Source organism: Streptomyces sp. NPDC005574 (assembly GCF_040605435.1).
Taxonomy (GTDB): domain Bacteria; phylum Actinomycetota; class Actinomycetes; order Streptomycetales; family Streptomycetaceae; genus Streptomyces.
Genome location: NZ_JBEXCW010000059.1, coordinates 1 through 51,882 on the forward strand (window position 1 = coordinate 1; position 51,882 = coordinate 51,882).

Annotated in this window: 49 protein-coding genes and 6 pseudogenes; 33 read left to right on the forward strand and 22 right to left on the reverse strand. The window is 69.8% G+C overall.

Translation table 11 applies throughout. The features are described from left to right. On the forward strand, positions 1 to 492 hold a 492-nt coding region (locus ABZT03_RS29360; protein WP_356044769.1), incomplete at its 5' end, for a transposase. On the opposite strand, the gene ABZT03_RS29365 is transcribed toward ABZT03_RS29360, so the two are convergent. After that, complete coding sequence (locus ABZT03_RS29365; protein WP_356044772.1) at positions 428 to 886, reverse strand: hypothetical protein; 459 nt, start codon at positions 884 to 886, stop codon at positions 428 to 430. The genes ABZT03_RS29360 and ABZT03_RS29365 overlap by 65 nt on opposite strands. Before the next feature lie 1,100 nt (positions 887 to 1,986). Then, positions 1,987 to 3,354, reverse strand: a complete 1,368-nt coding sequence (locus ABZT03_RS29370; protein WP_356044774.1) for a hypothetical protein — start codon at positions 3,352 to 3,354, stop codon at positions 1,987 to 1,989. Between the two features lie 44 nt (positions 3,355 to 3,398). On the opposite strand from ABZT03_RS29370, the gene ABZT03_RS29375 reads away from it, so the two are divergent. Both ABZT03_RS29375 and ABZT03_RS29380 read left to right on the forward strand, forming a co-directional pair. Beyond that, positions 3,399 to 5,348 (forward strand): caspase family protein, encoded by a 1,950-nt coding sequence (locus ABZT03_RS29375; protein WP_356044777.1) that lies wholly within the window; start codon positions 3,399 to 3,401, stop codon positions 5,346 to 5,348. Next, entirely contained in the window at positions 5,338 to 7,617 is a 2,280-nt protein-coding gene (locus ABZT03_RS29380; protein WP_356044780.1) for a WD40 repeat domain-containing protein, read from the forward strand. The genes ABZT03_RS29375 and ABZT03_RS29380 overlap by 11 nt, the downstream gene beginning before the upstream one ends. Here ABZT03_RS29380 and ABZT03_RS29385 read toward each other — a convergent pair. The 10 genes and pseudogenes from ABZT03_RS29385 to ABZT03_RS29430 form a co-directional block, all read right to left on the reverse strand. After that, complete coding sequence (locus tag ABZT03_RS29385; protein WP_356044783.1) at positions 7,612 to 7,941, reverse strand: hypothetical protein; 330 nt, start codon at positions 7,939 to 7,941, stop codon at positions 7,612 to 7,614. The genes ABZT03_RS29380 and ABZT03_RS29385 overlap by 6 nt on opposite strands. A gap of 110 nt (positions 7,942 to 8,051) precedes the next feature. Further along, positions 8,052 to 8,624, reverse strand: coding sequence for an NUDIX domain-containing protein (locus ABZT03_RS29390; RefSeq protein WP_356044785.1), 573 nt, complete (start codon positions 8,622 to 8,624; stop codon positions 8,052 to 8,054). 133 nt (positions 8,625 to 8,757) lie between these two features. Next, the gene (selD, locus tag ABZT03_RS29395) at positions 8,758 to 9,825 is read right to left on the reverse strand and encodes a selenide, water dikinase SelD (protein ID WP_356044786.1); all 1,068 of its coding nucleotides are present in this window, start codon (positions 9,823 to 9,825) and stop codon (positions 8,758 to 8,760) included. 43 nt (positions 9,826 to 9,868) lie between these two features. Then, complete coding sequence (locus ABZT03_RS29400; RefSeq protein ID WP_356044789.1) at positions 9,869 to 11,059, reverse strand: hypothetical protein; 1,191 nt, start codon at positions 11,057 to 11,059, stop codon at positions 9,869 to 9,871. Continuing rightward, positions 11,056 to 12,327 carry a CMP-5'-phosphonoformate--3-phosphoglycerate phosphonoformyl transferase gene (locus ABZT03_RS29405; RefSeq protein ID WP_356044790.1) on the reverse strand — a complete coding sequence of 424 codons (1,272 nt, stop codon included), beginning with the start codon at positions 12,325 to 12,327 and terminating at the stop codon, positions 11,056 to 11,058. Before ABZT03_RS29405 ends, ABZT03_RS29400 begins: the two co-directional genes overlap by 4 nt. Before the next feature lie 2 nt (positions 12,328 to 12,329). Then, positions 12,330 to 12,914 (reverse strand): nicotinate-nucleotide adenylyltransferase, encoded by a 585-nt coding sequence (locus tag ABZT03_RS29410; protein WP_356044793.1) that lies wholly within the window; start codon positions 12,912 to 12,914, stop codon positions 12,330 to 12,332. Beyond that, positions 12,911 to 13,906 carry a DHH family phosphoesterase gene (locus tag ABZT03_RS29415; RefSeq protein WP_356044795.1) on the reverse strand — a complete coding sequence of 332 codons (996 nt, stop codon included), beginning with the start codon at positions 13,904 to 13,906 and terminating at the stop codon, positions 12,911 to 12,913. Before ABZT03_RS29415 ends, ABZT03_RS29410 begins: the two co-directional genes overlap by 4 nt. A gap of 31 nt (positions 13,907 to 13,937) precedes the next feature. Next, the gene (locus tag ABZT03_RS29420) at positions 13,938 to 15,431 is read right to left on the reverse strand and encodes a putative PEP-binding protein (protein WP_356044797.1); all 1,494 of its coding nucleotides are present in this window, start codon (positions 15,429 to 15,431) and stop codon (positions 13,938 to 13,940) included. Positions 15,432 to 16,285: 854 nt separating this feature from the next. Further along, positions 16,286 to 16,696: pseudogene (locus ABZT03_RS29425) on the reverse strand (transposase family protein); the annotation flags it as partial. Next, positions 16,686 to 17,189 carry a MarR family transcriptional regulator gene (locus tag ABZT03_RS29430; RefSeq protein WP_356044800.1) on the reverse strand — a complete coding sequence of 168 codons (504 nt, stop codon included), beginning with the start codon at positions 17,187 to 17,189 and terminating at the stop codon, positions 16,686 to 16,688. The pseudogene ABZT03_RS29425 and the gene ABZT03_RS29430, both read right to left, overlap by 11 nt. A gap of 130 nt (positions 17,190 to 17,319) precedes the next feature. On the opposite strand from ABZT03_RS29430, the gene ABZT03_RS29435 reads away from it, so the two are divergent. Next, positions 17,320 to 17,769 (forward strand): DUF6069 family protein, encoded by a 450-nt coding sequence (locus ABZT03_RS29435; RefSeq protein ID WP_355734455.1) that lies wholly within the window; start codon positions 17,320 to 17,322, stop codon positions 17,767 to 17,769. A 322-nt stretch (positions 17,770 to 18,091) separates the two neighbouring features. Next, positions 18,092 to 19,360, forward strand: coding sequence for an MFS transporter (locus ABZT03_RS29440; protein WP_356044803.1), 1,269 nt, complete (start codon positions 18,092 to 18,094; stop codon positions 19,358 to 19,360). A gap of 53 nt (positions 19,361 to 19,413) precedes the next feature. On the opposite strand, the gene ABZT03_RS29445 is transcribed toward ABZT03_RS29440, so the two are convergent. Continuing rightward, positions 19,414 to 20,397, reverse strand: a complete 984-nt coding sequence (locus ABZT03_RS29445; RefSeq protein WP_355734461.1) for a LysR family transcriptional regulator — start codon at positions 20,395 to 20,397, stop codon at positions 19,414 to 19,416. 120 nt (positions 20,398 to 20,517) lie between these two features. Between ABZT03_RS29445 and ABZT03_RS29450 the strand changes: the two genes are divergently transcribed. The 18 genes and pseudogenes from ABZT03_RS29450 to ABZT03_RS29535 form a co-directional block, all read left to right on the forward strand. Then, positions 20,518 to 21,501, forward strand: coding sequence for a fumarylacetoacetate hydrolase family protein (locus tag ABZT03_RS29450; protein ID WP_356044806.1), 984 nt, complete (start codon positions 20,518 to 20,520; stop codon positions 21,499 to 21,501). Beyond that, positions 21,498 to 22,496 carry a cyclase family protein gene (locus ABZT03_RS29455; RefSeq protein ID WP_356044808.1) on the forward strand — a complete coding sequence of 333 codons (999 nt, stop codon included), beginning with the start codon at positions 21,498 to 21,500 and terminating at the stop codon, positions 22,494 to 22,496. Before ABZT03_RS29450 ends, ABZT03_RS29455 begins: the two co-directional genes overlap by 4 nt. Before the next feature lie 175 nt (positions 22,497 to 22,671). Further along, on the forward strand, positions 22,672 to 23,847 hold the full coding sequence (locus ABZT03_RS29460) for an FAD-dependent oxidoreductase (RefSeq protein WP_356044810.1): 1,176 nt from the start codon (positions 22,672 to 22,674) through the stop codon (positions 23,845 to 23,847). Beyond that, positions 23,844 to 24,854 (forward strand): amidohydrolase family protein, encoded by a 1,011-nt coding sequence (locus tag ABZT03_RS29465; RefSeq protein ID WP_356044813.1) that lies wholly within the window; start codon positions 23,844 to 23,846, stop codon positions 24,852 to 24,854. Before ABZT03_RS29460 ends, ABZT03_RS29465 begins: the two co-directional genes overlap by 4 nt. Positions 24,855 to 24,866: 12 nt before the next feature. After that, positions 24,867 to 25,805 carry a VOC family protein gene (locus tag ABZT03_RS29470; RefSeq protein ID WP_356044816.1) on the forward strand — a complete coding sequence of 313 codons (939 nt, stop codon included), beginning with the start codon at positions 24,867 to 24,869 and terminating at the stop codon, positions 25,803 to 25,805. A 114-nt stretch (positions 25,806 to 25,919) separates the two neighbouring features. Then, on the forward strand, positions 25,920 to 26,891 hold the full coding sequence (locus ABZT03_RS29475) for a fumarylacetoacetate hydrolase family protein (RefSeq protein ID WP_355734477.1): 972 nt from the start codon (positions 25,920 to 25,922) through the stop codon (positions 26,889 to 26,891). Further along, positions 26,888 to 27,637, forward strand: coding sequence for an SDR family oxidoreductase (locus tag ABZT03_RS29480; protein ID WP_355734479.1), 750 nt, complete (start codon positions 26,888 to 26,890; stop codon positions 27,635 to 27,637). The genes ABZT03_RS29475 and ABZT03_RS29480 overlap by 4 nt, the downstream gene beginning before the upstream one ends. A gap of 46 nt (positions 27,638 to 27,683) precedes the next feature. After that, the gene (locus ABZT03_RS29485; protein WP_355734482.1) at positions 27,684 to 28,466 is read left to right on the forward strand and encodes a CoA transferase subunit A; all 783 of its coding nucleotides are present in this window, start codon (positions 27,684 to 27,686) and stop codon (positions 28,464 to 28,466) included. Between the two features lie 20 nt (positions 28,467 to 28,486). Then, positions 28,487 to 29,122, forward strand: coding sequence for a CoA transferase subunit B (locus tag ABZT03_RS29490; RefSeq protein WP_355735515.1), 636 nt, complete (start codon positions 28,487 to 28,489; stop codon positions 29,120 to 29,122). A gap of 404 nt (positions 29,123 to 29,526) precedes the next feature. Beyond that, positions 29,527 to 29,676 carry a hypothetical protein gene (locus ABZT03_RS29495; RefSeq protein ID WP_356044819.1) on the forward strand — a complete coding sequence of 50 codons (150 nt, stop codon included), beginning with the start codon at positions 29,527 to 29,529 and terminating at the stop codon, positions 29,674 to 29,676. Positions 29,677 to 29,902: 226 nt separating this feature from the next. Then, entirely contained in the window at positions 29,903 to 31,120 is a 1,218-nt protein-coding gene (locus ABZT03_RS29500; protein ID WP_356044822.1) for an MFS transporter, read from the forward strand. Between the two features lie 394 nt (positions 31,121 to 31,514). Further along, positions 31,515 to 31,697: pseudogene (locus tag ABZT03_RS29505) on the forward strand (TIGR02677 family protein); the annotation flags it as partial. A gap of 653 nt (positions 31,698 to 32,350) precedes the next feature. Next, positions 32,351 to 32,742 (forward strand): annotated as a pseudogene (locus ABZT03_RS29510) (transposase); the annotation flags it as partial. A 94-nt stretch (positions 32,743 to 32,836) separates the two neighbouring features. Then, positions 32,837 to 33,346, forward strand: a complete 510-nt coding sequence (locus tag ABZT03_RS29515; RefSeq protein WP_356044824.1) for an enolase C-terminal domain-like protein — start codon at positions 32,837 to 32,839, stop codon at positions 33,344 to 33,346. Between the two features lie 98 nt (positions 33,347 to 33,444). Continuing rightward, entirely contained in the window at positions 33,445 to 33,933 is a 489-nt protein-coding gene (locus ABZT03_RS29520; RefSeq protein ID WP_356044827.1) for a cation:dicarboxylase symporter family transporter, read from the forward strand. Positions 33,934 to 34,328: 395 nt separating this feature from the next. Next, on the forward strand, positions 34,329 to 35,078 hold the full coding sequence (locus ABZT03_RS29525) for an SDR family NAD(P)-dependent oxidoreductase (protein WP_356044830.1): 750 nt from the start codon (positions 34,329 to 34,331) through the stop codon (positions 35,076 to 35,078). Between the two features lie 517 nt (positions 35,079 to 35,595). Continuing rightward, positions 35,596 to 36,435 carry a helix-turn-helix transcriptional regulator gene (locus tag ABZT03_RS29530; protein ID WP_356044833.1) on the forward strand — a complete coding sequence of 280 codons (840 nt, stop codon included), beginning with the start codon at positions 35,596 to 35,598 and terminating at the stop codon, positions 36,433 to 36,435. A 163-nt stretch (positions 36,436 to 36,598) separates the two neighbouring features. Next, positions 36,599 to 36,676 (forward strand): annotated as a pseudogene (locus tag ABZT03_RS29535) (NAD(P)-binding domain-containing protein); the annotation flags it as partial. Between the two features lie 159 nt (positions 36,677 to 36,835). Here the strand turns inward: ABZT03_RS29535 and ABZT03_RS29540 are convergent. The 4 genes and pseudogenes from ABZT03_RS29540 to ABZT03_RS29555 form a co-directional block, all read right to left on the reverse strand. After that, on the reverse strand, positions 36,836 to 37,228 hold the full coding sequence (locus ABZT03_RS29540; protein ID WP_355734525.1) for a nuclear transport factor 2 family protein: 393 nt from the start codon (positions 37,226 to 37,228) through the stop codon (positions 36,836 to 36,838). 30 nt (positions 37,229 to 37,258) lie between these two features. After that, positions 37,259 to 37,399: a hypothetical protein gene (locus ABZT03_RS29545; RefSeq protein WP_356044836.1), complete on the reverse strand. Its 141-nt coding sequence runs from the start codon at positions 37,397 to 37,399 to the stop codon at positions 37,259 to 37,261. A gap of 47 nt (positions 37,400 to 37,446) precedes the next feature. Beyond that, positions 37,447 to 37,575, reverse strand: a pseudogene (locus ABZT03_RS29550) (IS5/IS1182 family transposase); the annotation flags it as partial. Continuing rightward, a pseudogene (locus ABZT03_RS29555) lies at positions 37,535 to 37,826 on the reverse strand (DUF6233 domain-containing protein); the annotation flags it as partial. The pseudogenes ABZT03_RS29550 and ABZT03_RS29555, both read right to left, overlap by 41 nt. Positions 37,827 to 37,952: 126 nt before the next feature. Here ABZT03_RS29555 and ABZT03_RS29560 point away from each other — a divergent pair. The 8 genes from ABZT03_RS29560 to ABZT03_RS29595 all read left to right on the forward strand — a co-directional run bounded on the left by ABZT03_RS29560 (position 37,953) and on the right by ABZT03_RS29595 (position 44,692). Further along, complete coding sequence (locus ABZT03_RS29560) at positions 37,953 to 38,702, forward strand: SDR family NAD(P)-dependent oxidoreductase (RefSeq protein WP_356044839.1); 750 nt, start codon at positions 37,953 to 37,955, stop codon at positions 38,700 to 38,702. Between the two features lie 474 nt (positions 38,703 to 39,176). Beyond that, complete coding sequence (locus ABZT03_RS29565; protein ID WP_356044842.1) at positions 39,177 to 40,013, forward strand: helix-turn-helix transcriptional regulator; 837 nt, start codon at positions 39,177 to 39,179, stop codon at positions 40,011 to 40,013. Between the two features lie 247 nt (positions 40,014 to 40,260). Continuing rightward, positions 40,261 to 40,854, forward strand: coding sequence for a helix-turn-helix domain-containing protein (locus ABZT03_RS29570; protein WP_356044844.1), 594 nt, complete (start codon positions 40,261 to 40,263; stop codon positions 40,852 to 40,854). 106 nt (positions 40,855 to 40,960) lie between these two features. Continuing rightward, positions 40,961 to 41,701, forward strand: coding sequence for an NAD(P)-binding domain-containing protein (locus ABZT03_RS29575; protein ID WP_356044847.1), 741 nt, complete (start codon positions 40,961 to 40,963; stop codon positions 41,699 to 41,701). 235 nt (positions 41,702 to 41,936) lie between these two features. Further along, positions 41,937 to 42,176, forward strand: a complete 240-nt coding sequence (locus ABZT03_RS29580) for a hypothetical protein (RefSeq protein ID WP_356044849.1) — start codon at positions 41,937 to 41,939, stop codon at positions 42,174 to 42,176. Positions 42,177 to 42,196: 20 nt separating this feature from the next. Beyond that, complete coding sequence (locus ABZT03_RS29585; RefSeq protein WP_356044852.1) at positions 42,197 to 42,934, forward strand: LamG domain-containing protein; 738 nt, start codon at positions 42,197 to 42,199, stop codon at positions 42,932 to 42,934. Positions 42,935 to 44,108: 1,174 nt separating this feature from the next. Continuing rightward, complete coding sequence (locus ABZT03_RS29590; RefSeq protein ID WP_356044855.1) at positions 44,109 to 44,303, forward strand: hypothetical protein; 195 nt, start codon at positions 44,109 to 44,111, stop codon at positions 44,301 to 44,303. Next, positions 44,300 to 44,692 (forward strand): Fic family protein, encoded by a 393-nt coding sequence (locus tag ABZT03_RS29595; RefSeq protein ID WP_356044857.1) that lies wholly within the window; start codon positions 44,300 to 44,302, stop codon positions 44,690 to 44,692. The genes ABZT03_RS29590 and ABZT03_RS29595 overlap by 4 nt, the downstream gene beginning before the upstream one ends. A gap of 360 nt (positions 44,693 to 45,052) precedes the next feature. On the opposite strand, the gene ABZT03_RS29600 is transcribed toward ABZT03_RS29595, so the two are convergent. Together ABZT03_RS29600 and ABZT03_RS29605 are read right to left on the reverse strand one after the other, a co-directional pair. Further along, positions 45,053 to 46,321, reverse strand: a complete 1,269-nt coding sequence (locus ABZT03_RS29600; protein WP_356044875.1) for a PP2C family protein-serine/threonine phosphatase — start codon at positions 46,319 to 46,321, stop codon at positions 45,053 to 45,055. Between the two features lie 212 nt (positions 46,322 to 46,533). After that, positions 46,534 to 47,292, reverse strand: a complete 759-nt coding sequence (locus tag ABZT03_RS29605; protein WP_356044859.1) for a DUF2993 domain-containing protein — start codon at positions 47,290 to 47,292, stop codon at positions 46,534 to 46,536. A 325-nt stretch (positions 47,293 to 47,617) separates the two neighbouring features. Here ABZT03_RS29605 and ABZT03_RS29610 point away from each other — a divergent pair, with 325 nt between their 5' ends. Then, complete coding sequence (locus tag ABZT03_RS29610) at positions 47,618 to 49,240, forward strand: MFS transporter (RefSeq protein WP_356044862.1); 1,623 nt, start codon at positions 47,618 to 47,620, stop codon at positions 49,238 to 49,240. Between the two features lie 192 nt (positions 49,241 to 49,432). Here the strand turns inward: ABZT03_RS29610 and ABZT03_RS29615 are convergent, their stop codons facing one another. Then, complete coding sequence (locus tag ABZT03_RS29615) at positions 49,433 to 50,011, reverse strand: DNA starvation/stationary phase protection protein (RefSeq protein WP_356044864.1); 579 nt, start codon at positions 50,009 to 50,011, stop codon at positions 49,433 to 49,435. A gap of 307 nt (positions 50,012 to 50,318) precedes the next feature. Between ABZT03_RS29615 and ABZT03_RS29620 the strand changes: the two genes are divergently transcribed. Next, entirely contained in the window at positions 50,319 to 50,462 is a 144-nt protein-coding gene (locus ABZT03_RS29620) for a hypothetical protein (protein ID WP_356044867.1), read from the forward strand. 139 nt (positions 50,463 to 50,601) lie between these two features. Here ABZT03_RS29620 and ABZT03_RS29625 read toward each other — a convergent pair whose 3' ends face one another. Together ABZT03_RS29625 and ABZT03_RS29630 are read right to left on the reverse strand one after the other, a co-directional pair. Beyond that, positions 50,602 to 51,318, reverse strand: coding sequence for an alpha/beta hydrolase (locus ABZT03_RS29625; protein WP_356044870.1), 717 nt, complete (start codon positions 51,316 to 51,318; stop codon positions 50,602 to 50,604). A 49-nt stretch (positions 51,319 to 51,367) separates the two neighbouring features. Further along, positions 51,368 to 51,882, reverse strand: a 515-nt coding sequence (locus tag ABZT03_RS29630) for an alpha/beta hydrolase (RefSeq protein WP_356044872.1), incomplete at its 5' end; no start/stop codon positions are given.

The window sequence follows — 51,882 nt, forward strand, 5'->3', positions numbered from 1 at the left end:
CTGCCGGTGGTCGAGCAGTTGTCGGACGGCTCGTATCTCACTGAGATCTTCGATCGCAGCGACATCCACCACACCCGTCGTGGGGTGCCGGTACGTGCGGTGGAGTACACCATGGCCGGCCATGAGGGTGTCTACCGGCTCATCACCACGATCCTCGACCCGGGCAAGGCCCCGGCAGCGGAACTGGCCGAACTCTATGCCCAGCGATGGGAGTTCGAGTCCACCCTGGACGAAATCAAGACTCACCTCGGCGGGTCGCACCTGGTACTGCGTTCGCAGCACCCTGACGGGGCCGAGCAGGAACTTTACGGCTTCCTGCTCGTCCACCACGCCATCCGGCACCTGATGCACCAGGCCGCACGACAGGCTGACCGGGACCCCGACCGGATCTCTTTCACCCGCTCACTGCGCGTCGTGCGCCGCCAGGTCACCGACCAGGCGGCATTTTCCCCCCGGCCGACTCGCCCGCGCGGTCAAAGCCACCCACGCTGAACTCCTCGAACGCCTCCTGCCACAGCGACGCCGCCGGGCCAACCTCCGCGTCATCAAACGCAAAGTCGCCAGCTGGCCCCTCAAACGCGCCGCCCACCGCGTTACAGACCACCCGCGCGTCCCGGCCATCACCATCGTTGGCGCCACCAAAACCAAACGGGTCAAACGCATACCAAAGCCCTAAGTTACCGGTATTGAGGCTAAGCCCACATGATCCCCCAGTCATCCCGGAGCCGAAGGTCAGCCGTGACCCACACGTCGACTCCGACGGCTCCTCCTCGCGATGCGTTCCCGCCTCGATCGAAGCCAGCACTCCGTTGAGCCGCTGGACCTCCACAAGGGGCGGCAGGGGCAGGCCCATCTCCAGCAAAACCGGAATCTTCACGGACGCCATGGAGGTACCTGTCGCCAGCGACGCCCGACGAGCCTGTTCTGCCCGCGAGTTCAACACGGCCCAGATCCACCGGGAAAGCACCGGGTCGAGAGGCCGGAGGGCTATGAATCGGGATGAGAGGAGCGCACCGTTCAGCCGGTCGTCGACAAGAACGGCCGGCCCGGACGGCGAGGGCGGCACCAGTACATCACCACGTTTTCGGTCGGCTCATGTGCCGCACCGCGTAGTGCAGTTCCGACACCGACCAGGACGAACAGCGTGGCGTTGATGATGAACGTGGCCAGTGGCCAAAACGCCAAATCCTGCCGGCGGTGCTCGGCCCGGATGAGACGGGGCGCGCCACCTGAGCCATGATCAGCCCGCTCACGACAACCGCGAGGACCCCCGACGCATGGATCGTCTCGGCGAGCGGATAGGCCGTGAACAGTGCGAGGACCATGACGAGGTCGCGTCGCTGCCGTAGACGAAGACGGGCATGTCGGGTGCGTCCTCGACGACGGCGGTGGCCTTGTCGACCCGTGACCGGAGGTCGAAGACAAGCTTGTCCGCGAGGTCGGGCCTGCCGAAGTTCCGGCTGACGGTGCGGACTTCTTCGTACCTTTCTTCACCGTCACGCGCTTGTTACCGCAGTGCACGCGGTTGGAGTGGGTGTCGACGCGGGCGTCGGCGAACGCCTTGCGGGAGCGGCCCTCGTTCTTGGCGCAGGTGTGCCGCAGCCGCCGTGGACGAGATCCGGCTCGCCTCGAGGACTGTCGTGAAGGGCGCTGCCGTCTTCGCCGGTTCGAGGATCGCGCCCGTCACGTCCTCGTTGTCCAGGACGTTCGGACCGTGCCGGCCCGAACCCCTCGTCACAGTCCCACGGGATCACCGTCGACACCGTCGTCGCGGCAGCGCAGTGTCGTGCCCGCCGTGGTGCAGCGGAGTACCCGGCCGCAGACGGGTCACCTCGTGCCCTGTGCCGGAGGCGTCGATGACCGCGTGAGCGAAGAGCCGCTCTTCACGGCCGTCGGCGTGGGTGACGTGCACGACGAACGGCGAACCCTGGGCAGTGAGGAGGTGGCGGGACTGCGCGGTGCGGGGCGGCACCGGACAGGTGGCGTTCAGGCGTCGACGCAGAGGAGCGCGTCACTCACGGGTTCCACCGGTGTGGCCGCCGTGGGAACCGTGTGGACGGTCCAGCGGAAGGCCCCCGGCCGATCCAGGCGCAGTGAAGCGGTGTGCGTGCCGTCTCCCCGCGGCCGCATCGGTGCCTGGGCGATGACCTCGTCATTGGACGGATCGGTCACGGTGACGGTCAGAACCAGGCCGTTCGAGCCTTCGACGGACTCTGCTCGCACCGACCACTCTTCGCCGGGCGCGACCCATGGCTCGGCCTCGACGGCGATCTCGTCCATCGCGGCCATCGGGCGCCTGGGCCGGGCGGTGACGATTCCGTGTACTTGAAGGACGACATGGCGCTGCTGTTGGAGAGACGCATGCCGCCCGGAGACGAACACCGATGCGGCGTCGTCCTCCCACTCCGGGGGCGCGGCGGAGCACCGCGGGACGGTGCCGTCACCACGCTGGAACAGGTCCTCCGGGGAATGGAGGAGTACTTCGTCACGGTCGTCCGCGACGGACGCCCACGTCGCCGTCTTCTGATGACAGCTCATCAAGGCGTGGTAGGAGGGGCGCGCGTCCCCGTTGGCGGCGATGGCCGTTCGTATCTGCTGGTGGAACTGCTGAGCACGCTGCCGGCAGAGGGCGGGCAGCCCGGGCACCGCGGCGTCGCTCAGCGGACGCAGGGTGTCGGGGGAGGGGCCGACACAGGCGTACGCGGGGAGCAACTCGGCGACCGAGGGGAGAGAACGCACCAACTCGCCGAAATGGAAGCGTTGGGGGCCCAGCGACGCATAGCCGTTGGCCAGGACGGCTAGAGCCTTGGCCGCGCCCGTGAAGGGCGTACCGATGGTGATGATCCGGCGCGTCAGTTTCTCCGTGTCAAGGCACTCCGCGTAATAGCGGGCGATCAGGCCTCCCATGGAATGGGCCACGAACACCAGCCGGGCCGCGGGGAAACGCCGTCTGCGATGAAGCAACAGGGGTTCGACCACGGCCTTGAGCCGACGTGCCGTGAAGGCATTCGACTGCCGCCAGTCGTAGGGGAACTCGATGACGGAGTCCGGCCCCAGGGGCGCGAGTTCCCTTCGCAGCTTCGCCAGCAGTCGGTCGTATCCGTCGACACTGAGAAAGCCCGGAATGATTCCGAGGGTCCGCATGGAGCCGGTAGGACGGGCGCCGTCGTTGAACCCGTGCTCGGGATCGTCGAACGCCTGTGGGGGCAACGCCAGATCCTGTGTCAGCCGGTCGGAGAGCCGGTCCAATCGGGCCACACTGCGGTATCCCCAGATCTGACGGGGTCCCCGGCTCAGCGTGCTCCCGAGGATGCCGGGGAGGACGACGACGAGATCGGCTGCGAGGTGCTGCACAACTTGGCCTCCGCTCCGGGCAGTTTGTGTCAGTATTCCATTCTGTGACCACGCGTGACGGAGGCTCAGTCTTTTCTCTCGGGATCGACTACCGCGAAAGCGCGCACCCGGACCTCCCCGAGGCACTCACCGATGCGGTCCGCGTCGAGGACTTCTTCCGCCAGTGGGGGTTCTCACCGGTGGCCCGGTGCCGAGGCCTGGCCGCGGCCGACGCCACGGCGATCCGGGACGCGGTGGAGAACTGGTCGGACGGCATCCGGATGTTCGACAACAGCGCCCCGCTGGTGCTGTACCTGGCCGGCCACGGCAGGCTGCATCACGGCCGTCACCACATCCTCACGGCCTCCAGCCCGCCCCATCCGCCGTACGGCGGAAAGAAGTCCATCAGCGCGGACGACCTCGTCGAGCAGATTCTCAACAGCGGAGCGTCCAAGGCGCTGGTCATGCTCGACGTGTGTCACGCGGGGTTCGCGGCCTCGCAGGTGCAGCAGGCGCTGTCCCAGGTGGCCGCCGCTCAGGCCGCGCCGGCGATGGACCTGGGTGTTCTCGTGTCCTGTCTGCACCACGAGCGCTGCTACAGCGGATCGTTCGTCAAGGCGCTGCTGTCGGCCCTGGCGGAGGGATCGGAGCAGGGGCACTGGAAGGACGGCGACGAGTTCGTCACACTGCACGAACTGCGCGATGAACTGCGGGAGCGGCTGAAGGACGAACAATGCGCCGAGGTCGCTGGGCGCAGTGGGCTGAAGATCGTGCCCAATCCGCGCTACCGGGCGGACGCGGCGGCCCGATCGGTGGAACTGGGCGAGTTGCTGCGCAGGTTGCCGCCCGCCGACCGCGAACACTTCCTGCAGAAGGCGGCGAGCACCGATGCCAACGACGTGGGATGGTTCTTCACCGGCCGACAGCAGATGTCGCGGGAGATCGTGTCCTGGCTGGCCACTCACGACCGAGGTGTGCACGTCGTCACCGGGGCGCCCGGCGCGGGCAAGTCGGCGTTCATCGGCCGCCTCGCCGTGCTGGCTGATCCGTCCTCCCAGCCCGCATGCCGGGCTCTCGGCATGCTCGACGGGGATCCGGACACCCGCCCGGAGGTCGGTTGCTTCGATGCCGTGTCCCACCTGAAGAACCGGCGAGTCGACGACACCGCCACGGACATCGCCGGGCAACTCGGCATCGATCTGGTGGACTCCGCGAGTCCGGCGCGGGACCTGGTGCTCGAACTCGCGGACTCCGGCCGGCACGTGACGATCCTCGCCGACGCCCTCGACGAGTCCGAGCGCGGCGAGGAGGAGTTCGTGGCCCGTGACGTGCTGCGGGCCATCGGCAGCCTGGAGGGATGCCGTGTGGTCGTCGGCACGCGGCGTGACCGGGACGGCCGATTCGATGCCACCCCGGACGACCCGGGCCCACTGGTGGCGGCGCTGCGACCGCGGACCGGCTCCTTCCACATCCTCGATCTGAGCGCCGACCCCGCCACGGCCGACGACATCGCACACTATGTCGAGGAACGGCTGAAAGGGCGGTGGAGCACGCCCGAACGACGGGCCACCGCCGCCCACGAGGTCGCCGAGCAGGCGGGTAGGGTCTTCCTCTACGCCCGGTTCGCGCTGCGCGTCCTGGAGAGCTTCGACGAGCGGACGGTCGACGAACCCGGTTGGCACACCCGACTGCCCAGCGACGTGGGCCATGCCGGTCTGCACGAGGTGTTCGCACGTGACCTGGAGCGTTTCGACGATCACGTCATGGTGCGCGAAGTGCTGACCCCGCTCGCGTTCACCCGTGGCCGCGGTTTGCCCAGACGGCAGATCTGGTCGGCACTGGCCACCGAACTGGCCCGCTCGGGCCGGGCCTACCGCGACTCGGACGTCGCGAGGATCATCCGTGAAGCGGGCTGGTACCTGACCGAGGCGACCGAGGACGGGCAGGCGGTGTTCCGTCTTTACCACCAAGCCATCGCCGACTATCTCAGCGAGGTGATGTGCGATGACGACTAAGGCGGACCTGGAGCGAGCCATCGCTCGGTGCCTGCACGGGCTGGCGGCGGCGGACGGTTGGGAACACGCCAACGCGTACACCGCCCACTACCTGGCCCTGCACGCCCGTGCGGGAGGGGTGCTGGCCGAGCTGGCCGGTGACGTGAACTTCCTGGTGGCGGCCGAACCGGAGGTGCTGGCCAACACCCTCGGCGCGGGGCTGGACCCGACTCTGCCGGACAGCGCCCGTCTCTTTCTGCGCTGTGCCCACCGACTGCGCGGCCAAAGGCCCGGAGAGCGGGCGGCCGTCCTGGTGCTGGCCGCGCTGGAGCACGGCGTGTCGCTGGGGCTGCCCGAGCGGCCCGACGCGTGCTGGTGGCCGCTGTGGTCCCGGGTCGAACCGACCGCCTATCACAGGGTTCTGTCAGGCCACACCGCCGCCGTGTACGCCGTGGCTCTCGGCGACCTTGACGGCCGGCCCGTGGCGGCGACCGGCAGCGGCGACTGCACCGTGCGCATTTGGGACCTGCGTGACGGCCTTGCCCTGCGCGTTCTGGAGGGCCACACCCGAGGAGTGAACTCCGTTGCGCTCGGTCTCTTCGACGACACCCCGTCCGTGCTGTCCGCGGGGGGCGACGGCACCGTCCGGGTGTGGAACCTGCGCACGGGCGCCCAGACCCATGTGCTCGAAGGCCACACCCATGGCGTGCGCACTGTGGTGCTCGGATATGTGGCAGGTAGGCCTGTCGTAGTCACCGGCAGTGACGACGGCACGATCAGGGTGTGGGACCAACACACCTGTGGGATGGTCCGGGTGCTGGAGGGCCACACCCACGGGGTGCGATGTGTGGCGCTCGGCCACGTCGGCGACATCACCGTGGCGGTCGTGGGGAGCCACGACGGCGCGGTGCGCATCTGGGACCTGCACCACGGCACATTGCTGAGGACCCTCCGCCGGCATACCGGTCCCGTCCGTTCGGTCGCCGTGGGCCGGCTCGACGGCCGGGCGGTGTTCGCGTCGGGCGGCGGCGACACCCGCGTCCTGCTGTGGGACCTGAGCGAGGGGACCACGCCCCTGCGTGTCGTCGACGGCTACACCTACGGGGTAAATTCCATCGGCATCGGCGCGAACGGCGGGAATTTGGTGATGCTCACCGGTAGCTACGACACCACCGTGCAGTTGCTGAGCATGTCCGACGGGACTCCGCTACGGGTTCTGGAAGGGCACAGCGCGGGAGTCAGATCCGTGAGCCTGGGGACGCTGGACGGCATTCCGGTCGCAGTGTCGGGCAGCTACGACAGCACCGTGCGGGTGTGGGACCTGTCCGAGGACGAGACGTCCGGCCATTGGTCCGGCCAGCCCGAGTGGAAGCGGTCGGTGGCCACGGTCCACGACGGCGACCGCTGTCTGGTGGTGACAGGAGGCAACGACCGCCGGGTGCAGGTCTGCGACGCGCGCGACGGCCGCCTGCTGCGCGAACTGAACGGGCACACCGATTGGGTGCGGTCGGTGGCGGCCGGGGAGATGGACGGTACTCCGGTAGCGCTCACCGGCGGTGATGACAGCACCGTACGCATGTGGGACCTGCGCCACGGCCTGTCACTGCACGTCCTGGAGGGACACACCGACTGGGTCCGCTCGGTGGCCCTGGCGCGTCTCGACGACGTTCCGCTCGGCCTGACCGCGGGCAACGACGGCACCGTTCGGATCTGGGACCTGAGCCGCGGAGAGGCCGTCCGCGTGCTCGACGCGGGCCCGGGAGGACCGGTGTACGCGGTCGCAGCGGGGGGTCGGCCGGACGCTCCGCTGGCGGTGGCCGGCTGCGACGACGGAACGGTCCGTGCCTGGCCGCTGAGGGACGGGGACGGACCGCCTCTGGTGCTCCGCGGCCACAGCGACTGGGTGCGGTCGGTGGCGTGCGGTGTGATGGACGGAACACCGGTGGCCGTCACCGGCGGCGACGACGGCACAGTACGGGTATGGGACCTGCGCCGCGGTGCATCGGTGCGCGTCCTGGAGGGGCACGGTGACTCCGTGTACGCGGTCGCGGTCGGTGACGGAGCCGAGCGGGGGCTGCTGGTGGTCACCGGAAGCCAGGACGGCACCGTCCGGCTGTGGGACCCGCGCACCGGGTCCCACATCGTCATGCCGTTGACCGGCTGCACCGGTCTCGCGTTGCACGGGCGCACGCTGACCGTGGCCACCCATCGTGGCGTCCTGGCACTGACCCTGTTCCCCTCCGCACGGCCGGCCTCCGAAGAGTTCACCGCCCGGCCGCCGCAGTCATGAACCGTCCTGGTCCATGAAGGGCACCTCGATCCGGAACGAGACCCCGCACCCACCGGCCTCGGGAGCCCCCGGGTGGAGGCCGGTCGGGCACGCGCACGTGACGGCCAGCACGAACGTCTCCCTCCTTAGGGGCACGTGCTGCTCACCCCCGGCGGACGGCCCGGAGGGCGGGTCGTGCTCGCGGGCCGAGGCGGGATGGTGTGTCTGCAGGACGTCGATGCGGTGCTTGCACCGGGGGCAGTGACCCCAGACGTGCGTCACGACGACCTGGTGCGGCGCGTGTCGGGCCTGGCCGTGCAGCAGGCCCTCCTTCAGGAGGTCCATGGCCTTGTGACTCCACGAGGCATCACGGCTCTCGGCGTAACGGGGCGCTGCCGCACCCAAGGCCGCCGGGGTCGCCTCAAGAGGCTCCGGAGCGCCTTGGCCCTTCGTCGTCACGATTCCGGAAAGACCCGGGGGAGGACGAGCCCCAGCAGGACGCCTACGCTGCGCCACTCCGACATGCGTCCTTGCTGGATGGCCTCCGAGATTTCCTTGGGGGTGAGCCACACGGGTTCGATCTGTTCGCCTTCCTCCGGTTGGGCGCCCTCGGCGGCCTCGGTGAACTCCCGTACGAGGTAGTAGTAGAGGTCCCACTCGACAGTCGCTCCGGCCTGCGCGACGGTGATCAGCTCAGGGTCGGTGACGACGAGGCCGACTTCTTCCCGGGCCTCCCGCAGAACCGCCTCCTCCGCGGCCCCGGTCATGCTTCCCGCCGCTCGGGCGGCGGCGAAACTCTCGTAGTCGTCGAACACCTTGCCTCCGGGCAGCCGCAGGTCCACCCCGCCCGTCTCCTCGCGGTACTCCTCCGTCAGGAGAATCCCGCGATCAGAGACGATCACCATACGCACGCCTGGCGGACGCCGGAATCGCTCGAACACACGACCGTCCGGTTGCGGTACGTGCACGACCTCGCCCAGCTTTCCGGAGAAGACGCGACGCTCCGCGAGGTCCTGAGGAATGGTCATGAACACGTGCTCCTCTGTTTGGTTGCGAATGGTGCAAGGGGCTTGCAGGTGACTGCCTGAGCCAGGGAGGGCCGACCGGTACAACGAGCGAAGTGGCACGCGGTTCGGTCTCGTTCGTGCCTTCCGCCGGGGCTCATGCCCGGACCTCAAGGGTGCCCGCTGGCCCGTCCGTCACCGTGCCGATGACCGAGGCCGGAATGCCGTCGCGGGCGCTCGCCGCCATGAACGCGTCGGCCGCCGATGTGTCGGCGGCCAGCAGCAGCCCGCCCGAGGTCTGCGCGTCGGAGAGGATCAGCCGCATGCCATAGGCCACGTCGGACCAGGTGGTCTGGTCCTCGACCGCGAACAGGTTGCGTTCGCCGCTGTTCGGCACGACGCCGTGCGTGTCGAGCAGATCGGCCACGCCGGCCATGACCGGCACCGCATGCGCGCTGACGACGGCGGCGCACCCGGAAGCAGACAGCATGTTCAGCAGATGGCCGACGAGGCCGAACCCGGTGATGTCCGTCGCGGCGCGTATGCCGCACCGCACCGCGGCGTCGGCAGCCGCGCGATTGGACGCCGACATCAGCTCCTCGGCCACCCGCACCAGCGCCGGTGACGCGATCCCCGCCTTGCGGCCCGCAGTGACGATGCCCGTACCGAGCGCCTTGGTGAGGATCAGCACCTGTCCCGGGCGTGCGTTGCCCAGCAGCAGGGCCTGGTCGGCAAGAACCTCCCCCACGACGCACAGCCCGAACATCGGTACCTCGGACACCACGGTGTGACCGCCCACCAACGGGGTGGCGGACTCCGCCAGCGTGGCCACGGCGGCTGCCGTCAGGTCGGACATCACATCGAGCCCCAGATGCCTCGGCAGTGCGAGCAGGCTGAGGGCGAGCAGCGGCCGTGCTCCCATCGCGTACACGTCCGACAGAGCGTTCTGCGCGGCGATGCGCCCCCAGACCTTCGCGTCGGAGCTGACCGGGGTACCGAAGTCGGCCGTGACGGCCAGGAGTCTGCCCGGCGCGATTTCGTACAGCGCGGCGTCGTCGCGATGGCTGATGTCGGCCTTCACCGCGTCAGACGTGGGTACAGCGCCGATCAGCCCTCGCAGCAAGGTCATGAACGGCCCCATCACGTCCAGCGGCAGCTTGCATCCGCAGCCGCCAGCCGTCGTCAGCTCCAGCAGGTCGACGGATCCGGCCCCGTTCTTCTCCATGTCCACCCCCTTTGGGATACCTCTCCCTCGGCTACGGCACGGCTCATGCGCGGAGAGCCTCCGCCAACCGCAGGAGCCTGTTGTACTTCACGGTCCGGTCGCCGCGTCGCGGCCCGCCGATCTTCAGCCAGCGGGCGGCCACCCCTACGGCGAGGTCCGCCACCGCGGTGTCCTCCGTCTCCAACGAGCGGTGGGAGACACACTGGGACATGCCGTACGCCGCCGCCCGGACCGACGTGCGCAGGGCGGCGCTCACGGTCCCGACCTGATTCATCTTCAGGACGATCCCGTCGGCCAGCGCGGGGTCGAGGTAGGCGCTGTTGGTCGCGTAGAGGTCGTCCCCGACGACGGCTACGTGAGGGGGAAGCCGCTCTCTGAGGCGCGCCCACCAGACCGAGTGGTCGCTCGTGAACGGGTCCTCGACGAAGGTGATCGGGTAGAGGGTGGTCAGATCGGCGATCCGTCCCATCAGGCTCTCGGGGCCGAGAGGGCGTTCTCCGAGGAGATAACCGTCCTCGGTCCACAGGTGCTCGGCGGCGACGTCGACGGCCAGTGACAGCCCGGCCCCGGCTCCGGTGTGCTCCAGGAGTTCGCTGAGCAGGCCCAGGGGCAGTGAGAGATCCGCCGAGTCCAGCAGCATGCCGCCGGAGGCGGAGTGGCCGACGAGGAGCCCGCGTGCCTCAAACAGACGCTCGGCCCGCGTGTACGCCTCCAGGATCAGCGGGATGGTCTCCTCGGGGCAGTGCCGCTCGGTGGCGAACATGATTTGCTGGAAGGGGACTCCGTGGCCGCGGCGGTGCAGACCCCCGGAGACGACGGCCGCGAGCAGACCGGGAAAGGCCGGCTCGGTTCCCGACAGCGCCGCGAAGTAGCTGTACAACCCCCGGCCGGACGCTGTTGCGGACGCGCGAGCGTAGGCGAGTGAGACGGCCAGGGCCACATCGGTGCCCAGGACCGGCAGTTGTCCGTCGAGCCACGCATCGACGGCTTCCTGACCGTCACGGCTGCGGCCCGAGAGCGCCGAGAGGGCCTTGACCACGTCCATGGGCGGAGGCGAACCGATGCGCAGGTAGTCGGTCACCGGCCGTTCCCGGCGCCCGGGCTTGATGGCCACAGGTGCGGAGCCACGGCCGACGGTCCCGTCACTCAGCACGAGTTCCGCCTCGGCGGCCACTCCGCCACCGCTGTTCAAGATGGCTCGGATCTTGACGTCGTGGATAGCCGGTGGCGTCATGGCCGGACCTTCACGAGGTACGGCATGAGATCAACCGCCCGACCGACTGGCAGGCCGCCCCCAGCCGCCTGAGTCTCGGTCAGCCGGGTGGTGTCATCGGGTTCGAGGCCCGGGGCCCGGACCAGCGCGGGCACTGGATCGTCGGAATGGATGCCCAGTTCGCAAGGGGTGGCGTGATCGGAGGTGACGGCGATGACGTCCTGCGGATCGACAGCTTCCAGCAAGGGGCGCAGAAAACTGCCGTCGATGAGTTCGATGGCCTGCTTCTTGTCGTGGGGCCGATTGTCATGACCCGGCTCGTCGGGCCCCTTGAGGTGCAGGAAGACCACGTCGGTGCGGGCATCGAGGACCTGGCGCACGGCGCGGCCCAGATATACGGCCTCCGACTCCCCGGGCTCCGGCATGCTGTAGGCGAACTCGGCGCCCATGAGTTCGGCCAGGCCCCGCTCTGCGGGGATCTGGCCCATGATGGTCAGGGAGCAGCCGAACTTCTCCCGGAACCCGGCCAAGGACTTCGGTGGATCGCCGCCGTCCCGGACCAGGAGAAGGTTGGCGGGCATGTCCCCGGAGGCGAGACGCTCCCGGTTCACGGGGTGAGAGCGGAGGACGGCGGAGGAGCGCTCCACGAACGCGTTGACGACGTGGGCCGCGCGAACCGCCGCCGGGGCCGGAGTGCGGGGGCGGGCGAGCAGCGGTCGGGGGTCGAAACCGGGGACCGGGAAGCCGAAGGCGCCGACGTTGCGGAAACCGGGGTCGGTGTTGGTGACCTGCCCGGACAAATCGCCCGTTTCGGCGGTGAAGGACAGGATGCCGCGGTGCCGGTTGAACGCGAACAGATCGAATCGCACTCCCAGATCCGCCAGCGAAACCTGATCGCGGACAGCCGCTGCCAGAGCTTGAAGCCGACTGTCGTCGAGTCCGCGCGCCGTGCGCCGGTCGAGGGTGCCGGCCGATTCGTCACGGCTGGCGAAGTTGACCCGGAAGGCGATGGTGCGGCCGTCATCGCGCACCATGCCGAGCCCGTACCCCTCCAACGGGCCGCGTCCTGTGTAATGGAGGAGCGGGTCGTACGACAGCAGTGCCATGGCGCCTGAGTCGGACTCCGGCCAGATTCCCTCCCCGATGACGGTGATCAGGGTAGACCGTCCCTGACGGGCGAGTCCGTCCAGGGCGGGTGTCCGCGCCGCGTCCAGGGGGGTGCGGTGGCCGAGAGCGGCCACCGGTCGGTCGGCGGCACCGTCCAACACGATCACATAGACCTTGGCCATGTTCACCTCGCTGCTGTCGTCCGCCGGGCGACCCTGGCCGGTATGCGGTGCGCCACGAGGAAGTCGCGGGTGGCTACGGGCACCAGGTGCTCCCAGCCTTCCCCCGCGGCCATGGCCGCGCGAATCCGGGTGCCGGAGATCTCTTTGTGGGCGGAGCGCCAGAGGATTTCCGTCCGGTAACCCAGCCCGCGCAACCGTGCGGTCTTCTCCTCTCCCCAGGCGTCGTGAATCGTGAGGAAGTGCACGGCGTCCAGGGGCGCGTAGTTGGCGAGTTCCCCGGGCGACTCGATGGGGAAAGGGACGATGTCGAACTCGTGCCCGCCGAGTCCCTCGGCGTACAGACATGACGAGATCATGGTCATGCGCTCGTAGTACGTGAGCGGGTTCGCGGCCGGCTCCTTGCGATGGGGTGCGGTCCGCTCCAAAGGCGCCTCGGCCGGGTCAGGCGAGGTGATTCCCACCAGCAGGCGGCGGCAACGCTGTTTCGCGGCGAGTATGTAGCGCAAGTGGTCCCTGTGGAAGATCTGGAACCGGCCGTGGGCCATGCCGAGTTCCACCTTGTCTCCGGCACCGTTGTCTTCGCTCACGAATCACTCCTCACGACGATCAGGTCGCCAGCTCCGTCCGGCCGGCCGAAGTGCGAGCCCAGCCGGGGTACGTAGTCCGTCTTGCGCAGCATGAGGCGGTGCTCCTGCGCGACATCGTCGATGAACCTGAGGTCCAGGACCCGCTCCAGAAGTGCCCGGGTGCCGGGGTCGGGGCAGACGACGACAGTGATGCCTTCGGCAAGGCCGACGACAGACACAAAGCAGTGGTCGGCGTTCTCCCGCCGGGCCATCGCGCGGATCGAGTCCAGGAGGTCGCCGCGTTCGGTGACCGCCGTGGGCCGGGAGCACTCGATCTGCACGATCACCACATGGCTGTCGCCCTCGGCACCGAAGCGGAACCGCTTGGCGTGCCTGGACAGCAAGGTGGTGGTGTCGTGAGTCGCGGGCGCGTGGTCCAAGGTCACCAGCAGTTCCTGGGCGAAGACAGCCGGGAAATCCGTCACCGTACGCAGGCGGTCGAGGGCATGATGATCCCGGTCCGAGGTGGAAGGGGCTTTCAGATTCCAGGTGCTGCAGACGATGGCCGAGGCCAGGAGCCCGGCCACGGGCGGTGAAGGCAGGATGCCAGCCCCGTCGAACCGCTCGGCGACGAGGGTCGCCGCTGCGCCGACCGCTTCGTTCTGCACCCGCGCGTTCGGGAAGGCAGCGGTGTCTCCATGGGGGTGGTGGTCGATGACCTCCACGACCTGCCGTGGATCCAGCCGGGCCGGCAGCTGGGCCAGGTGGTGGGTGTCCACGAGGACGATGCGGCAGTCCGGAGGAAGGCTGCCCACCGGGGAGGGCGCCTTTACCGCGTAATGCCGCAAGGCCACCCGCGTGGCGGCGTCCAGGGCTCCCCACAGGACGGGTGTGTACGTCTCCGCCCGCACCCGACAAGCCCATTCGGCATATGCGAGGCAACCGCCCACGCCGTCCGTGTCCGGGTTGACATAGGAGAAGACATAGCGGCTGGGTAGCTGACGACCGTTCATGTCCGTCGATCCCCTTCGCGAACCCGCGTGGTCATGCACGGCCGCCCTTGTACGCGGTGACCTCTTCGTCCGGTTTCAGCAGACCGCGTGCCCGGTGGCGCCCCACCTCAATGCGGGCGGACAGCACTCCGGCAGCGCTCACGCTCACGAAGTCCGGACCAAGGGGCAGGAGCGCTGTCAGCGACGAAGGGTCGGCGGCGTGTTCACCGCAGACGCCCCATGGGGTGTCCGGCACGATGCCCGTCAGGAGCCGGATCAGCCCCATCGTCCCGGCGGAATGATTGAGATGCGTCATCGGGTCGTCGTCGAGCAGTCGCTGGGAGAGATAGGCGGGCAGCAGCGTGGTGGCGACGTCGTCGCGGCTCATCCCGAGAGAGAATTGCACGAGGTCGTTGGTCCCGACGCTCAAGTAGTCGACCTCGGCAGCGATTTCGGCGGCCCGGAACACCGCTTCCGGAGTCTCGATCATCGCCCCCACGGTGACTTCCGCCGGCAGTTCGAGTGCCTGGCGGACAGCGTGGGCCTCGGCACCTGTGGTGACGAAGGGCAGCAGAATCGCGAGCCGGCTGCGCTGGGCCGGAGGCAGCGCGAGATGGGCCTCCACGATCGCTTGAGCCTGCGTACGATACAGGTCCGGACGCAGCACGCCCAGCCTGCTTCCCCGTACACCCATCATGGGATTCTGCTCCCGCAGGCGCGCCATGTCCTGCGGCGCGGCGAACTCGTGCGCAGGTGGGTCGAGAAGGCGGATGGCGAGCTTTCTGCCCGCACAGCCGGTCATCAACGCGCGGCACTTGGCCGCCAGAAGGTCGCGCAGCGCAGCCAGCGCCGCCTGTCGCTGCGCCGGTTGATCGGACCACAGGGCGATGCGCAGCTGTGGAAGTTCGTCCGCGCCGAAGAACATGTGCTCGGAGCGGGCCACGCCCACGCCCGTCGCGCCGAGCGCCGTGCAGCGCTCTGTCTCCGCGAGGGTGTCGGCATTGGCGTACACCGCCGGTCCGGGAAGTGCGGCCAAGGTCTCGGCTGCCTCGCTCAACTTGCGTACGAGGTCGAGCGCACGCTCGTCCTCGTGCCGATCCAGCCGCCCCCGCCACACCGTTCCGGTCGTTGCGCAGACAGTGACCCACTCGCCGGAGGGCAGGACGTCGCCGTCCGGGAGGTTCAGCGTCCCGTTGCCCAGGGTGAATCCGGCGCCCACCACGCTGGGCTTCTCCCAGGTCCGGGCGAGCACCGCAGCGTGGCTCGTCGTACCTCCACCGGCGGTGAGCAGAGCCGCGGCGTTCGCCGCGGCAGGCATGTCGGATGCGTTGGTCACCGGGCGGGCGTACACGTAAGGAGTGCCCACGCTCACTGCGGAAGCGCACTCGGCGGGGGTCGTGCACAGCACCCCGCTCGCGCAGTCGGGCGCGACACCGATGCCGGAACAAACCGGCACCGCCCCCGTCGGAGCCAAGGCCCGGCCGGCTGCCGCGCGCAGCACCGGCGTCGTCTCATGCGTGGCTAAAAGGCGGGCGGCACGCATCATGGCAGAGGGCACCCTCCCCCCCCTTCCTCGAACCGCGCGTGCCTGGTTCCCGGACGCTTCACGGTCCCTAGATGATGCCCGCCAAATGGTGAATGCGCAGTAGTTTCCGAGTTTCTGAGGTCCCTGGAGTCGGAAGCGGGCATAGTGGCGTCCCGGTGCTGGCCTGGACTCAGACCTGGGCGCTCGGTTCGCTTCACGGCGTAGCAGGTCGTGCACCCGCTATTCCCAGGTGAGGGGCGTCTGCCCGAGAACGCGCGGCTCCCGCGGCGGCTAATGGTGACGCTGATCTTGTGGTTGGGCGGGGCGCGCGCTGACGCGCTGCGTCTGGAGGACACCACCGACGTCATCTTGAGTGGGGAGGGACTGTGTCGGTCGTGACGCTCGTTTGACGCTTTGGGCGACCGTACGCGGGTCAGCGAGCCGGAAAATCGCATCTGACGTGGCCTTTTCCGGAACTCGATCAGTCCGATATCTTTCCGATGACGCACCATGTGGAGTGCGTGGCAATCCTTGAGCCGGTTGCGAAGGGCTCTTGACCTGCGGTTTTGTTGCCCCGGCGGGTTGCTCGACCTGTTTCCCTCCGTGCAGCGGGTCGAGCGGACGGATCGATCTTTGAGAGCTCTCTGAGCTGCGAATTCGTGAGCGAGGCGCTTGCAAGGGCGATGCCTTCAAGTGGCTCTTGCGGGATCCTCGACGCTCGGATGACGCTCGGAATGAAAGCGGCCCTTACACCGGCCCGGTCAGGCGCGGTGGCCAGGCGGTGCTTGTGCTTCGGCATGCCGAAGGTCGGGCGATGCCCCACCGGGCCGCCTTGAGAACGCCCGACTTCAGCCGCGGGATCCGGCCGCCCGGGCGAGCCGGGTGTCGGCATCGATCACGACCGGGTGGTTGGTCGGGTACCGGTAACTCTCCGGCTGCTCGGCAACGTTGTGATCGACCGTGGGGACCAGGGTGCCGTCCACGACCAGCACGGTGTCCTTGCGGAACCGCTTGCGTCGCTGAGCGGCGAGCGCAGGTCCGAGGTGGTCGATGATGCGGTCGGCTGCGGACTTGGACACCCCGAGCAGCGGTGCCGGCTGGTGCAGGGTCAGGTCAGTCCGCCAGTACGCGGCGACCAGCAGCACGCGGCCCTCGAGCGGCAGGCGCCACGGCCGGCCCTTGCGCACCGGATCCGCACCCTCGCGCCGCAACGCGGTGATCGGCTTGCCGAACTGACGCGGGCTCAGCCCGGTGAACGGGGCAGGTTCTCGAAAGTCAGCGGCGATGCCACGGCAGGGCCGCCGGGTAGGCGTCCTCCTCGCCGGCCTGCTTGAGGGAGGCGGCCATGGTGGCGGTGATGGTGGCGAGTTGCTCCACCTGTTCGGGGCTGAGGGCGTCGAACACCACGCGGCGTACGGCAGCAACGTGGCCGGGAGCGGCCTTGTTCATCAACTCCATGCCGGCATCGGTGAGTTCGGCCAGCTGTCCGCGGCCGTCGGCCGGGTCCTCCCGGCGCCGCACGTAGCCCGACTCCTCCAGGCGGATCACCGCGCGCGTGAGGCGGCTGCGGGTGAACTTCAACTGCTCGGCGAGCAAGGACATCCCCAGGGCGCGGTCGGGTGCCACGGACAGGCGGGCCAGGAGGCTGTAGTCCGCGTGTGTCATGGCCGCCTCGCGCCGCAACTGCTGATCGAGGTAGTCGCTCAGCAGCGTCGAGCAGTCGAGGAAGTTGATCCAGGCTCGCAGCTCCTCGGGAGTGAGCCAACGGGGGGATGTCATGCCGGCCACTCTAACCGAGATGTTTGCCTGATCAAACACTTCGGGGTAGCGTCCCACATGTTTGAGGAATCAAACGCCTGCCATTTCGGCGCTGCGCCTGTCGTTCTTGAGCTCTCCGCAGGAGGTCCCCATGCCCGGTTCCGTTCCCGAAGCCGTATCGTCCGCCCCGCCCGCGCCGCGCTCCCGCGGCCTGACCGTGGTCGCGGGGCTTCTCGCGGCGGCTGTCGTGGCCGTCCTCGGAGACGTGGTGGTCGCGTTGCTCGCCCGCGCGGCGGGGGCGTCGGGCGATTTCGCTCCGCTGCACCCCTCCGCGTACGGGCCGCTGACGGTGTTCGGCGTCGTCCTCGGCGCCATAGGCTGGGCGGTCGTCCGTCGTGTCGCCAAGAACCCGGCGGGGCTGCTGCGGTGGCTGGTGCCCGTGCTCGTGGTCGTGTCGTTCGGGCCCGACCTGTCCCTGCTCGGTGGCGGTACGCCCGGCAGTGGGCCGCTGGCCGTCGCCGCGCTGATGGGGATGCATGTGGTGGTTGCGGTCGTCGCCGTCGCCGCCTATCGGCGCGTCCTGCCGCTGCCTGTCCGCTGACGCTGCCCGGCGTGCGCGACGTGTCGGCTGTCGGCGGTGTCCCGGAGGCCGGGACGACCGAGCTTCGGGACACCGCTGCGCAGGAACGGTCGTGCACGTCTTCCGTCTGCGTGACGGTTGGCCGTCCCATCCACAGCGTGGATAACCCGGATACGGGATTCGGATCGCGCAGGGGATGGCACCGGCGCTTCGGCGCCCCCATAGTCGTCGCTACCGCACGCCGCTGTCCGGATGGCGCCGGCGTGCGAGCTTCCCAGCATGCCGTGCGCCGTCGGCGCCCTTGAGGCATGCCCACTTCCTTACACCGCCCCGTGGAGTCGCCATGCCCGGTTCCGTGCCCCCGCCGCCTCCTGCGGCGGTCGATGCCACCACTCCGTCAGCCGTCGCCGTCTCGGGCCCGGCGCATCTGCTGCGGGTGACCCTTCTGATGGCGGGCAGCTGTCTGCCGATCCTGGGGGCGGTGCTGATCGCCCCGGTACTGCCGAAGATGCAGGACCACTTCGCGTCGGTCCCGGGGGCCAAGGCGCTGGTGCCCCTCGCGCTGACCGTCCCGGCGCTGGCACTGGCGCTGCTGGCCCCGTTCGCCGGGGTGATCGTGGACCGGGTGGGCCGCAAGCGCCTGCTGGTCGTGGCGACCGTCCTGTACGCGCTGTTCGGCACGGCACCGCTGTGGTTGGACTCGCTGGGCGGTATCATCGCCAGCCGCGCCCTGGTCGGAGTCGCCGAGGCCGCGATCATGACCTGCTGCACGACTCTGATCGGCGACTACTACACCGGCCGGCGGCGGGTGAAGTACCTCGCCCTGCAGACCGTGTGCGCCTCCGCGTCGGCCACCGTCTTCTTCGTGCTCGGCGGCGCCGCCGGATCGGCGGGCTGGCGCGTGCCCTTCTGGGTCTACGCCGTGAGCCTGGTGCTCGCCCCGCTGATGGCAACCGCCCTGCCCAGCCCGGCGGCCCGTGCGGACGGCGAGGAGACTCCGGCGGAGACGGAGGCCCGCCGCTCGTTCCCCTGGCGGCAGTTGGGCGGCATCTGTGCCCTCACCTTCTTCGGGGCGATGGTCTTCTACACCGTCCCGGTGGAGATGTCGTACCTGCTCGACGACCTCGGGGTGGCGAACACCGCCGTGATCGGACTGGCCACCGCGATCGCCAGTGCCGCGACCGTGGGCGGAGCGGTCACCTTCGCCCGGCTCAAGCGTTCTCCCGACCCGATGCTGCCCGCCGTCTTCGCGGTCTGCGCGGTCGGCTTCGGGGTGATGTTCCTCGCGGGCAGTGCCCCGCTGCTGGTCATCGGGGCGGTCGTCAACTGTGTGGGCACCGGCATGCTGCTGCCCGCCCTTCTCACCAGTGCCATGTCCCGCCTGGCGTTCGAGGACCGAGGCCGCGGGACGGGGCTGTGGACGGCGGCCTTCTTCGGTGGTGAGTTCATCTGCCCGCTGGTGCTGCTCGCCGGGGAGTCCGCGACCGGCAGTCTCGCCGGTGCGGTGGGCGTGCTGGGGCTGGCCGCCGCCCTCGTCGCGGCGGGGCTGTGGGCGGCCCGCCGCCGGGTAGGCGCCGTCGATCCGCGGCCGTTGCCGGAGCAGTTGGCCTGAGGGCGTGCGGGAAGACCACTGAGAGCGCGTCGATCACGGGCTGCCGGGCCCGGTCAGAGCTGGCCCGGCAGCACCCCCGCGCTCTGGTCGACGGGCACGGCCTTCCCTGGGCCCTTGCCATAGCTGTAGCCGTTGCCCGCCAGTGTCGCGCCCACTTCCGCGGCTTTCTGCCGCAGCCAGATGTGGCCCGCGTCCTGAGCGTGCACCGGGTGCCACCACATCGCCTCCCGCACCGGTACCGCCTCGAAGGGGCAGGGCAGGACGCGCACCGCGGCCGATCGGACCGCCTTGCGCGCCAGGCGCTCCTGGATCATCGCGATCCGGCGGGTGCCCTCGACCATGAGGGGCAGCAGCTGGAAGGTCTGCACGGACACCTCCACCTGGGGACTGATCCCTATCATGCTGAGCTGGCGGGCGGCCGGGGCGTCGTAGGGACGCTGGTAGACGGCCCAGGGCAGACGCCCCAGCTGGTCCAGGGAGAGTGCGTCACCGATCTCGGGGTGATCGTCGGCGACCAGGAACAGCCAGCGGTCCTGGTGGAGGTCGACGGCGGGCAAACCGTCGATGACGCCGTGCGGCATCAGCAGTCCGTCGACGGTGCTCAGTACCGCGGCGGTGTTCTCCACGACGGACGGTGCCGGGTGCTGGAAGGTGAGCCGGATGCCGGGCGCCTCCTCGTGCAGGGTGCGGGCGAGTGCGGCACCGAACACGGCCGCCCCGTAGTCGGAGGCGAGCAGGGTGAATTCACGTGACTCCGCCGCCGGGTCGAAGTCGGCCTGGCTGGAGAAGACCCGCTCCAGCAGGTCGCACGCGGTGGCGCTGCGCTCGCGCAGGGCGGCGCCGAGCGGAGTCAGCTCGTACGTGTTGCCGGTGCGGGCGAGCAATTCGTCGTCGAAATGGCGGCGCAGCCGGGACAGCGCGGCGCTCATGGCCGGCTGACTGAGGCCGATGCGCTCGCCGGCCCGGGTGACGTTGCGCTCCTCCAGCAGCGCGCGAAGGGCGAGGACCAGATTGAGGTCGAGTCGGGACAGGTTCACCGGCAAACCACCTTGCAACGAGAGTCATCCATGACGTGGATTTGGCACATCCACAGGATTAATTTCCGTGATTGGCCGATCAGGGTCAGAGTAGACCCCGACCCCGCAGGAGGAAATCTGATGGCAATGCTCGCGCAATCAGCCGGTCCGTTTGCGCTCGGCACGTTCTCCGCTCAGGACGGGGAGTCGTTTCCCGGCCTCCTGGCCGATGACCGGGTACTCGATCTGCGCGGCGCCCTGGACTGGGCGCCGTCGGATCTGCGCGCAGTCCTGGAGCGGTGGGAGGAGACCCTCCCCGTCCTGCGCACCCTGGCGGAGGACGACTCCCCCGGCTGGCTGCCACTGGAGGGCCTGCGGGTGCACGCCCCCATCGAGCCGCGGCAGATCTTTCAGTCCGGCGCCAACTACCGGCAGCACGTGATCGATCTGGAGGTCGCCCACCGTTCCCCCGACGACCCCCGCACCGTCGAGGAGGCACGAGCGGAGATCGCCGCGGTCATGGACCGCCGGGCCGCCGAGGACCTGCCCTACGTGTTCATCGGCCTGCCCAGCGCGATCACGGGCCCCTACGACGACGTGGTCCTGCCCGCCTGGGCCGAACAGCCGGACTGGGAACTGGAGTTGGCGGCCGTCATCGCCAAGCCCGCCTACCGGGTGACGGTCGAGGAGGCCCTGGAGTACGTCGCCGGGTACACCATCGCCAACGACCTCACCGACCGCGCCACCGTGTTCCGCCCGGACATGAAGGCCATCGGCACCGACTGGCTGCGCTGCAAGAACGCTCCCGGTTTCACGCCGCTCGGCCCGTGGCTCGTACCCGCGGAGTCGATTGCGGACCCCGGTGATCTGCGGGTCACGCTCAAGCTGAACGGCGAGACCATGCAGGACGAGTCCACCAAGGACATGCTCTTCGGAGTCGCCCGGCTGGTGTCGTACGCCTCACAGACGGCTCAACTCCTGCCCGGTGACCTGGTGTTGACCGGCAGCCCGGCCGGAAACGGCTTCCACTGGGGACGCCTGCTGCGCGACGGCGACGTCATGGAGGGTTCCATCACCGGCCTGGGCGTGCAGCGCACCCGCTGTGTCGCGGAGGGAACGGCATGAGCCTGGACCGCCGCGACCCGGAGGGCGCGATAGCCGAGGCCGCCAAGGCGTACTCCAACTGGGGGCGTTGGGGTGAGGACGACGTGCTCGGCACACTGAACTTCCTCGACGAGGCCAAGCGACGCGAGGGCGCGGCGCTCGTGCGCCGGGGTGCCAGTTTCTCCCTCTCCCAGCGGTTCGACATGAACGGCCCGCAGAAGGGCTGGCGCCGCCGCACCAACCCGGTGCACACCATGCTCGACACGGGAACCGACGCGGCATTGGGCAACCAGGGTTTCCCGCACGGCATCGGCGGCGCGGACGACGTGATCGCGATGCCGCTGCAGTGCTCCACCCAGTGGGACGGCCTCGGGCACATCTTCGACCACGGCAAGGCGTGGAACGGACGCTGCGCGGAGAAGGTCGTCACCTCCGACGGAGACCTTGTCACGGGCATCGAGCACATGGCGCCGTACGTCGCGGGACGCGGCGTGCTGCTGGACGTGGGCCTGGTCGTCGGCACGGGTGGGGGCACCTCCCGTTCGAGCGGAGCCGAGAGTGGGGGAGAGCTGCCCGACGGGTTCGCCATCACCGAGGAGCACCTTGAGCAGACCGCCGAGGCCCATGGGGTGACCGTCGGCCCCGGCGACATCGTCCTCGTCCGTACCGGACGTCTCGCCCGCGCCCGCCGCGAAGGCTGGGGCGACTATGCGGGCGGCCCCGCGCCCGGCCTGTCGTTCACCACCGCCGGCTGGCTGCACGGCACCGAGATCGCCGCCATCGCCACCGACACCTGGGGTTTCGAGGTCCGCCCCAAAGAGTTCGAGGGCGCCTTCCAGCCGTTGCACCAGGTCGTCATCCCCAACATGGGCCTGCTGATCGGCGAGATGTGGGACCTCGACACTCTCGCCGCCGACTGCGCCGACGACGGCGTGTACGAGTTCTGGCTGACCGCCGCGCCCCTGCCCATCACCGGAGCCGTCGGCTCCCCGGTCAATCCGATCGCCGTCAAGTAACCCGCACCACTGCCGGATGCGCCGTTCCCCGGACAGCAGCGGCGCATCCGGCCCCCACCGCTCCACCCGCTTCGCCGGGTGACCCGTCCCCACCTCTGGCCCGCACTCGCAGCGGGCGAGCCGCAGCCCCCGCCGCCCGAAGTCGCGCGGCCCAACCCCGGGAGGAATCCCCGACATGGCTGACAGCCGCTCTCTCTCCCAGCCTCCGGCCGGGGGCACACCCACCGTCCTGGTCATCGGCGGGGGCGCCTCAGGCAACGCCGTCACCGTCCTGCTGCGCCGCGCCGGCATCGCCGTCGACCTGATCGAGGCCAAGCCGGACTGGAACGCCACCACCGGCTCCGGCATCACCCTCCAGGGCAACGCCCTCAGGGTGCTGCGCGAACTGGGCGTGTGGGAACGGGTGAAAGCCTCCGGATACGCCTTCGGCTCGCTGGGCGTGACCACCCCCGACGGCGCCGTCCTGTTCGTCGCCGAGGACATCCGGACCGGCGGCGAGGACCTGCCCGCCACCCTCGGCATGCAGCGCCCCCAGCTGCAGCAGATCCTCATCGACACGGTCCGCGCCTCCGGCGCCGGCGTTCGCCTCGGCATCACCGTCGAGGCGCTGGAGCAGGACGCCGACGGTGTCGCGGTGCGCTTCAGCGACGGCGGCGAGGGCCGCTACGACCTGGTGATCGGCGCCGACGGAGTCAACTCCGCCACCCGCGCCGCGATCGGCATCACGGACAAACCCGAGCCGACCGGCATGGCCATCTGGCGCATCGCCGCCCCGCGGCCCGAGAGGGTGACGCGCACCGACCTCGCCTACGGCGGCCCCGCCTACATCGCTGGCTACTGCCCCACCAGCGAAAACACCATCTACGCGTACGTCGTCGAAGGGTGTCGCGACCGCGCCTCCATCGACCCGGCCACCTACGCCGACGAGATGCGCCGCCTGGCGCAGAGCTACGGCGGGGTCTGGCCAGAGATCACCGAGCACATCACCGACCCGAAGAAGGTCAACTACACCTGGTTCGACCGCCTGCTGGTCGAGGACTCCTGGCACCGGGGCCGGGTCGTGCTCATCGGCGACGCCGCCCACTGCTGCCCGCCCACCATGGCCCAGGGCGCGGCCATGTCCCTGGAGGACGCCCTCGTCCTCGCCGAGCTGCTCAGCGGGGCTGTGGCCGACGGCCGGGACTGGGACGACGAGCTGCTCCAGGTCTACCACGACCGCCGCATTCCCCGGGTGTGCACCGTTGTCGAGGCGTCCATGCAGATCGGCCAGTGGCAGCTGGACGGTGTGCGCGACGCCGACATGGCCGGGCTGGTCGGCCGCACCATGAACCTCCTCAAGGAGCGCCCGTGACCACCACCGCATCCTCCGCGCCGACCATCGACGTCCACGCCCACCTCCTGCTCCCGGAGGTCGAGGAGGCCGTCGCCGGTCATCCCGGTCTCGCCGAGGCCCGCGCCCTCGACGCGCGCCGCAACGGCGCGGCGGCCCTGGCAGTGAACGGTCCGATGGTCGGCGCGCGGGTGCCGAAGCTGACGGACGCCGCGGTGCGCCTGACGGCCATGGACGCGCAGGGCGTGGACATCCAGCTGGTCAGCCCCTCGCCCTCCCACTACCACTACTGGGCCGAGCCCCAACTGGCCGAGAAGGTCTGCCGACTGGCCAACGAGGGCACCGCCGCACACTGTGTGAAGGCTCCCGACCGCCTGCACGGCCTGGGCCTAGTCCCGCTCCAGCATGCCGACCTCGTGGTCGGCCTGCTCGACCACGCCCTGGACCAGGGGCTGAGGGGCGTGGAGATCTCCTCGCACGCGCCTGGCCACGAATTGTCGGACCCGGCGTACGAAGCCTTCTGGTCCCGTGCGGAGGAGACAGGCGCCCTGGTCTTCCTGCATCCGTTCGGCTGCTCCCTCGACGGGCGCCTGGACCAGTGGTACCTGTCCAACACCGTCGGCCAGCCCGCCGAGAACGCGGTCGCCCTCTCCCATCTGATCTTCTCCGGTGTCCTGGACCGGCACCCGGGCCTGAAGCTGATAGCCGCGCACGGCGGCGGCTACCTGCCCACACACATCGGCCGCTCCGACCACGCCTGGCGGGCCCGTCCCGACGCGCGGGACTGTGAGCGGGAACCGAGCAGCTATCTGAAGCAGCTGTACTTCGACTCCCTGGTCCACGACCCTCAGGTGCTGCGGGAGTTGCTGCGAGCGGTCGGCCCGGAACGAGTCCTGCTCGGCTCCGATTTCCCCTTCGACATGGGCACCGACGACCCGCTCGGCGCGCTGCGCGCCGCGGACCTGCCTGACACCGACTTCCACTCCGTCCGCGGCGGAAACGCCGCCGCTCTGCTCGACCTCGTTTGAGGAGCCCCCCCCATGAACAACCGCCTGCTCACCCACCTCCGCCACGTCGACCTCGCCGTGCCGGACTACGACAAGCAACTCGACTTCTACGCCGGAGTCTGGGGCCTGACCAAGGTCGCCGAGGACTCCGGCATCTCCTTCCTGGCCGCCGAGGGCAGCCCGGAGCAGTACGTCGTCCGGCTGCGCAAGGCCGAGGAGAAGCGTCTCGACCTCGTGTCCTACGGTGCCGCGAGCGCCGCCGACGTGGACACGCTCGCCGAGCGACTCCTCGCGGGAGGGGTGCAGTTGATCTCCCAGCCGGGCAAGGTCGAGACGCCCGGCGGCGGTTACGGCTTCCGCTTCTTCGACGTCGACGGGCGCACTATCGAGGTGTCGGCCGACGTCGAGGTGCGGCAGCACCGCAAGATCGAGGAGAAGGAGTCGATCCCGGTCAAGCTGTCGCACGTCGTGCTCAACTCGCCGGATCTGGACAAGACCAAGGCGTGGTACGAGGAGCACCTCGGCTTCCGGCTGTCCGACACGCTCGGCCATCCGCACATCGGCGACGTCATGCACTTCATGCGGATCAGCAACCAGCACCACTCCATGGCCATCGCCAAGGCCCCGCACACCTCGCTGCACCACATCTCCTTCGAGATGCGCGGAATCGACGAGTACATGCGCGGCTCCGGCCGTGTCATCCGTTCCGGCGCCCGCAAGATCTGGGGGCCGGGCCGGCACATGGCGGGCGACAACACCTTCACCTACTTCCTCGACCCGCACGGCAACACGGTGGAGTACACGACGGAGTTGGAGCTGCTGGACGAGGACACCTGGCACCCGCACGTCTACGACTTCTCCCAGCCCGAGGTCACCGACCAGTGGGGCACCGCCAACCCCATGAACGAACTGGTCACCAAGGAGTCCTTCAACGACGTCGACCGCGGCGTCTTCGTCGCTCCGCCGGTCTGATCGGCGGAGCATTCAGTCCCCGGGGGCGCGGTGGCCCTGTCAAGCCCTGACTCCCACGCCGCGCCCCCGGCCTCCGCACCCACCTCTCACGCCGACAGCCGACAGGAAACCGCCATGCGCTTCGCCGCGTACGAGTACCGCAACCGACGCCACGTGGCCGTCGTCTCAGAGGACGGCACGCTCCACCCCCTGCCCGGCGTCAGCTCACTGACCGGCCTGCTCGCCGAGGGCGGCGGCCTGCCCGAACTGCTCGACGCGGGCTCCGCGACCGTCGACGTCCCGGCCGGCCCCCACGTCTCCGACGTACGACTGCTGGCGCCGCTCCAGCCGCCCACCGTGCGGGACTTCGTCACCTTCGAGGAACACGTCGAGGGCGTACGGCGGTCCGTGGACGGGGCTGCCGGGGTACCGGAGCGGTGGTACGCGGCGCCGACGTTCTACTTCGGCAACCCCTACGCCATGTACGGGCCGCACGACGACATCCCCATGCCGCCCGGCTCGACCGTGCTCGACTTCGAACTCGAAGTGGCCGCCGTGATCGGCAAGGAGGGCCGCGACCTCACGCCCGAGCAGGCCCGCGACCACATCGCCGGCTACACCGTCTTCAACGACTGGTCGGCACGGGACCTGCAGTCCGCCGAGATGAAGGTCGGCCTCGGCCCCTGCAAGGGCAAGGACACCGCCACCACGCTGGGACCTTACCTGGTCACCGCCGACGAGCTGGCCAAGTACCGCGACGCGGACGGCTTCCTGCGCCTGGCGCTCACCGCCGAGATCAACGGCGAGGTCGTGGGCAAGGATCTGCTGTCCAACATGAGCTGGACCTTCGAGGAGATGGCCGCCTACGCCTCACGCGGCACCGTCGTCCGCCCCGGCGACGTCCTCGGTTCCGGGACCTGCGGAAACGGCGGCTGCCTCGCCGAGCTGTGGGGTGTACGGGGTGAACAGTCCCCGCCTCCCCTGAAGCCCGGCGACACGGTCACCCTCACCGTCGAGGGCATCGGCTCCGTCTCCAACACCGTGGTGGCCGGCCCGGACCCCATGACCGTTCCCGTCGCCCGACGCCGCTCCCGGGAGCGGCCGTGACCGACCTCCACCCCAAGCGGCTGCTCGGCAAGGTCGTCGTGGTCACCGGCGCCGCCCGCGGCCAGGGCGCCGCCGAGGCCGAGGCGCTGACCCGCGAGGGCGCCCGGGTGATCGCCACCGACGTCTCGGAGTCACCCGGCTGCCGCCGTCTCGACGTCACGAACGAGAAGGACTGGGCGGAACTCGCCGCCGACCTGCGTGAGGCGTACGGGCAGGTGCACGGCCTGGTCAACAACGCCGGCATCACCTGGCGAGCCCGCCTCGACGCCGTACGCCCCGAGGACATGGCCCACGTCCACGCGGTCAACGTCACCGGCCCGCTGCTGGGCATCCAGCACCTTGCCCCGCTGATGCCACCCGGCTCCTCGATCGTGAACGTCGGCTCGTCCGCGGCGCTCACCGGCCACTACCCGGTCGCCTACACGGCCAGCAAGTGGGCGCTGCGCGGCCTGTCGCGGACCGCCGCCATGGAACTGGGGCCCGTCGGCATCCGCGTGAACATCGTCCACCCCGGCTTCATAGAAACGGACATGACCGCCTCCGCGGCGCCCGGCTTCCGAGAGGCGAACGTCCGCGAGACACCGCTCGGCCGGACCGGAACCGTCGACGAGATCACCCCGCTCGTCGTCTTCCTTCTCTCCGACGAGGCGTCCTTCATCACGGGGGCCGAGATACCGGTCGACGGCGGACTCACCGCGCATGGCGGCGTCAAGTCGATCTCCGACGCCCTGCGCGCGGACGCCTGAACCGGCGACCACGCAGGACAGCCACGACAGAAAGGCCCTCTCTCTCATGGACAAGGTCCGCGCGAGCGCCGCCGAGGCGGTCGTCGACATCCCCGACGGTGCGTCGCTGGCCGTCGGCGGCTTCGGCCTCAGCGGCATCCCCGGCGTGCTCATCCAGGCACTCCACGCCCAGGGCACCACCGGCCTGGAGGTCGTGTCGAACAACTGCGGTGTGGACGGACGCGGACTGGGAGTCCTGCTGGCCGACGGCCGGATCGCCCGTGTCACGGGCAGTTACGTGGGCGAGAACAAGGAGTTCGCCCGTCAGTACCTGTCGGGCGAGCTGGAGGTGGAGCTGGTGCCGCAGGGCACGCTGGCCGAACGGCTGCGCGCCGGGGGAGCGGGCATCCCCGCCTTCTACACCCCGGCAGGGGTGGGCACCCAGGTGGCCAGGGGAGGGCTGCCCTGGCGTTACCGGCCCGACGGCACGGTCGCGGTGGCCTCCCCGCCCAAGGAGACCCGCGACTTCGCGGGCCGTGCGTACGTCCTGGAGCACGGCATCACCACCGACTTCGCCCTCGTACGGGCCTGGCGCGGCGACCGCCACGGGAACCTGGTCTTCCGTAAGGCCGCCGCCAACTTCAACCCGCTGGCCGCGATGGCGGGCAGCATCACCGTCGCCGAGGTGGAGGAGCTCGTCGAGCCGGGCGCGCTGAGCCCGGACGAAATCCACCTGCCGGGCATCTTCGTCCAGCGGATCGTGGTCCTCACCCCGACCGAGGCCGCCGACAAGCAGATCGAGCACCTTTCCCTTTCCGCGTCTTCGACACGAGGAGCCGTACGCGCATGAGCACCACCCTCGGAACGCGGCTGGGCTGGACCCGGGACCAGATGGCCGCCCGCGCCGCCGCCGAACTCACCGACGGCTCCTACGTCAACCTCGGCATCGGCCTGCCCACCCTCATACCCGGCCACCTGCCCCCGGACGTCCATGTGATCCTGCACTCCGAGAACGGCATCCTGGGCACAGGCCCGTACCCGACCGAGGCCGAGGTCGACCCCGACCTGATCAACGCGGGCAAGGAGACCGTCACGGTGCTGCCCGGAGCCTCCTTCTTCGACTCGGCCCTGTCCTTCGGCATGATCCGGGGCGGCCACATCGACACTGCCGTGCTCGGCGCGATGCAGGTCTCCGCCTCAGGCGACCTGGCCAACTGGATGATCCCGGGCAAGATGGTCAAGGGCATGGGCGGCGCGATGGACCTCGTCCACGGCGCCCGCCGCGTCATTGTCCTGATGGAACACACCGCCAAGGACGGCAGCCCGAAGATCCTCACCGAATGCACCCTGCCGCTCACCGGCGAACAGTGCGTCCACCGCATCATCACCGACCTCGGCGTCCTCGACGTCACACCCGAGGGCCTCGCTCTCGTGGAATGCGCGCCGGATGTCACCGCCGAGGACATCGCCGCCCGCACCGATGCACCTCTGATCCGGAAGTCGTGAACCATGGACGCGTCGGGCGGCTAGGGACCATGGTTACCGCCCGTCCGGGCGTCGGTGGGCACGGTGCACCTCGTGAGCCGCGGCCTTTGTCGCCGGAGGTGCCGTCGGCGCGCCCGGCGCGTGCCGCTTCGCGGGAGGCTCCCATGGCCGCCGGGACGGGTGCCCCGACCTCGGCACCGCGTGGGAGTGGTTCGACTTCGGCTCGTACGGTGCGATGTCCTCGACTCGTCTTGGCCGGCGTGGGGGACCGGCTCCCGTCGCGCGCTGTACGGGGCCGTGGCGCACATGGGCTCGTCGGCTGGGCAGGTCCTCATCACGGTGACCCTGCCTCGCCGTCGTCGGCTACGTGCTGCGCCGCAAGGCGACGACCGACCGACCCCGGCGACCGTCCGCACCGGAGCCACGTGGTCCGGCTGACCTTCCTGCGGGCCTCGAACAGCGCCCGCTGCCGCATGGGGACGACGTACTCGCTGGAGTACCTCAAGAACACCCTGCACCTGCCAAGCAGGCTCGCCCTGGAGTATCGCCGGGCTGCCGGGGGAGGTGGGGCCTGAGGTGCGGGCGTCGAGAAATTCACGAGGTGGATGTCCGATATGGGTGAGCCAAATGGGTCAAGGGGTAGGCGTGAGGTTCATTTTGACCCATAGTCATGCAAGCCCTGATATCCCTTTTCTTGGCACGGCCACGGCGGTACCCCACTGCGCGCCTTGGTGACCGCCTTCGTGGAGACCTCGCATGCCTGGATTCGCTCCGCCGCCCGTACCCGCCGACGTTCTCATCGTGCAGAGCACCGAGCCCGTGCCTGAAGCCGGGAGCCGTGTGCGCTTGACGCTCCTGATGGTCGGCAGCTGTCTGCCGGTCCTCGGCGCGGTGCTGCTCGCGCCGATGCTGTCGAAGCTGCAGGCGAGGTTCGGTTCGGTACCCCACGCGGACGCGCTGGTCCCGATGATCCTCACGCTCCCCGCCCTCACGCTCGCCCTGTTCGCTCCCCTCGCGGGTGTCATGATCGACCGCTTCGGGCGCAAACGCCTGTTGGTGGTCGCGACGCTTCTGTACGCGCTGTTCGGCACCGCCCCCCTGTGGCTGGACTCGCTTCATGCCGTTGTGGCCAGCCGAGCCCTGCTCGGTGTCACGGAGGCATTCATCATGACCGCTTGCACGACGATGATCGGCGATTTCTACCAAGGCCGAGCGCGCGACCAGTACCTGGCCCTGCAGACCGTGTGTGCCACTGTCTCGGCCACCGCATTCATCATCCTCGGCGGCACCATGGGTGCCTCGGACTGGCATGGCCCGTTCCGGCTCTACGCCGTCGGGCTGCTCCTCGCCCCCGCGATGGCTGCGTTCCTGCCCAAGTCCGGGTCGAAGGCCGCCAGATCGCATGGTGCCGTGGAGGAGGCGCTCGACGTCGCGCGGCGGTCGGCCTCGTCCCTCCGGCTGGCGGGCGTCTGCGTGCTCTCGGTTTTCGGCGGCATCGTGTTCTATACCGTCCCGGTGGAAACGGCGTATCTGATGAACGGCCTGGGCATAGAGTCAAGCGGCCTCATCGGCATGGTCACGGCGATCGCAAGCGCGGGTACCGTCTGCGGGAGTGTCATCTTCGCCTCCATGATCGGCAGGCCGGAGCGCAGGCTGCCCGCGATCTTCGTCGTGTGCGGGGCGGGGTTTGTCGTGATCGGCTTGGCCCACAACGTGGCGGTCCTGATCTTCGGCACGTTCCTCAACTGCATCGGCACCGGTTTCTTGTTGCCCTCACTGCTCACCTGGGCGAAGTCCAAGCTGGAGTACGCCAACCGTGGCCGCGTCACCGGCTTGTGGATCGCGTCGTTCTTCCTCGGCCAGTTCCTCTGCCCGTTCACCCTGATGGCGATGGAGTCCGCCACCGGTCTCCGCACCACCGCCGTGAGCAGCCTCGGCTTCGCCTCGGCGGTCGTGGCGATCGGACTGCTGCCTCTCCTGCGACGGACGCCGACTTCACAGAAGGCCGTTCGGGCGTGACTCGACAGCCGAGTTGAGGGCCGGCAGTCGGTCGCCCCGGCCACGGTCCGGGTCGGTGCGCGCGCCGACACCGCATCTCTGTCCGTGGCCTCCATCGCACGGAGGCTCCACGACCCCGTGAGCAGGGCCCCGCCACTCGTGCAGCGACTCCGGCAGGCGCCGCCGAAACTCTTCCCGGTACAGCGAGAGGTCCTCGGCGTCCGCTCCCGCGAGGTCCCTCTGCGGGGGTGCCGGGGCTTGTGCGGGGGGCGCCAGGCAGCCTGTTCTGTTCCGAGGCCGAGCGATGGACTGAAGTTCATGACCCTCGTCCTGGAACCTCGTCGCACCTGGGCGCCCTGCTGTGGGCGGCCAGGCGGAACGAGGGTTCCACGTCCGGCGGACTGCTGGGAGTCTCAGCGAGTCGTTGGTGCGGTGCGCGCTTGAGGTTCTCGCCTCCACGGGGGCGCTGCAGACGGCTGTGCTGGAGGCGCACGCCGACCGGCTGGACGAGCTGTGCCTGCCGTCCGGCGAACCCGCCTCGGCCGATCGCTGGATCTTCAGCACACTGCGGGAGCTGGAGGGGCATCTGGAGGCCCTGGACCGGCCGTCGGGGCAGTCCGGTCCAACCTGGCGCACCTCGTAGCCCTGCTCGGTGGCCTGGCTGCGTTGGTGAAGTGGACGGACGGCCTGTCCGTCATGACGCTCGTTTGACGCTCCGGACGTCCGCACGCCGGTCGGTTGGCCCAGAAACCGGCGCTGACCTGGTGGTTCCTGTAGCGCGTTCAAGTCGACGCCTTTCCGATGACGCATCACGTGGAGTGCGTGGCGGTTCTGGAGCCGGCTTCAAAGGCGCTCTGACCTGCGGTTTCTTGGACTGCTCAGGTGCGTCGAGGTGTGCCCGACCTGTTTCCCTCAGTCCATCGCGTGGAGTGCGTCGCAGGCCCGTGTCACATGCCTCACCTGCTGCTTCGAACAGCGGGGTGCGGGCGATGAGCGTTCTGCCCCGTCTTCGTGAGGGGCGGTGGGGGACATGTCTTGACGCTCGTTCGACGCTGCTTCTGATAGGGCGTCACGGCGCTCGTTCGATTGGCTGTCAAGCCCGCGAAGGTCCTGTTCGGCGTTCGCGGTGTCGGTCTCGGCGGTTTCCGACGCGCGGTTGAGGCGCAGGGCCAGTAGGACCAAGCGGTCAAAAGACGTCCCCGAGGCCGATGACCAGCGTGTCTCTTTGATCTGCTCGTCGGTTGATCGGGCGTGTCTGTCCGGTGGGTGATCACTGATGCGATGTGGGACCGGATCGAGCCGTTGATGCCGGCCGATCCGGTCCGTGGTCGGCGATGGGCCGACCATCGTCGAACCCTGGAGGCCATCGCGTGGAAGTACCGCACCGGCTCGCCTTGCTGTCCACAGCCCACCTGGGCAGCCGTTTGTGAGCGGCCTGGAATGAACGCTGCGCTCCTGGCAGCGGCCGATGGTGCTGACGACATCGGTTGGACCGTGTCGGTGAACTCCACCGTCTGCCGGGCTCACCAGCACGCCGCCGGAGCCAGGAAAAAGGGGCGCCATTTCGGGCTGAGCCCGATGACCACGCGCTCGGACGTTCCCGCGGCGGCCTGAGTACGAAGGTCCATCTCGTCAGCGACAGCCATGATCACGACGGCGCCGGTCGCCGCGCGTCACGTCACGCGAATGCCCTCGCGGTCTTCGAGGGCGCTGATGGCGGTGGCGGTGAGGCTGTGGGTGACGTGGCCTCGCATCAGCTGGGCCATCGAGCCCTACGGGCTGTTCTGGTACGAGGAGATCGGCGACCCGCTCGACTACCACCTCAACGCCACCGTCGCCGAGCACTACACCGGCTCCATCGCCACGGGCGAGAACCTCTTCTCCCTCCAGGACGCCCGCAACCTGATCCGCTACGGCGGCCTGCGCCCCGACCGCGACACCATCCAGGTCGACCCCGCGCTCTCCTACGGTCTGGTGGAGTACCTGCGTATCCAGGACATGCTCCGCCGGCACGGCTGGTCATCAAGGCGCTGCATCCCGCACGGCGGGCACCAGTTCTCCCTGCACATCGCAGCAGCCCTCAAGCTCGGCGGCAACGAGTCCTACCCGGGTGAGTTCCAGCCCACCGGCGGCTTCGCCGACGACGCCGTGGTCGACAAGAGCCGCGTCGGCCTGACCGAGACCCCCGGCATCGGCTTCGAGAGCAAGGCCGCCTTCCACAAGGTGCTGCGCGCCCTGCACAGCTGACCGCCATCTCGGGGGGCGCGCGATCCGGGTCGCGTCCCCCGCACCACCCCCCCACGGGACAGGGCTACACACGATCGTCGTGCAAGGGAGCACCAACGATGACAAGCACCGCCGCCGCCGGCCGCCCGCAGCGGTCACGGTTGAGCCGTCTCATACGTGAGCTGTGGTTCCAGGTCGTACTGGCCGCCGTCCTCGGCATCGCCGTCGGCATCCTCGCGCCCGGGCTGGGTGAGGACCTGAAGCCGCTCAACGACTGGTTCATCGCGCTGGTCAAGATGATCGTGATCCCGGTCGTCTTCTGCGTGGTCTCCACCGGCATCGCCTCCATGGACAACCTGCGCAAGGCCGGCCGGATCGGTGTGAAGGCGATCGGCTACTTCCTGGTGCTGTCCCTGGTGTCCATGCTGACCGGGCTGGTCGTCGCCAACATCTTCCAGCCCGGCTTCGCCACCGTCGCCACCTCGAGCACCAGCGAGCTCTACACCTACCTCAGCGAGAAGATCGGCGGCCTCGACGGCATGCAGGCCGTGGAAACCGCCCTGACCCTGCGGCATGTCAAGCAACTCACCTACGAGCCGAGCCGCTGACCGCTCACCGCCGAACGGCCACCAGGCGACCGAGATCGCACATGGACCCTCGCGTACGGAGCGACGGACCGACGGAGCGACGGTGGTCGGGTGCTGCACCGTCGGCGGACGCGCTCGTCACCTCTTCGTCTCGCCGACGCTGGGTACGGGGCAGGCGGCCCGGCAACGACGGATCCGCCGTTACCGCACAGACTGTGATCCTGGCCACCGGGGTCTCCGACCGGCGGCTCCCTGCGCCCGGTCTGGGGGAGCTGACCGGCAGGGGCGCCTTCCACGGCTCAGCCAGGGACCGCCGATCCATGGACAAGCCGTCCTCTCCCGCCCCTGCGCGGGCGCCCCTACGGTCGAGGCTGCGGGCGCTCACCGGCCCGCCGTACCGAAGGAGCAAGACCCCCATGAAGATCACCGGCAACACGATCCTGATCACCGGCGGAACCTCGGGCATCGGCCTCGGTCTGGCCCTGCGTCTGCACGAGGCCGGCAACAAGGTGATCGTCGCCGGCCGGCGCAAGGAGCTCCTCGACGAGATCACGGCCGAGCACCCGGGCATCGACGCGCTCGTCCTCGATGTGGCGGACCCCGACTCGATCGCCCGGGCCCGTGAGACCGTGGCGGCGAGCCACCCGGGGCTGAACGTCCTGGTCAACAACGCCGGCATCATGCTGCGGGAGAACCTCCTCGACCCGGCCGGACTCCCGGTCGCCGAGGACCACGTCACCGTCAACCTGCTCGGCACGATCCGGATGACGTACGCCTTCCTGCCGCTGCTGGTGGGCAAGGACGACGCGGTCGTCATGAACGTCACCTCGGCGCTGGCGTTCGTCCCGTATCAGAGCACCCCGACCTACAGCGCGACCAAGGCCGCGCTGCACTCCTTCTCCGAGAGCCTGCGCATCCAGCTCGCCGGTGCTGACGCGGGCGTCCAGGTGATCGAGGTGGTTCCGCCGGGCGTGCGCACGACCCTGCTGGGCCAGGAGGACAGCGAACACGCCATGCCGCTGGACGACTTCCTCACTCAGGCTCTCGGCCTGCTGCGAGAGAAGCCCGACGCGAAGGAGATTGTCGTCGAGCGCGCGAGGTTCATCCGCGACGCGGTGGCCACAGGCTCCTACGACGATGTCCTCGCCATGATCGCCGGCAGCTGACCGACCTGTAGTGACCGACGCGGAACAACAGCAAGCGGGAAGGTCCTGTTGGGCCACATCAGGGACGAACGCGAGCTGGAACGCCTCGGGGGAGATACTCACCGGAGGCGCGGAACGCTGAGGAAGCGTCTTCGGCGTCGCCAGGCTCGTCGCACGGGAGGCGCCCCGGCTCCGTCCTGAGTGCCGTCGGGAAGGCGAGCGCCTGGCCGACACGGCGCACATCGTCGTCCGCCAGCCCGGCCGCGAGGTCCGCGGCCGTTCCCAAAGCGTCGGGCGCCGTCGACGGGGGACCGTCGCCGCAGGCCGCCTTCCATACCCGGTGGCCTGCGGCGTGCCGCCGACGGCCAGCGCATTTTCCAGCGGATCATGCAGGTCAAGGGCCCATCGGGTCTTCCTGCCGCGAGCGGCCTCGGTATCGGCCTCGCTCATGGGCGGCTTGGCGCGGGTGGGAGAGGAGTGCTCAGCCATGGATTGGCGGTCTCTGGATAGGCGGCCTGGATACGGCGAGGATGTGGCCATGGACAAGAAGGAACTGGCGGAATTCCTTCGCCACCGGCGTGAGACGCTGCGGCCCCGCGACGTCGGACTGGTCGAGGGGCCGCGGAGGCGTACCCAGGGGCTGCGCCGCGAGGAGGTCGCGCAGCTCGCCGGCATGTCCACCGACTACTACGCCCGGCTGGAGCAGCAGCGTGCTCCTCAGCCTTCCGTCCAGATCACCGCGGCTCTCGCCCGGGCGCTGCGGCTGTCCCTGGACGAGCGCGATCATCTCTTTGTCCTCATCGGCCACAACGCGCCGGCCCGCTTCCATCGCTCCGAATATGTCAGCCCGACGCTGATGCGGGTCCTGGACCGCCTGGACGACTCCCCGGCCATGGTGCAGACCGATCTGTTCGACACTCTCGCGATGAACCCCTTGGCCGTGGCGCTGCTTGGCGACCAGACCCGCCACACCGGTCTGGCCCGCAGCGGGTACTACCGCTGGTTCATGGACCCGGCCGAACGTTTGATGGTTCCCGAGGAGACCCACGAACGCCACGGCCGTGCCCAGGCGGCACGTCTGCGAGCCGCGCTGACGGCCGGCAGCGACACCCCCCGAGCCGCCCGGATCCTCGCCGAACTCCAGGAACACAGCCCCGAGTTCGTCCGCATGTGGGAACTTCAGGAGGTCGCACAGAGCTACGACGACTGCAAGACCATCCTTCATCCCGAACTCGGCCGCATCGACGTCGACGCTCAGGTCCTGTTCACCGAGAACCGTGCCCAGAGCCTGGTGGTGCTGACCACTCGCCCCGGCACCGAGAGCCACAGCAAACTCGAACTGCTTTCCGTCATAGGGCACCAGCAGCTCACTTCCTGACGTTCTGGGCCGGGGGACCGGGCCGGCACTTCGGCAAGGCCGTCATCACCCACTGACACCACCGCGTCCGCGGTCGGCCGCAGCCCCGGTCGCGCCGCAGGGACCAAGTCCGGGAACCCCGGTCACCGAAACCGGGGTTCCGTTTCGGACAAGGAGTTTCACCATGAAGATCGGCATTCTCGGCACCGGGAACATCGGCAAGACGTTGACCAGGCGGTTGAGCGCGGCCGGGCACGAGGTAAAGGCGGCTAATTCGCGCGGCCCGGAGACGATCGAGGCGTGGGCCGAATTCCACTCCAGCAGGGTGTTGCCCCGCACGACGCTCCGGCTGTCCTCAATGCCCGAGCACCCCGCCGACGGCCTCAAGTCCAGCCCCGGGAACGGCGATATCAGCGGCCTCCTAGCGGCGACGTGGCCACGTGAGATGGATGACCCGCCGGGAAATGCGCCAGCCGTCATCGGTGCGTCGCAGGTCGTCGTCGTAGACGACGCTGGCGACACCGCCGCCCTCCAGCAGGCTCAGACCTTTGGATCGGGCCCGCACCTCGTCGCCCGGGCCCTCCGACACGACGATGTTCGTCGTGTGGTGGGCTTTCGCGTGTCCGGGGGCGTTCATGAAGGCCGCGATCGCGTCCAGCCCGACGACCGGGTCGCCGCCGAAGACGCTGCCGTCCCACACCGCGTCCTCGGTGAGGCATTCGCCGAGACGGTCCAGTGCGTGGTCGTCCATGATGTGCGCCCACAGCGCCAGGGCCCTGCTGATTTCGACGGTGTCTTCAGTCGTGGGTTTCACGTTCGGCTCTCCATGTTGTGCGTTGCTGGATCAGGTCTTGGCGCCGCTCAGCATGGCCAGCACCTGGTCGTAGGCGCCGTTGGCCTCGGCGATTCTCTCCTTCGCCGCAGAGGCCGGGCGCCCGGCAGTCTCGACTATGGGGGTGTATCGGCGGGGGCGGGAGAGGATCACATATCCATGGACCGACGATCCTCCCCAGCACGGCCACCATCGGGTCGCCAGGACTTGAGGCGAGCGAAGGCGCCTTCGCCTGGAGCGCGGAGACGGGCGTGGTCGCGGTTGTATCGCTGGTAGCGCTCCGGAAGTTCACGGTGGCCGTAGTAAGGGATGCGGACGGCGGAGCAGGCGCTGCAGTAAGGCGCGATCGGGCGTGGATGAGCCACGAGACGTGCTCAACCAGCTCGTACGGAACGTCGAGCATGGGCCGCCCACGGAGCACAGCCGGGTACCGGGATGCTCCGCGGCGTCCAGCGCCTGATCCAGCGTCAGCAGCGGTGCCCTGGCGGGCGCTTCCTCGCAGTCGGCGGCGTGGACGACGCTTCGGCCGGGACCGCGCCCCGCCGTCCGGCTTCTGCAGGACCCAGCCCGACGGGCGGCGTTCGCTTCACGAGGCAGAGACCGCCGATCCATGGACAAACCTTCCTCTCCCGCCCCTGCGCGGACGCTCCTACGGTCGAGGCTGCGGGCGCTCACCGGCCCGCCGTACCGAAGGAGCAAGACCCCCATGAAGATCACCGGCAACACGATCCTGATCACCGGCGGAACCTCGGGCATCGGGCTCGGTCTGGCCCTGCGTCTGCACGAGGCCGGCAACAAGGTGATCGTCGCCGGCCGGCGCAAGGAGCTCCTCGACGAGATCACGGCCGAGCACGCGGGCATCGACGCGCTCGTCCTCGACGTCGCCGACCCCGACTCGATCGCCCGGGCCCGCGAGACCGTGGCGGCGAGCCACCCGGGGCTGAACGTCCTCGTCAACAACGCCGGCATTCAGCTGCTGGAGAGCGTCCTCGACCCGGCCGGACTCCAGGCCGCCGAGGATCACGTCGCGACCAATCTGCTCGGCACGATCCGGATGACGTACGCCTTCCTGCCGCTGCTGGTGGGCAAGGACGACGCGGTCGTCGTGAACGTCACCTCCGCGCTGGCGTTCGTACCGCTCCCGTTCACGCCGACCTACAGCGCGACCAAGGCCGCGCTGCACTCCTTCTCCGAGAGCCTCCGCATCCAGCTCGCCGGTGCTGACTCCGGCGTCCAGGTGATCGAGGTGGTCCCGCCGGCTGTACGCACGACCCTGATGGGCCAGCAGGACAACGATCAGTCCATGCCGTTGGACGACTTCCTCACCGAGGCTCTCGACCTGCTGCGCGAGAAGCCCGACGCGAAGGAGATTGTCGTCGAGCGCGCCAGGTTCATCCGCGACGCGCAGGCCAACGGCTCCTACGACGACGTCCTCGCCATGATCAGCGGCAGCTGACCGACCTGTGGCAGGCGCGGAACAACAGCACGCGGGCGGGTCCTGTCGGGCCGCATCATGGACGAACGCGAGCTGGACCGCCTCGGGGAGCTCCTCGCCGAAGACGCGGAGCGGTAAGGAAGTGCCTTCGGCTCCGCCCCGGTCGTCGCAACGGAGACGACCGGCTGCGTCCTGAGCCGAGGGGCACGCGAGAGCCCGTCTGACACGGCGAACATCGTCGTGTCAGACGGGCCGGGCGACGAGGCCCGGGGCAGGGGCCGGTCAAAGCGTTGGGTCCAAAGCGGCGCAGCGCCGACAGCCGGCGAATTGCCCAGCGGGTCATGCAGGAGTAGGTGATCATCGGGTCGTCTCGCTGCGCGCCCTCGCGTCGGCCAGTCAGCCATACGAGCGGCTTCGCGCGGGTGGGAGAGGAGGGCTCAGCCATGGATCGGTGGTCTCTGGATAGCCGGGCGGGATACGGCGAGGATGGACGGCATGGACAAGAAGGAACTGGCGGAATTCCTGCGCCAGCGACGTGAGATGTTGCGGCCCCGCGACGTCGGGCTGGTCGAGGGGCCGCGCCGGCGTACCCAGGGACTGCGCCGCGAGGAGGTCGCGCAGCTCGCCGGCATGTCCACCGACTACTACGCCCGGTTGGAACAGCAGCGTGCCCCGCAGCCCTCAGTCCAGATCACCGCGGCTCTCGCCCGGGCGCTGCGGCTGACCCTGGACGAACGCGACCATCTTTTCGCCCTCATCGGCCACAACGCCCCGGCCCGCTTCCTGCGCTCGGAGCATGTCAGCCCGACGCTGATGCGGGTCCTGGACCGCCTCGACGACACCCCGGCCCTGGTAACGACCGACCTGGTCGACACCCTCGCGATGAACCCCTTGGCCGTGGCACTGCTCGGCGACCAGACCCGCCACACCGGTCTGGCCAGTAGCGGCTACTACCGCTGGTTCATGGACCCGGCCGAACGTCTGGTGTATCCCGAGGAGACCCACGAAAGCCACGGCCGTGCCCAGGCGGCACGTCTGCGGGCCGCGCTGACAGCGGGCAGCGACACCCCCCGAGCCGCCCGGATCCTCGCCGAACTCCAGGAGCACAGCCCCGAGTTCGTCCACATGTGGGAACTTCGGGAGGTCGCCCGCTACGGCGACTGCAAGGCCATCCTGCATCCCGAACTCGGCCGCATCGACGTCGACGCCCAGCTCCTTTACACCGAGAACCGCGCCCAGACCCTGGTGGTGCTGACCACCCGCCCCGGCACCGAGAGCCACAGCAAACTCGAACTGCTCTCCGTCATCGGACACCAGCAGCTCACCCCCTGACGTCCTGGAGCGGGTACCGGGCCGGGCTCGGCGCGGGAGGGGCCGGACAAGGGCACGCTGGAACGGTGCAGCCCGCACCCCTTCTGTCCTGCGATCTACGGCCAAATATGTTGGCACCCTGCGATGTCCGGGCTCCGCGCTCAGGCCGCCGGTTTGACCGGACGCTGCCTCCGTTTTACTCTCGGCTAAGTACGGAGGCAGCATCCGTTTTGATGCGGCCGCAGGATCACGAGAGGCAGGAGGGCGCATGAGCGCCGGTGAACAGCGGGGACGCAAGCCCCGCGCGGACGTTCAGCGCAACCGCGCTGCCCTTCTGGAGACCGCGCAGCGTCACTTCCTGCAGCACGGGGTCGGCACTTCCCTTGAGGCGGTGGCCAGGGAGGCGGGCGTCGGGCCCGGCACCCTGTACCGGCACTTCCCGACCCGGGAGGCGCTGCTGGCGGCCGTGTTGCAGACGCGCTCCGAGGAGCTGGTGGCCCGCCAGGCGGACATCGAGCAGCTCGGCGACCCGGCCGAGGCGCTGGAGCAGTGGCTGCGGGCGATGGAGGAGTACTTCAGCGCCTTCAGCGGGCTGCCGGACCCGCTCATGGCCGCGGCCCGGGCGCAGGAGCCGGACAACCCGCTGACAATTCCCTGCGACATCCTCATCTCCGCCACCGATCAGTACGTGCGAGCCGCGCAGCTCGCGGGGCGCGTGCGCGCGTCGGTGCGAGGCAACGACCTATTCCTCGCCGCCTGCTCCATCGCCTGGATCAAAGGCAACGGCGCCGAAAAGGAGTCGCTCGACCGGCTCCGCACGCTCATCGCGAGCGGCTACCGCCAACAGGACACCCAGGCGTAAACCGCCGGGCACCCCGCCCCGGCCCCCGCAACGCCAGGCGGCACCACGACCCGGCCATCACATCGCGCTGCCCTCAGGGGCAGCGCAACCTCTGAAGGAACAAATCATGAAAATTACTGTCATAGGCGCCGGGGTCATCGGCGGGAACCTCGCTGCCAAGCTCAGAACGGCCGGTCACGACGTCCAGGTGGCCGACGCCCGCGGCCCCGAGGCCGTCCGGGCGGAGGTGCTGGAGTCCGGGGCCCGCGCGGTGGAGCTCTCCGACGCCGCCGTCCAGGGCAGGGACGTCATCGTCCTGTCGATCCCGTTCGGGGTGGCGGGCCAGCTGGCGGACCTGTTCGCGTCGGTGCCCGACGAGACGGTGGTCATCGACACCTCGAACTACTACCCCGGCATGCTCAGCGAGCCGATCGAGGCGGTGGACAGCGGCCAGGTGGAGAGCGTGTACACCGCCGAGCTGCTCGGCCGCCCCGTGGTCAAGGCGTGGAACGCCGCGCTGGCCGAAACCCAGCGGACCAAGGGTGTTCCGGCGGGAACGCCCGGCCGCCTCGCCATCCCCGTCGCCGGCGACTCCGAGGAGGCGCGGAAGGTGGCCATGAGCCTGGTGGACGACACCGGCTTCGATCCCTACGACGCCGGCACGCTGGCAGACTCCTGGCGCCAGCAGCCGAACAGCCCCGCCTACTGCACCGAACTGACCCTCGACGAGCTGCCTTCGGCCCTGGCCGCGGCCGACCGCGCCAAGGACGCGGCCATCCGCGACAGCCTCCCGGAACGCATCGCAGCCCTCGGTACCAACCCCACCGTCGACGACGTCGTCGAGATGAACCGCGCCGCCCACCGCTGAGACACCTGACGCGGCACTCGTGCACCCAACGGCACGAGGGCGGCAGCACTGGGCGTCACGAACCCACAAAGACGAAGACGAAGAGCGCACAGTCCCCCACGCTGCAGCCTCGGCACCCCGCTGCCTGCGAACATCCGCAAGCCTGCAGGTATCCGCAAGAGTGCATCTCGCGTCCGGCCCTCACTTCGGTTGCCACCTCGCATGGCCTGCCGTACTGCGCTGTGCCGCGGCCGCCGTGGCGGCGACTGCGCGCCATGGAGAGGGCTGCCTCGCCGACCCGGCCGGCAACCGCAACCCCCGCACCCAGGTGATCATCTGGGACTGCAAGAACATCGCCGACCAGAAGTGGACCGCCACCAGCGGCAATGTGCTGCCCGCCGCCCAGCCGGTGCTCCCGGTCGGTGTCGGCGAGCAGGACTACCCGACCGCCGCCTCTCCGGGTGATGTGCAGGGCACCGGCTTCCCGGCGCTGTAGCCGCCTCCCGGTCCGGCCGGATGATCGAGTACCCGGGTGCCGCGGCCGACGGCGGCCTGGCACAGTTCACCGCCCCGGTGAGCATCGGTCACGTCCACCTGCCCGCCGACTGGTGGAAGCTGGACGGCACGCTGGACCGCATCCGCCCGGCGAACGGCCTCACCCTGAACAGTGGCGCCACCGTGACCGCCGATGCCGCCCGGGGCAGCGCGCTCGTTCTCAACGGCAGCACCGGCTACGCGGCCACCTCGGGCCCCGTGCTCGACACCAGCCGCAGCTACACCGTCTCGGCCTGGGCCAACCTCAGCAGCCTGACCGCGAACTCCACCTTCGTCTCGCAGTCGGGCACCAGCGCCAACGGCCTCCAGCTGTACTACTCCAGCGGCGCCCACGCGTTCGCCTTCGGCCACGCCCACGCGGACGACACCGACGGCAAGTTCACCAGCGCCTACGGACCCACCACGGGGGCGCAGAGCCCCAAGACCAACACGTGGTTCCACCTCGTGGGCGTCTTCGACGCCGACACACGGCAACTGCGTCTCTACGTCAACGACGACCTGGCCGATACCGCCTCCTACGACGGCACGGCCTGGAACGCGACCGGGCCGCTGCAGATTGGGCGCCGCATCTACGAGGGCACTTACGGGGAGTACGCCGCCGGCAAGGTGACTGACGTGCAGCTCTTCACGGAGGCGCTCACCCCCGGCGGGGTGGCCTCACTCGGCCGGAACCGCCCGGGTCCCACCCAGCTCGGCTGAGTCCCGGGTGCTGTGAACGGGGGCCCGCCCACCCAGGCGAGGGGTGGGCGGGGCTCCGCGCTTGTGCCCAGAGAGTCGTACCGGCCTGCCCACTGCTGGAGGGTGCGGGAGGCGAGTTGGGGGAAGGCGTCTTCCTGCACGGTGCGCACGGTGTGGCCGACGAAGCTGCGCAGCAGCGGCCACAGCCGGAGAAGCAGCTCCTGTCGAGGTAGCGGGGCAGATCGTCGCGCAGTCCGTCGTGCACGACGGTGCGGTATAGGCCCACGCGCTGGCGAGGATTGCCCAGGCCGTACGAGGTCATCCCGGACCAGGCCATGTGCAGCGGCAGCTCCACGACCCCATGGGTCGGGCCGCGCAACTCGTCCAGTGACTCCGGCAGACGCCGCCGGAACTTCTCCCGATACAGCGCCAGGTTCTCGGCAACCGCGTCCGAGAGGACGCTCCGCCTGGGGGAGGGGTGCTGTGGGCTGGAGGGCATGACTCCATTCCGGCGACCGCAGAAATCGTGCGGGGCATGACGTGCGAGTTGGCGTCCGGAGTGAGCCGAGGCGGATCCTGCCGGTGAGTTGGTTGCGCAGTCTCTTCTGCTTTGAGTAGCAGGGACGACTGTCGGCCGTGACGCTCGTTTGACGCTCTGGGCGACCACACGCAGGGCGATGAGGCGAGAAAGGCGATCTGACCTGGTCTTTTCCAGGCCGACATCTTTCCGATGACGCATCACGTGGAGTGCGTGGCGGTTCTGGAGCCGGCTTCCAAGGGCTCCTGACCTGCTGCTTTGTGCGGTAGGTGGCCAGTTCGTCTTGTTTTCACTCGCGGAATGCGCCGGCTGAGGTCCGCTTGTGCAGAACGGTCTGAGCTGCAGCTTCAAGGGCCGACACGGGTCTCGCGGGCGACGCGGCGATGCGGAACGCAGAATCTTGACGCTCGGATGGCACTCGAATATCGGAAGTCTCAACCTCGCGGACCTCTGCGGCCCGGATCGTGCGGACTGGGGCCGTCGGCACGGGGCAAGCACCTCAGCGGCGGCGGCGGCGGCGCGTGCTGCTACCTCGTTGCACGAACCTTGGAACTGAGAGCGCGGCCGACCGCGCCACAAAGCACGGCGCCGTGGTCCGAGGTCTCGAGCGGCTGGTATCACCTCGCCACCTAGATACCAGTCCGGTATCATCGCTGTATGGCGATGACACTCCGACTCCCCGAAGACCTTGATGCGAAGCTCACCGAGCGTGCCCGTCGGGAGTGCCGCAGCAAGCAGGAACTTGCCATCGAGGCCATCCGTGACGCCCAGAACCGGGCCGAGCTGAAGGTCGGTGACGTCCTGGCCGAGCTCATGGACAGCGATGCGGAGATCCTGGACCACCTGAAGTGACCGAAGTGCGCTACATCCAGATCGACGAGATCCTGGCCATCGCCCGCACGGTCAACGGTACCGAGCACAGCGTGCGTGACATGGGACTTCTGGTGTCAGCGATCGAACGGCCCCGGACCAAGCTGTTCGGAGCCGAGTTGTATCCCGTGCTGCACGAGAAGGCGGCGGCACTGCTGCACTCCGTGGCCCGAAACCACGCCCTGATCGACGGCAACGAGCGCACCGCCTGGCTCGCCATGCGCGTCTTCCTGCGGCTCAACGGCGTCAGCGCCAGTACCTTCCCGCCACCTGCCTCCATTGCCGGCCCGTTCGTCGAGGAAGTCGCGCAGGACAACATCGATGTACCGGGCATCGCCAAGCGCCTGTCGGTCTGGTTCCCCGTTTCCTGACGTTCGACGTTCTCCGGCCGACGCTCCCACGGAGGCACAGGGATTCCGGCGCTACGCAGTCGTCCCGCAGCAAGCGACAAGATCCTTGATGACGGTGACGCGTCTGCCGCACCGAGGACGGTTGTGTCGACGACGGGTGAATTTCAGCCGCCGCCCACGCAGGCGCCCAGCGGTTGTCCGGCCAGTCGTGACGCTCATTGACGCTCTGGGCGCCCTCACGCTGCTCGGCAAGCCGATAAAGCTTCCCTGGCCTGGGCGTTTCCGCGGCTCACTCGGGCCGACACCTTTCCGATGACGCAGCACGTGGAGTGCGTGGCGGTTCTGGAGCCGGCTTCCAAGGGGGCGTGACCCGACTCCCCGTCAGCGTGGCGCCGTTGCGCCGCCGCGGTCTGAGTCGTCCGGCATCGGCGCCGGTATTCCCGCCAGTGGGCCCACCGCCGGGGTGGGTTCTGTCCGGGGGCCGAGCCATTCGCACAGGAGGATCGTCGCGTCGTCCTCCAGGTGTTCCTGGTGGTGGTGCAGGTGGGCGCGGACGAGGCGGCGGAGGGTCTCCGGGACGGAGAGGCCGTCGGAGTGGTGGCGGACCAGGAAGTCCGTGAAGCGGGTCAGGCCGAACTCCTCGCCGCGGGGGGTACGGGCCTCGGTGATGCCGTCGGTGTAGAGGACCAGGCGGTCACCGGGCTGGAGCTGCTCGCGGCACACGGTGGTCGGCAGCCGCAGGTCGGTGCCCATCGGGTGGGCGGGCGGACAGTGCAGGAGGGTGGTCCAGCGGCCGTCGCGGATCACGATCGGTGGATGGTGGCCGCGGTTGACCCAGGTCAGCAGGCCGGTGGTGGTGTCCAGGTCGGCGAGGACGCCGGTGACGTACCGGGAGCGGTCGAACTGTTCCAGCAGGACCCGTTCGATGGCGTCACCGAGATCGCCCAGCGCTGTGCCCTGCCTGCGATGGTTGCGGCAGGCTCCCACGGCGAGGTTGGCGGTCAGGCCGGCCGACGTGTCGTGGCCCATCGCGTCGAAGATCGACAGATGGAGCACGTCCGCGGCGGTGGCGTAGTCGTAGGCGTCGCCGCTGACCTCGTACGCCGGTTCCATCACGGCGCCGACGACCACCCGGTTGTCGGCATAGGTGCGAGGCGGCATGAGCGTCCACTGCATCTCCGCCGCCACGTTCATCGGCTGCGTGCGGATGAGGCGGGCGTGCGAGTCGCTGGTGTCGCGGCTGCCGACCACCATCATCGCGACCAGCGAGGCCAGCGCCAGCATGTCCTCGCAGACCTCCCTGCCGTCCTCCGCTGACGTCATGTGCATCACGCCGAGGCGTTCGGTGCCGTCCAGGAGCGGTACCCACCAGGCGTGGCGTCCGTCCTCGGCGGCGGCGGTCACGAGCCGCCCGTACTGGAAGGCGCGGCCCGCGACGGTGCCCTCCACCGACAGTTCCGCCTTGCCCTGCGGCGGGTCGGCGGCGGCGTCGAGTCCCTTGCCGGTGAGCAGCCGCAGCACGTCGCGTTGCAGGTCGCCGAGGTAGATCAGGACCTCGCCGAAGCCGGCCTCCGCCGCGAACGCGGACACCCGTGAGGGCAGGCGGTCGAACGACATCAGGTGGCTCTCGCCCAGCAGCCCCGTCAGCATGCGCCGTACCGCGCTGTCCCGCTGCGTCACGGATCACCTCCGTACGGCTCGCGACTCCGGAACTCCTCGCTCCCACTCCGCCTACCCCACCGTTGCCGTACGACTCGGAGGGGTGCGCTGGTCTCGGGAGGCGCCCGGGTGGGCCTCATGACGCCCGGGGCATGGGCGCTTCTCGTCGGCGGCGCCGGGTCGGGCCGCCTGCCGCCCGCGGGTCACCCCGTGGCCGCGTCGTCGGGTCGGAAGGTCACCGACTCACCGGAGAAGAGGGCGTCGAGGCCGGTCGGTGTGGTGGTGACGGACCGCAGGCGCAGGCCGTCGGGGATGTTCCGCAGCGGGACGGGCCGCTCGAAGGCCCGGTCGAGCAGCGCCTGCCCGGCGGCGGGCAGCGCGGCGCCGTTGATCCGGGGGCGGCGCAGCGCGACGCGGTTGCCGGAGGCCGCCGACACCGTCGTGGACACGGTGATCTCCCCGGCGAACGGCAGGGCGACGCGCACCCCGACCTCGCCGGGGCGCTCGCCCCGGGTCACGTCCAGGCCGAGGGCGCCCGACAGGTCCGCGTACGACAGCCGGGCGGTCGCCGTCGCCGAGCGGGCCAGCGCCGCACGGTCGTCGGACGTGCGCAGCCCGTCCAGCCGCAGGGTGAGCGAGGACACCGGCAGCGGGCGGTCGGCGCCGTCGGCCGGGATGTCGTGCGCCGTGACGTCCACGTGCCGCAGGGTGCCGGAGGCCAGCTGCGTCAGCACCGGGAAGCCGCGGACGTGCACCTCGGGCCGACGCGGAGTGCCCATGCCGTCCTGGAACGCCTCCGCCGTACGGTTCTCCACCCGCCCCGCCGCGAACCGGTCGGCCGCCACCAGGGTGAGGACCGGCGCGAGGACGGCGGCGACGGCCACGGCGGCGACGACCGGACGTCGGCGCCCGAGGCGCACACAGGTCCTCGCGCGGTGCTCCTGCCGCGGCTGCTGGTGCATGAGGTCTCCTTCGGGAGGGTGAGAGTGGGGGTGAGGGCGAGGCGTGCCAGGGCACTCGCGGGTGCGGGGCGGGTGCGGATCTGGCGGCCGTCGCCGGTCGTACGGCATTGCGGGCGTCCCCGGTGAGGCGTTCAGAGAGCTCGCGGCCTCGCCGTCGAGGCGCAGGGAGGACGGCCCGGCAGGCCATCCCCGGCAGCCTCGGCGAGGCGGACCGGTCCCGGCGGTCACCTCGGGGCTCGGAACGGCGGCCCATATTTGCACAGTGGTGAGCAATAAACTAGCCTGCACATCAATGGGCAATTAACTCGTCCCCTAGGAGTGTCCGATGCCCTTCCTCGCCACCACACCCGTCGACAAGATGCCCGGGCCGTACGTCCGCCGCTGGTGGGCCCTGCTGGTGCTCTGCCTCAGCCTGCTCATCGTGGTCATGGCGAACACCTCGCTGATCGTGGCCGCGCCCGACATGACGAGGGACCTGGGCCTCTCCAGCAGCGACCTCCAGTGGGTCATCGACGGCTACACCGTCCCGTACGCCGCGCTGATGCTGGTGCTGGGGGCGATCGGTGACAAGTACAGTCGTCGCGGCGCGCTTGTCACCGGTCTGGTGATCTTCGCGGGCGGTTCGGTGATGGGCAGCCTGGTCGACCAGACCCACCTGGTCATCGCGGCCCGCGCGATCATGGGGATCGGCGCCGCCGTCGTCATGCCGGCCACGCTGTCCCTGCTCGTCGCGATCTTCCCGAGGCATGAGCGGGCCCGCGCCATCACGGCCTGGACCGCCACCTCCGGCCTCGCCATCGCCGTCGGCCCGCTGGTCGCCGGCTGGCTGCTGGAGGACCACGCCTGGGGCTCGACCTTCCTGATCAACGTCCCGGTCGCGGTCGTCGCCGTCGTCGGCGCGCTGGCACTGATCCCGCCGTCCAAGGCGCAGGGCGTGGGCCGCATCGACCTCGTCGGCGGACTGCTGTCGATCGTCTCCGTCGGCTCACTGGTCTACGCGGCCATCGAGGGCCCCCACTTCGGCTGGGGCGCCGGCCCCGTCACCGCCGCGATCGTCGCCGGCGTGGGCCTGATCGCCTTCGTGGCCTGGGAGTTGCGCCACCCGCACCCCATGCTCGACGTGCGCAAGTTCGCACTGCGCCCCTTCAGCGGCTCCATGATCGCGGTGCTGTTCTTCTTCTTCGGCACCTTCGGCGCGATCTACTACGCCACCCAGTTCCTGCAGTTCGTCCTCGGCAACGACGCCCTGGAGACGGGTGTACGACTGCTGCCGCTGGCCGGAGCCGTCTTCGTGGGCGCCGCCGTCACCGGGCGGCTGACCCCCAGGCTGGGCGTGAAGGCGATGGTGGTGACCGGCATGGCCATCGGCACCGCGGGGGTCCTGCTGCTCGTCCGGGTCGACCAGGGCTCGTCGTACACCGACTTCCTGCCGACGCTGCTCCTGCTGGGCTTCGCGATCGGCCTGAGCGTGTCCCCGGCCACCGACACCATCATGGGCTCGTTCCCGGAGAACGAGCTGGGCGTCGGCGGCGGCGCCAACGACACCTCACTGGAGCTGGGCGGCTCCCTCGGCATCGCCGTGCTCGGCTCGCTCCTCGGCACCGCCTACCGCGACAAGCTCACCGACCTGGTCGGCGGCCACCTCCCGGCGGCCGCGCTGGACACCGCGAAGGACTCCGTCGGCGGCGGCCTGGCGGTCGCCGAGCAGATCGCCAGGACGCCGTCGGCCGGACCCGGGCAGGCCCAGGCCCTGGTCGACGCCGTGCACGAGTCCTTCGCCCACGCCGTCGCCGGGACCAGCCTCGTCGGCGGGATCATCATGGCCGCCGGAACGCTGATCGTCCTCGCGGTCCTGCCCGGACGGCGGACCGGCGACCAGGACCGGCCGCAGGAGCCGGCCGCCGCCACCGGGGACCGGGACGAGACCTACGCCGACTCCTCCCGGTGACGGACGGCCGCGAGGGGGCGCGAACGGCCGTAGGTCTTACGGCGGCGGTCGCGGGAGATCCTGAGCCGTCGCGGGTGGTGCCGGCGGTCGCGGTGGTCCTGAGGGGCCGCGGGTGGTGCCGGCGGTCGCGGGAGTCCCGAGTCGTCGCCGGGGGTGCCGCCGGCGGTCGCAGGGGGCGACGCGCCGGGTCGTTCAGGCGCGGACCAGCGGGGTGTCGACCAGGTGCTCGGCCAGGAACCACGCCTGGAGCTCGCCGGTCCTGATCACCTGGGACACCAGCAGGTCGTTCGTGCCGTCGTCGCCCAGCTCGACGGTCCGGGCGGCGGCGTCGTGCGCGTCGATCAGGATCGACTCGTGGGCCTCCAGCAGCCGTGACAGCATCGCCGGCACCTCCTCCACCCCGTCCGGCGGACGCGGGATCGACGTGATCTCGGCGACGTGCCGGGGGTCACCGACGGCGACTCCGCCCAGCGTCTGCACGCGTTCGGCGAGGGTGTCGACGATCTCCAGCTGTTCCCCCGCGTGCTTGTCCAGGACGAGGTGCAGTTGGTAGAAGGTCGCGCCGCGCATCAGCCAGTGGTGCTTCTTGTAGAGGCCGTAGAGGATCTGCGTGTCGGCGAGGACCCTGTTCAGGCGCTGGCAGGAGTACATCCGTGCCTCGTAGGACAGGCCGACCGGGAACTGCTTGACCGTGCCGAACTCCTGGATCACCTCGCCCTTCTGGTGCAGCCACGGCTGACTGCCGCCCACGGGCCGGGAGTTGTCGCTCATTTCCGCCTCCTGCGATGCAGTGGATACCTGTACGTGTGCGTGTCTGTGCGCGCGTCCCCGCCGACGCTAGGCCGACGGGCGGGGAGCGCTTGCCCGGCAGCGCACGCTGTGGGGTCCGCGAGCGCACTGCGTCCGGCCGCCCGCACCCGGTGTTCGCTCTCGGGCAAGTCCCCGTGCGCCCCGAGGCACGGGCCGCCGTCGTGCCCCTCGCCTCCTCCACCCGCGGCTGGATCCGCGGGCCGGGCGGCGAGGGTTCGTCGAGCTCGTCGAGGACGCCGACCGGGGGCGTGCTCGTCGGGGCGACCCGGTGGGACCGGCCGGCGGCGAGGTGCTCTACGGGCTGAACGTGGCCGTGCACGCCGAGGTGCCCGTCACCCGCCTCCAGCACATGATCTACACCGACCCCACCTCCGACCGGACGATCGAGGCCGCCCTCGGAACGCTCGGCTGAACCGTCGACGGTCCACGGCGCCGCCTCGCACATGACACGGGCCGCGCGGACGAACTCCCTCTCGGGGTCCGCCCGCGCGACCCGTCGGTGCCGGTGCCGGTGCCGAATGCCGGTCTGTCGTGCCGGCAGCGGTCAGCCGTCAGCTCGTCGCGCGGACGGCCTCGCGGATGAGGTCGGCGACCTGCTGCGGCTGGGACACCGCCACGGCGTGCGAGGCGCCCTCGACCTCGATGATCGTGGCGCCCGCCCGCTTGGCGCCGAAGCGCTCGACCTCGGGGTTGATCGCCTGGTCGGCGCCGGCCACCAGGGCCCAGGACGGCTTCGTCTGCCACGCGGCCGCCGAGGCCGTCTCGGCGAACGCGCCGGCGGCCAGCGGGCGTTGCGCCGCGGCGAGGACCGTGGTCACGGACGCCGGGACGTCCGCGGCGAAGATCTGCGGGTACGCCTCGGCCTTGATGGTGACCTCGACCGTGGGCTCCGTGCCGTCGCTGGGGTAGGTCCACTCCTTGAGGTTGCTGACGAGCTGGGAGAGCGGGAAGCGGCCCTGAAGCTCGCCGAGGCTCTCGCCCTCCTCCAGGACGTAGGCGGCGACGTAGACCAGACCGACGACGTTCTCCGCCGTGCCGGCCACGGTGATCAGCGCACCGCCGTAGGAGTGGCCGACCAGCACGACCGGGCCGTCGATCTGGGCGGCCACGGAGGCGACGTACGCGGCGTCGGATGCCAGGCCGCGCAGCGGGTTGGGCGGTGCGATCACGGGGATGTCGTGCTTCTGCAGCTCGGCGATGACGCCGGACCAGCTGCCGGCGTCGGCGAAGGCGCCGTGGACCAGGAGGACGGTGGGAGTGGTGGACATGGTGGTTCTCTTCCCTGTGGGCGGATCCGGAGGACGTGGGCGTGCGGACTCAGCCGGTGTGGAGGGCGGTGCGCAGGGTGGTGACGGCGAGGGTGATGACGGCTTGGGCGGCGTGGGTCTCGCGCAGGGCGTTGAGCATGACGAAGTCGTGGATGATGCCCTGGAAGCGGACGGCGGTGACGGGGACGCCGGCCTGGCGGAGCTTGTTGGCGTAGGCCTCGCCCGCGTCGCGCAGGACGTCGGCCTCGCCGGTGATGACCAGGGCCGGGGGCAGGCCGGTGAGCTGGTCGGTGGTGGCGCGCAGCGGGGAGGCGGTGATCTGCGCGCGTTCGCTCTCGTCACTCGTGTACTGGTCCCAGAACCACTGCATGCCGTCGCGGCGCAGGAAGTAGCCCTCGGCGAACTGGTGGTAGGAGCCGGTGTCGAAGGCGGCGTCGGTGACCGGGTAGAACAGCACCTGCTGGACGAGGGGGACGTCGCCGCGTTCCTTGGCCATCAGGGTCAGGGCGGCGCTCATGTTGCCGCCGACGGAGTCACCGACCACGGCCAGCCGGGAACTGTCCA

Bases quoted from the DNA above. Each gene is read 5' to 3' on its own strand.
- selD (WP_356044786.1), bottom strand. From the start codon at position 9,825: ATGGAGAAGAACGGGGCCGGATCCGTCGACCTGCTGGAGCTGACGACG.
- ABZT03_RS29470 (WP_356044816.1), top strand. From the start codon at position 24,867: ATGAACAACCGCCTGCTCACCCACCTCCGCCACGTCGACCTCGCCGTG.
- ABZT03_RS29405 (WP_356044790.1), bottom strand. From the start codon at position 12,327: ATGGCCAAGGTCTATGTGATCGTGTTGGACGGTGCCGCCGACCGACCG.
- ABZT03_RS29430 (WP_356044800.1), bottom strand. From the start codon at position 17,189: ATGACATCCCCCCGTTGGCTCACTCCCGAGGAGCTGCGAGCCTGGATC.
- ABZT03_RS29585 (WP_356044852.1), top strand. From the start codon at position 42,197: ATGATCGAGTACCCGGGTGCCGCGGCCGACGGCGGCCTGGCACAGTTC.
- ABZT03_RS29365 (WP_356044772.1), bottom strand. From the start codon at position 886: ATGGCGTCCGTGAAGATTCCGGTTTTGCTGGAGATGGGCCTGCCCCTG.
- ABZT03_RS29420 (WP_356044797.1), bottom strand. From the start codon at position 15,431: ATGATGCGTGCCGCCCGCCTTTTAGCCACGCATGAGACGACGCCGGTG.
- ABZT03_RS29400 (WP_356044789.1), bottom strand. From the start codon at position 11,059: ATGACGCCACCGGCTATCCACGACGTCAAGATCCGAGCCATCTTGAAC.
- ABZT03_RS29625 (WP_356044870.1), bottom strand. From the start codon at position 51,318: ATGTCCACCACTCCCACCGTCCTCCTGGTCCACGGCGCCTTCGCCGAC.
- ABZT03_RS29615 (WP_356044864.1), bottom strand. From the start codon at position 50,011: ATGAGCGACAACTCCCGGCCCGTGGGCGGCAGTCAGCCGTGGCTGCAC.
- ABZT03_RS29600 (WP_356044875.1), bottom strand. From the start codon at position 46,321: ATGCTGACGGGGCTGCTGGGCGAGAGCCACCTGATGTCGTTCGACCGC.
- ABZT03_RS29380 (WP_356044780.1), top strand. From the start codon at position 5,338: ATGACGACTAAGGCGGACCTGGAGCGAGCCATCGCTCGGTGCCTGCAC.
- ABZT03_RS29440 (WP_356044803.1), top strand. From the start codon at position 18,092: ATGCCCGGTTCCGTGCCCCCGCCGCCTCCTGCGGCGGTCGATGCCACC.
- ABZT03_RS29570 (WP_356044844.1), top strand. From the start codon at position 40,261: ATGAGCGCCGGTGAACAGCGGGGACGCAAGCCCCGCGCGGACGTTCAG.
- ABZT03_RS29435 (WP_355734455.1), top strand. From the start codon at position 17,320: ATGCCCGGTTCCGTTCCCGAAGCCGTATCGTCCGCCCCGCCCGCGCCG.
- ABZT03_RS29390 (WP_356044785.1), bottom strand. From the start codon at position 8,624: ATGACCATTCCTCAGGACCTCGCGGAGCGTCGCGTCTTCTCCGGAAAG.
- ABZT03_RS29610 (WP_356044862.1), top strand. From the start codon at position 47,618: ATGCCCTTCCTCGCCACCACACCCGTCGACAAGATGCCCGGGCCGTAC.
- ABZT03_RS29560 (WP_356044839.1), top strand. From the start codon at position 37,953: ATGAAGATCACCGGCAACACGATCCTGATCACCGGCGGAACCTCGGGC.
- ABZT03_RS29415 (WP_356044795.1), bottom strand. From the start codon at position 13,906: ATGAACGGTCGTCAGCTACCCAGCCGCTATGTCTTCTCCTATGTCAAC.
- ABZT03_RS29565 (WP_356044842.1), top strand. From the start codon at position 39,177: ATGGACAAGAAGGAACTGGCGGAATTCCTGCGCCAGCGACGTGAGATG.
- ABZT03_RS29525 (WP_356044830.1), top strand. From the start codon at position 34,329: ATGAAGATCACCGGCAACACGATCCTGATCACCGGCGGAACCTCGGGC.
- ABZT03_RS29605 (WP_356044859.1), bottom strand. From the start codon at position 47,292: ATGCACCAGCAGCCGCGGCAGGAGCACCGCGCGAGGACCTGTGTGCGC.
- ABZT03_RS29455 (WP_356044808.1), top strand. From the start codon at position 21,498: ATGAGCCTGGACCGCCGCGACCCGGAGGGCGCGATAGCCGAGGCCGCC.
- ABZT03_RS29530 (WP_356044833.1), top strand. From the start codon at position 35,596: ATGGACAAGAAGGAACTGGCGGAATTCCTTCGCCACCGGCGTGAGACG.
- ABZT03_RS29385 (WP_356044783.1), bottom strand. From the start codon at position 7,941: ATGGACCTCCTGAAGGAGGGCCTGCTGCACGGCCAGGCCCGACACGCG.
- ABZT03_RS29475 (WP_355734477.1), top strand. From the start codon at position 25,920: ATGCGCTTCGCCGCGTACGAGTACCGCAACCGACGCCACGTGGCCGTC.
- ABZT03_RS29575 (WP_356044847.1), top strand. From the start codon at position 40,961: ATGAAAATTACTGTCATAGGCGCCGGGGTCATCGGCGGGAACCTCGCT.
- ABZT03_RS29485 (WP_355734482.1), top strand. From the start codon at position 27,684: ATGGACAAGGTCCGCGCGAGCGCCGCCGAGGCGGTCGTCGACATCCCC.
- ABZT03_RS29450 (WP_356044806.1), top strand. From the start codon at position 20,518: ATGGCAATGCTCGCGCAATCAGCCGGTCCGTTTGCGCTCGGCACGTTC.
- ABZT03_RS29520 (WP_356044827.1), top strand. From the start codon at position 33,445: ATGACAAGCACCGCCGCCGCCGGCCGCCCGCAGCGGTCACGGTTGAGC.
- ABZT03_RS29460 (WP_356044810.1), top strand. From the start codon at position 22,672: ATGGCTGACAGCCGCTCTCTCTCCCAGCCTCCGGCCGGGGGCACACCC.
- ABZT03_RS29590 (WP_356044855.1), top strand. From the start codon at position 44,109: ATGGCGATGACACTCCGACTCCCCGAAGACCTTGATGCGAAGCTCACC.